Raw genomic sequence first — 57,671 nt, forward strand, 5'->3', positions numbered from 1 at the left:
TGCAGGGTATATTAGATTAGGAGTGTGGTGGTAGGAACTAAGATTGATTGAATTAAATTGGTTGGTTGAATTATTCATCAAATTCATTAATCAAATCAAATTTAATTCAATCATCAAATTAATTAATGAATGAAACAAATCAAACTTAATTTATTCATTGATTTATCTATCAATCAAATTTGTTAATTAATTAAATCATTAATGAATTGAATCAAATCAAATTTAATTTATTGAATTAAAAAAAAATTATTTAATGGGAGATTAGAGAATCAAAAGCCAAATGAAAAAATTTAAGATTCTAAAATCTTACCATTTCCCTATCTCTTAATGTATAAGTAGCACATTTATCATACCCTATTTCTTTAGCTAAAGTTTCTAAATACTCTCTTTCAAAGCCGATTTGCTCTTTGGCATGGGCATCACTTCCAAAGGTGATAGGAATCTCCATACCATAGCACATTTCCAAAATCTCTTTAGAGGGGTATTGCTCTTTAACCTCTTTGCGTAATCCAGCTGCGTTGATTTCTACTGCCATATTTGCTTTTTTAATAGCCCTCAAAGTTTCTTCTAGTTTTTTTCTTAAATCCTTGGTTGGTCGATGATTAAAAATCTTGAGCAAATCCAAATGTGCCACTATATCAAATTTGCCTGTTTTTGCCATTTGAGTAATGGCATCAAAATATTGCTCCCAACACACATTAATATCTCTTTTGGCGTATTCTCGGATAAACTCTGGATTATCAAATCCCCAATCCCCTAGAAAATGCACCGCTCCGATTCGATAATCTAGCGGCAATTCAAAGATTCTATCTTCCAAATAAGGCGGCAAGAAGTCAATTTCCAAAGCGGTTTTGATTGTGATTTGTGAGGCGTATTTTGCTTTTAACTTCTCAATCTCTTGAAAATAAAAAGGCAGTTCTGCAAAATCCATACGAAACTGCTTATCAAACTCCATTGGGTTATGGCAAGAAAATCCAAAAATATCGATTTTTTGCTCGATTGCTTTTTGTATGTATTCCTCCATACTTCCAGCTGCATGCTTGCAAAGATAGGTATGGTTATGCAAATCTACTCTCATTGTCTAATCCATTCTTTTTTCCATTTCTTTTGTGATATGCAGATTCAAAACATGCTTATCAAACACAGCCACATAAAACATTGCATCAAATATTTTAATATCCAACACGAAGCCTTCCACTTTCACTTCACGCTTTTTTGTATCTTCTTGCAAACTTTGTGCTTTAAAAAGCACTTCATTTCCTAATTCAATAGGTGCTAAAAACTTCATCTCTACGCCAATAATAATAGCATTAGGATTATTTACAGCTAATAAGGCACTATATGCTGCGCTAGAATAGAGATTCCCCGAATGCACCAAACCTGTTTTGTCCAAAATCATTTTGCTTGTTGTCTCTAGCAAAACATTGGCTTGTCCATCTTTTAGTTCTTTGATAATTCCATTACTTGGGTCAATATTTTGACAAACTTTTTGCACCACTGCATCATAATCTGCTTTGCTTAAAAAATCCCCTTCTTCACTCTCAAACTCTTCTTCCATTTTATACGCCTTATTTTGACTTAAAAACTAAAATTATATCACATTATTACAATGCCACCATAAAATAATATGCCATAAAATGCTATAATTAGCCTATTTAAATTCATAAAATTTTAATTACCAAAGGCATTTTTTGAAAATTTTATTTCTTTCCCACACTGATTCTAATCTCTATCGCTTTAGATTGCCTGTAATGATTGCTTTAGTCAAAGAAGGGCATCAAGTCGTCGCTTTAGTCCCCAAAGGCGAATGTTTTGAAAAATTCTCAAAACACAATATAAAAGCTATAAATTATCCTATACAACGCAGTAGCCTCAATCCCCTAAAAGCCCTAAAAACCATTCAAAATATCGCAGAGATTCTCAAACAAGAAAAGCCTGATATTATCCACACTTTTATGCTAAAACCAAATATCTATGGCTCTTTTGCAGCAAAAATCGCAGGGATTCCCTATGTAATAAACTCACTTACTGGGCTTGGAAGCTTTTATATTCAAAAATCCCTCAAAACAACGCTACTTAGAATCTTGATTGAAAAACTCAATTTCTTTGCCTTTAAAATCGCCAAAAAAGTGCTTTTTCAAAATCAAGATGATTTAAATCTCTATGTCCAAAAAGGCTTAGTTCCTAGAGAAAAAACGATTTTAATCAAAGGTTCTGGGATTGATACTGCTCTTTTTTCACCATTTTCACAAGATGAGATTCAACAAACTCGCAAAAATCTAAAAATCCCACAAGACAAAATCATCATCTTAATGGTCGCCCGTGCTATCTTGCACAAAGGCATCAAAGAATACTATCAAGCTGCAAAAATCATCACACAGCAAAATCCAAAAATCCTATTTTTATACATTGGGGGAATTGACAATGGAAATATTGCGCCCATCACACAAGATTTTTTAGAATCTAATCCGCAAGTGCATTATTTGGGAGAAAAAGACAATATTAAAGAATGGATTGGGATTTGTGATATTTTTGTGCTTCCAAGCTATCGAGAAGGGATTCCACGCACATTATTAGAAGCTGGAAGTATGGCAAAGCCGATTATTACCACTAATGCAGTAGGTTGCAAAGAAGTCGTAGAAGAAGGCAAAAATGGCTTTTTAGTGCCCATTGGAGAAAGTGAGATTTTAGCCCAAAAGATTCTTGAACTCTCTTGCAATCAAGCCTTAAGAGAACAATTTGGCAAAAACTCTCAAGAAAAAATCCGCAAAGAATTTAGTGTAGAAACCATCGTAGAATCCTATCTTAAACTTTATAAAGAGGTAAAAAATGTATAAAAACCTGATTAAACCTATATTGGATTTTATTTTGGCGTTTTTGTTGATTATTATTTTCTCACCTATCATTTTGATAGTTGCCTTACTCATCAAACTTAAGCTTGGCTCCCCTATTTTATTTACTCAAGAGCGACCGGGATTAAATGGCAAAATCTTTAGAATCTACAAATTCCGCACAATGAGTGATGAGAGGGATTCTAAGGGTGATTTGCTAAGTGATGAATTACGGCTTAAAGGCTTTGGTAAATTGATACGCAAAAGTAGCCTTGATGAACTTCCACAGCTTTTTAATGTCCTAAAGGGCGAAATGAGTTTTGTAGGACCTCGTCCTTTGTTGGTAGAATATTTGAAACTCTATAATCAAGAACAAGCCAAACGCCATAATGTCAAACCCGGAATCACAGGTTGGGCACAAGTCAATGGGCGAAATGCAATTTCTTGGGAAGAAAAATTCAAACTTGATGTGTATTATGTAGAACATATTAGTTTTATGCTAGATTGCAAAATTTTGTATATGACTTTTTTTAAGGTATTAAAACGCAAAGATATTAATTCTAATACAAATATTACAATGGAAAAATTCACAGGCAATAAAAGCGAATAATTGGCGACCCTTGGAAGATTCGAACTTCCGTTGCTGCCGTGAAAGGGCATTATCCTTGGCCACTAGATGAAAGGGTCGGCGAAATTTTAGCATAATTTGGTTATTATGAAAATAAATCCTTTCTTTAAAAGCCTCCATTTAGCAATAAAAAAGTATAATATTTCAAAATCTCCACATAATAAGTATTCTATGACAAGGGGGGCTTGAATGTTTCCATTGCAAAACAAATTAAGGCTCATTGGAAGTGTTTTAGGTGTCGCAACTAATCAAAATTCTATTATTTGTGCGGATAACTTTTATAATATTTCCACTTTTTCTCTCTCAACCAAAACAATAGACAAAGCCCTACAAGTCGCAAAAGAAGCAGAACCTTTGCACCCTTTTAGCAAATCTATCGCTATTGGCAATGTTAGCGGAAAAGTTGCTACTGGTTTTGCCACCACTCCAAAGGGTATTGTGCTAAAAACAGAACCCCAAATCGCCCCAATCTCTTTGCTAACTTGGCAAAAACTTGAAATTTCTAAAATTGCCTTTTCACAAGATGATAATTATCTAGCTACCGGCGGAGAAGATGGGAGAGTGTTAGTTTATACCGGAGATAATTACCATTTGCTTTTGAGTTTGCCTCCCTTTCCTGATTATATTTCTTCTATTGTTTTTAGTGATGGCGGGACGCTTATTTTTAGTGCTTGTTTTGGTAGAAGTGCGATGATTTTTGATATTCTAAAAAATACAAAAATTGTAGATTTCAAAACAGATTTGGTAGTCGAAGATGCTTTTTTTTATGATGAGGATACTAAGCTGTTTTGTGTTACAAAAAATGGAACTTTTACCTATGATATCCGCAAACAAGAATTTATCTCCAAAAATACTCTCCAAAACTCTTGGCTAACTGTTTGCAAAAAACTCCCCGGAGAAAAATTTGCAATTATCGGCGGAAAATATAATCCTTTACGCATTATCAAAATTAGTGATAATTCTGTGGTTGATATTATTCCCTCAGAACAAATAGGAGCCACCTCGCTATTTTTAGATAAAAATACCCTTTATGCTGGATATTGTAGCGGTTATATCGAAATTATTCAAATTGACAAAGACAAAGATGAAATGCTTGAATTTATAGCCCAAAATGACTTAAAATCTTGCCTTAAACTCATACAAGAAAAAAATTTATTTTTGCAAATCTTGCCTCAATACATACAAAAACTCGATTCTCTGTGGAAAGAAAATCTGCTTCAAGCCATTGATTTGCTTGCAAAAGACAAACTGCAAGAAGCTAGGAATTTGGTAGAATCCTTTATGCACGACCCCAAAAAGAAAGAAGAGTTTAATTATTATTGGCTCCAAAAAGAAAGTGTAGCACATTTTATGGATTTAATAGAAGCCAAAAACTACGCTGAAGCTTATAACCTCATCAAACAATATCCATATCTAAAAGATACGATTGCTTATGCTCAATTAGAAGAATTGTGGGAAAAATCTTTTGAACTTGCCAAAAGACTACTTGCCCAAGATGCACAACACAATCTCAATCAAGCTCAAGAGCTCCTAAAACCATTTAGCAATGTTAAAGGCAAAAAAGATTCTATTACAATGCTTTTAAGAAATGTGGATAAATTCCTCCAAGCCGACAAAGAATTTAAAGCAAAAAATTTTATAGAATATTTTAAACTTTGCGAAAAATTCCCCTTTTTGCAAGAAACAAGAATCTACAAAAATGCACTATTAATCGGGAATCAACTCTCACAAAATATCGCTTCTTTGGAAAACAAAGGGGATTACAATAAAGCACTTGAAATTTGCAAACTTTTATCTGCAATGTTTCCTTTCAAAAACATCGCCGCTGAAAAATCAAAAACCATTCAACTCAAACAAGAGTTTATCCAATATTGCACCACCCAAAAACTTTCAAAAGCTTTTGAAATGGCAGAATCTCACTTTGAATTACATTCTTTGCCCGAATACAAAAAGCTTTATGAGGATTTCAAGATTCAAGGTAGAAGTGCTTTTGCCTTTGCTTCTAAAGGGGATGGAAAAGGCACTTTAGATACACTCAAAAACTATCTTTACATTGATTGCTGGAAAGACAAAGTTGCTTCTATCCTCAAAATCGCCTATCTCACAGAATTTATACAAAATGCCAACCAAGATTCTAAAAATATTAATTGGAAAGAAACCTTTCAATACTATATTGAGCGTTACAGCAAAGATGAAGAAATCAAAAAAGTCGCTGCTGAAATGGGAATAAGCGATATTTTAAATAGTATCCCATTTGATGGGAATCCAAAAGGCTATCTTAATGCTATTATTGCAGATTCATTGCTTTGTATTGACAATCAACCACTACACGAATACCAAACCACAAAAGGCTAACAAATGCAAACACTCAAAAAACCCTACCCCACAAAACAAATCCAAGTTGGAGAAGTCAAAATCGGTGGTGGTGCGCCCATCTCTGTGCAAAGTATGACTTTCTCCAAAACCGCCAACTTACAAGCCACCAAAGAACAAATTGACAGATTACAACTTGCAGGGTGCGATATTGTGCGTGTGGCTGTAAGCGATGAAGAAGACGCAAATGCACTCAAACAGCTTAAAAATATGATTTCACTTCCGCTAGTAGCTGATATTCACTTCCGCTACAAACTCGCATTAATTGCCGCTCAATGGGTAGATTGTATCCGCATAAATCCGGGCAATATCGGCTCAAAAGAAAAAATCAAAGCCGTAGTAGAGGCATGCCAAGAACGAAATATACCCATTAGAATCGGAGTAAATGCGGGAAGTTTGGAGAAGCAGTTTGAAGAAAAATATGGTGCAACTCCAAAAGGAATGGTAGAATCTGCACTTTATAATATTAAACTTTTGGAGGATTTTGGATTTAGCAATCTCAAAGTTTCCCTCAAAGCTAGTGATGTAGAACGCACAATGGCAGCTTATAGAATGCTACGCCCTTTGGTAGAATATCCTTTTCACTTAGGAGTTACAGAAGCAGGGGACTTAGAATCTTCAATGATCAAAAGCTCTATGGCACTGGGTGGCTTACTCATGGAAGGAATAGGCGACACAATGCGTGTATCTATCACGGGAGAATTAGAAAAGGAAGTAGAAGTAGCACGCTCCATCTTGCGTTATAGCGGGAGACAAAAGGAAGGAATCACCTATATTTCTTGCCCTACTTGCGGGAGACTACAAGCTGATTTGGTGCCAATCCTAAAAGAACTCAAAGAAAGAATGCCAAAAATCAAAACTCCAATGCAACTCTCTGTAATGGGCTGTGCAGTCAATGCCCTAGGAGAAGCCAAACACGCTGATGTTGCTATTGCCTTTGGAAGTGGAGATGGACTTATCATCAAAAAAGGTGAAATAGTCGGAAAATACAAAGAATCTGAACTCATCGAAGTTTTTATAAAAGAGGTTTTAAACACAGAACAAGAAATGATAAAAAGCCAAGCAAAAGGAGAATAACCCCCCCCCCCCTCTTTTCTAACTTGCAAATTTGTATAATAACCAAATGCCTTATTTACTTGCTAGATTAATAATCATTTGATAATCCTTATCTATGCCATAATTTCTTTTATACAGAAAGACTTTATTGTATATTTAATAGATAACCATACCAAATTAACCCCAAAAGAAGCAGCAATTAAGATTATTATTCAAAAAGCCAAAAATCACCAAATACACAAATTCTAACACACAAGCCCCAAAATGAAGCTTGTTCTACTTTAGGGTAAATTCACTTTGAGTATTTTTCCCTCTGCCATTCTTGGAATCCACAAATTCTTACCATCACTTGCCATATCAGCAGGTCCTTTCATCGCAGGTAAATCCAGCACCTTAATATTTCCTTTTTTGTCCATTTGATACACAACACCCTTAAGATTCTCGCCCCAATCACTCACTAATAAATCTCCATTTTTCGCAAAAACCACTCCATCTAAAGCCCCCAAAGGCTCACTTAATGCCACTTGTTTTTTGCTTTTTAAATCAATGCTCACAATACTACCCTTTGCCTTGCCATTTGGGTCATAACCAACAGCGATAAGGCGATTATTATCTTTATCTAGTAATAATCCATTTGGACCACCAAATGCAGAATCTAATTTCACAAAAGTTTCATAACTTGCAGTTTTAACATCTATCTTATGAATAATCCCTGTGCCTGTATCACTCACAAGCAAATCCCCATTCAATACCACAATATCATTTAAGAAAATAGCATTTTTAATAGGCAGATTAAAAACTTCTTTTTTGCTTTTCAAATCAAAACCTTTTAGGACATCAATATCTACTACATATAAGATTCCATTAATCGTATTCATACCCTTTGGCGCATGAAGATTTTGCAAAAATTTCAACTCTACTAAATTTCCATTCTTATCTAATTTAGAAATAAACCCATCATTATCCTTGCTTAATGGCTCCAATTTCTCGCCTACATTGCCGACAAAAATATCATCACCCAATATAAATACACTCTCAGGGTGTGAAAATCCTCCAATCTCTTGTGCATTAGCACCAATACTTAAAATACTTGCTAAAGCAATACTTCCTAAAAACTTTTTTAACATTTTTTTCCTTTCAATGATAAAAATCAAACAAGAGATTATAGACGAAATTTCAAATTTTTAATGAGTGTTTTTTGATAAAAAATATAAGTTTTTTGATTTTTGATATTGTTTGGGTGTAAGTTGGTATTTCTTTTTAAAACGCTCAATAAACCACGAAGAGCTAAAACCACATTCTTGACAAATTTGATTAATATTTTTATTAGAATATTCCAAATAAAATTTAGCTTTATTAAATCTCTTTTCATCTAACCAACTTTTGGGGGAAATAAAAAAAGTTTGCTTAAATTTGCGACTAAAGGTTGCATTATCCATATGTGCAAACTCTGCCATTTGCGAAACGCTTTGAAAATCAGTATTACAATAATCAAAAATCATATTTAATTCAAAACTAAATTCTTGAATAATACCCTTTAAAAATCCCACAAATACCTCTTTGTATTCCGATAACAAAAACAAAAATAATTCTTCAAACTTATGTGAAACTAAAGATAATGGAACATTTGGGGATTGTTGCAAGTAATACTCAAAGCTACTTGCTATCAAAGAAAGTATTAAATTTTCTCGCAAACAAAAAAACTCCAAACCCTCACAAGAATACTCTAATGGTAATTTTTCGCGGTATTTATGGATAAAACGAATAATTTCTGCATTATCAAAAAAAATTAAAATCGCCTCATAAGATTCATCTTTTGGTGCAATGTTGCTAAAAAGATAATTTCCAGATTTCAAGAAAAAACCTTCTTTGGCTTTAATTTTGTGTTGTTTATTGTGTGTATGGATTATCTTTTCGCCCTTTAGCACAATCACTAAACAATGCATTTTTAAATAAACCATTGAATCTCTTGGTATAGGCGGCTTTTGGACAAATCGTGAAAACGCACAATGTGGTGCAGTAAATAAAATGCTATTAGGAGAATTTTTTAGAAAATCGGGAAAATATGTAAAATTACCCATCTAAAGTTTCTTAAAATACAAAGTAAGCCAAAGAAAGCTTACTTTATTCTAAAATTTCTTTTTATTCACATCTGCTAAGATATCATCTGCTATTTTATTGACAGATTGAGAAATATCATTTGTATTGTTTGCCACGCTAACATTATCTTGTGTTACGCTTTCTAATTGTGCAATAGCTTCATTGATTTGCGTTACTCCCGCGGTTTGCTCTTTGATAGATTCACTCATATCATTCACGCCTTGCACCAATACATTTACATTAGCTTCAATCTCATTGAGAGATTTACCTGTCCTTTCTGCTAATTTCCTAACCTCATCTGCAACAACAGCAAATCCTCTACCATGCTCCCCTGCTCTTGCTGCTTCAATAGCTGCATTAAGTGCAAGTAAATTTGTTTGGTCTGCAATATCTTTAATCACACTGACAATATTTTTAATATCTTCTGCTTGTCTTGTTACCTCATTTGTCTTATCGCTAACATTTTGCATAGAGCTTGTAATCTCTTCAATAGCCGCTGCAGATTCTTGAAGAGAACTTGCTTGAGAAGCACTGCCATCTAGCAATTTATTCATTGATTCTTGCAAGTCATCTGTCTTTTTTACCAAATCTTTGGCATATCCCTCTGATGAAAGCAACATTTTGCGAATTTCTTCACCCAAAATATTAGTAGTTACCTCAACATTTCCTGAAGCATTTGGAATTTGTTTTGTGAAATCCAACATTTTATAAGATTCAAAAACATCATGAATGATATTCATATTAGAACCCACTCTTCTTTGCAAGGCATCTAGCATTTTATTTAGCACTTCTCTTAACTCTACCAACTGCGGATTATGTGGATTTTCTAAAATTCTTGTTGTAAGATCCCCATTTTCAACTTTTTGCGCGGTTTGAGCTGCTTGCTTGATTGTGTTTTCATCTTTTTGTAAGCCCTCTTTAGTCTTCTCCACATTTTCATTAATCGCTTTTGCCATAACACCAAATTCATCATTTGAGGTGATATGAATCGGCTTTGGAGCTTCTTGTGTTTCATGGTTGATATAAGCAAAAAGCGCTTCTAAACCTTTTTGAATAGAGGTAATTGGATTGATAAACACTTTGATGATAAAAAATAGAACCAAAACTCCCACAATCAACAAAGCAATATTTATCAAACCATCTCGAATTGCTGCTGCATTAACTGCTGCTTTATAATCACTTACATTAGCTGAAACCACCATAATCCAACCAAATGGCATTACACGATAATGCGCAACACTCTCTGCACCTTTGACATTTTGATAGCTAGCAATTCCTATTGGTTGCTTACTTGCCATATCAGATACAGCAACTTCGGATGCTATTTTTTTATTATCTAAAACAAGCTCTGCTTGCTTATGAGAGATAATTTCTCCTTGTTTGTCCATGATAAATACAGAAAGACTTGGAAAAACTTCTGTAGAAAAGTTCTTAAATCTCTCTTGGAAGCTTCCAATCACTATATCCGCTCCTATCACTCCAGCCATTTTACCATTCTTATAAAAAGGCATAGAAACTGTCGCAACTTGCTTGCCTTTTAGCGAACCCACTTGAGAGATATAAGCATCACTTACCACAAATCCATTCGCCTTTTTTGCTGCTTGGTACCATGGTCTTGTCCTCATATCCATTTGCGGTGTATCCCAAACTGCACTAAAATTTACCTTTGGTTCTTTTTGATAAGATTCATCCAAATAACTACCATCTTCCTCATATACAATAAAAATATCTGGATATTTCACTGCCTCTACGATATGGGACATCACTTCCCTTTGAGCAACAATATCATTTTTGTCCAACCGAGAAACAGCATTTCCAATAAATTCTAAATGCTGTTTAGCTTCTATATTCATAGTGATATTAATTGTCGTATAAGAAGCCTCCAAAATACTTTCTTGTATGGTGCTAAAAAGCTTATTAGTATTTTCAGCTGTCCCTCTATAATTAAAGAAAATGCTAATACTCATCATCACAACAAATGCAACAATAATTAAACCCGAAATTTTTAATGCTAAAGATTTCACTTTCAAAACCACCCCTTTCTTACTGTTTTATCTAAAATTATAACTCTTGTTACTTTAATTTTTATTAAACTCCCATTGTTGTGCTTCTTGCAAAATCTCTCTTGCACCTTTATCAATCATTTCTAATGCCAACTTTCGCCCTATTTGCCTACACTCTTCTACTCCTTGCACTTGCACTTCCTTAGAATCCCTCAAACACTTTGTTCCATCAGGAATCCCCAAAACAGCTTTGATGCTTAGTAGATTGTTTTCTAAGTTTGCATTCACTCCAATAGGGACTTGACAACCTCCCTCTAATGTCTTTACAAACTCCCTTTCAGCACTTGTCTCAAAACAAGCTTTTTTATCATTAAGAAAATCAAGCATTTCTACGACTTTGCTATCCATTCTACATTCAATCCCCAAAGCAGCTTGCCCCATAGCCGGTATCATAAAATCAAGGGGGATAATATAGGGTATTTCATTTTCTATTCCTAGCCGATTCACTCCCGCTTGAGCCAAAATAATAGCATCAAAATCCCCTTCTTTTAATCGCTTAAGTCGAGTTTGGACATTCCCTCTTAGGCTTATACAATCCAAATCTTTACGCAAAGTATGAATCTGCATTACACGCCTTAATGAAGTTGTCCCTACTTTTGCTCCACTTGGAAGCTCTTCTAGGCTTTTATATTTAAAACTCAAAAAACTATCTCGCACATCTTCACGCTTAGTTATTGCTGCTAATCCTAGATTTTCCACAAATTCCACTGGCACATCTTTTAGGCTATGGACTGCAATATCAATTTCTCCTTTTAGCATCAATTCTTCAAGCTCTTTAGTAAAAAGTCCCTTTCCTCCAATTTTAGCCAAAGGGACATCTAGGATTTTATCTCCTTTGGTTTTTACGATTTTTAACTCCACTTCCAAATTAGAATATTGCTCTTCCAAAGCCTTCTTCACAAAGTTAGCCTGCCAAAGTGCCAAAACACTTCCTCTTGTCCCAATAATTATCTTCTTCATTTCAATCCTTAATTTCTTTTTCTACCACTTCTACATCAATTACTTCGTTATGAGTATTTTTTGTAAATTTTGACTTCACAAAAGGTTTTATAAGAACAAAACCAAAAGAGCTAAACTGCATTAAAATCCCTAAAATATCGGTAAAAGCACCGGGCAAAATTAGCAAAAATGCTCCCAAGATTCTAAAAATATTAGAACCCACAAAAGCTTCATAAGTAATTTCTCTTGAACGCAATCTCTCTAAAGCCTCTGCAAAAAACAATCTAAAATTAACTAAAATTCCAAATCCCAAAAAAGCAGTCAAAATAATCTCTAATACAAACCCCAAAACCCCGATTAAATCGATAACTTCATAACTTACAAAAACTTCTATAATAAGATAAACAATCAACAAAACCAATGGCATAACCAATCCTTTGTATTTTTTAGAATCTTAAAACAATTTCATCAAGTCTATCTTCATATTTTCAAAATCGCACAAAGAGATTCCAAAAATCCCTCAAAATCATTTACTTCAAAAATCGTCTTTTCCAAATTTGCCCTACAAACCAACTCAACTTTCCCCTCTTGAATCCCTTTACCCACTATCAAGGCATAAGGCATACCAATAAGCTCAAAATCCGCCATTTTTGCCCCATAACGCTCATTTCTATCATCTAGCAAACATTCTATTTTTTGTTCGCTAAGAGCATGATAGATTCTTGTAGCTAGCTCCACTTGCTCACAATCCTTGACATTAGAAATCACAATATCTAGCAAAAATGGTGCTGTAGCCTTTGTCCATTTCATGCCTTTCTCATCATAATGCTGCTCGATAATAGCTGCCAAAAGCCTTGAGATTCCAATCCCATAGCACCCCATAATAAAAGGTTTGGATTTTCCATTTTCATCTAAAAATGTCGCTCCCATAGCTTGTGAATATTTCTCTCCAAGCTGAAAAATATGCCCAACTTCAATTCCCTTAGTAAAATACAAATGCCCTTTTTGGCATTTTTTACAAATATCGCCCTCTTGCACCTCTAATAAATCTTTAAATTCTAAGCCCTCAAATAAGTTCAAATCCACCCCAACGAAATGATAATCCTTTTCATTAGCCCCACAAATAAGATTTGAAGCTCCCTCCAACTCTTTATCAAAATAAATATATGGACTTTGAGTAATATTACGCAACGCATAAGGACCAATAAAGCCGGGAAATAAGCCTATATTTTTGATTTCATCTTCATTGACATCTACAATCTCATTAGCTCCACTAATAGCATTTAAGGCTTTTGTTTCATTCAAAAAATCACAACCCCTCAAAAAGAAAAATGCAAATTCACTCTTGCCTCCCTCAAATATAGCCTTTTTCACAACTGCCTTAATCGTCCAAAATGAATCAATCTTAAAAAACTCTGCAAGAGATTCAATAGTTTTGACATCTGGAGTGTGAAATTTAGTGAAATTCGCTTGTGGTGGTGGCGTTTGTGTGCTTTTTTCAAGACGATTTGCTGCTTCCAAATTTGCCGCATAAGAGCAATTATCACAAACACAAATTGTATCCTCTCCACTCTCTGCTAGGACCATAAACTCTTTGCTTCCACTTCCCCCAATTGCACCACTATCTGCCTCAACTGCCCTAAAATCTAACCCCAACTTAGAAAAAATTACACTATAAGTTCGCTCCATTTCATCAAATTCTCTCTTTAAGTCCTCATAACTACTATGGAAGCTATAACCATCTTTCATTATAAATTCTCTTCCTCGCATAAGTCCAAAACGAGGGCGAATCTCATCACGAAATTTTGTTTGTATTTGATAAAGGTGCAAAGGCAATTGCTTGTAGCTTTTGACATAAGTTTTGACTAATTCTGTAATCGTCTCTTCATGGGTTGGACCAAAAACAAATTCATTTTCCTTCCTGTCTTTGAATCTCAAAAGTTCTTTGCCATATCTCTCATAACGACCACTAGCTTGCCACAAACTAGCAGGGGTTACACAGCCAAGCAAAACTTCATTTGCCCCTGCATTATCCATTTCTTGCTTGACAATTTTTGAGATTTTATCCAAAACTCTTTTTCCTAATGGCAAAAAGTTATAAATTCCGCTACCAATCTGCTGAATAAATCCTCCACGCAATAAATACTCATGACTTTTTAAAACAACATCTTTGGGAGTTTCTTTAAGAGTGGGGATAAAAAAATTAGAAAATCTCATCTTTATTCCTTTAGAGCTATGATTTTATCATCTGAATATTCACATTTATATTTTTCTACCATAAAAGGCTCTGTGTTTTGCTCAAACAAAAATCTCAAAGATTCGACAACACCATCACCTTTGGGAGTATTTGCAATCGATTTAAGATTGATTGTGAGATTATGCAAAAAACTATTAAAGGCATTATGCAATGTCTTCTCGATATTTTTTTCATATTCTTGTGGCAAATAACCTTTTGTAATCCCCTTTTGGATTTCCTTTAAGCTCGCCTCTTTGGCTTGTTGGCGAATCATTTTAATCAAAGGTTCTACATTAAGCGTCTGCAACCATGCAAAAAAATCTTGCGTATGACGACCAACGATTCCATAAGCTATTTTTGCTTGTTCCTCCCGCAATGCAAGATTTTTATTAACAATATCTTGCAAATCATCAACAGCAAAAACACAAATATTTTCATCACAAATCTTATCAATATCCCTAGGCACCGCCAAATCAAACCAATAACGCTTTTCTTTTTGGGATTCCACCATATCTTGTGTAATAATTGTATGTGGTGCTCCTGTTGCTGTAAATACAAGTGGAATTTGATTAATCAATGCTCCCAATTCCCCAAAACTCTCTACTTGTATCTGCACTCCAGAGTGATTTTTTGAAATTTCACTAGCAAGATTTTCTGCATTTTTAATATCTCTATTAATTAGCACGATTTTAGCCTGCTGATTGACCAAATGCTTTACACATAAAGAACTCATTTCCCCAGCACCAATTACCAATGCTTCTTTTTCTTTTAAAACTCCCAAAATTTCCTTTGCTTTAGCCACAGCAGTAGAAGCAACAGAAACAGAATTTTGCGAAATGCTTGTAGAATTTCTCACACTTGCAGCACACCTAAAAGCAAAATGAATCGCACGCGAAATTTCCAAAGAGCAACAACCTAAGTCATAAGAATATTTAAACGCATTTTTAAGTTGCCCTGAAATTTGTGTCTCTCCGACAACTAAGCTATCCAATGAACTTGCCACACTAAAGAGATGATGGATTGCTGCGATATTTTCATAAGAATCTGCGCGTTGTTTTAATGTATCTATGTCTATTTTACAAAAATCACTCAATTTAGCCAATAAAAATTCTTCTGCTTTTTGTGCATTATACACACTCAAAATAAACTCTATACGATTACAAGTTGAGAGTATCACAGCTTCTTCTATAAATTTATTCTCCACTAATTCTAATAAGAAAGTCTTAGTTTGCGGATTTTTGGTATCCAATGCCATTCTCTCACGCAATGCAATATCGGTATTTTTATGGGAGTAGCTTAAAATATAATATTCCATTTCCTGCCTTAAAAATCTCTATTAATCATTTCTTGCATTATTTTTATAAGTTTATCACAAGAATGGTTGGAAATAGCTTCAATTCCAACTTCTCCCAAATGTTTTGCCAAATCTATGCTCTTTTGGATAGCTCCACTTGCCTTAAGATTCTCCAAAATCCAATCTTGCTCTTTTTGCTCCAATTCCTTGCCAAAAGCATTTTCAAGGCGTTTTTTATCGATTGTGTTTAAACTATGGTACAAATAAATATAAGGCAAGGTAGTTTTGCCTTCCTTAAAATCGCTCAAAGCCGGTTTTCCAAGAGTTTGTGTGCTAGAGACAATATCCAAAACATCATCAATAATTTGAAATGCTATCCCCAAATTCCTCCCATAGATTCGAAAACTTTTTGCCTCTTCTTGATTTCTCCCCGACAAAAAAGCAGCCGCATAAGCAGTGGATTCTATCAATGATGCGGTTTTATGCTCCACCATTGTAAGATACTTCGCCTCATTAGCATTAAATTGTTTTGCTAATTCTACATCTTCCATTTCACCTATTGCCAAAGTTGTTACAGCATTAGCAACAATGCGAGGAATCATAGGGAAATTTTCTTGAAATTGTGTCAATTCACAAAATGCTTTAGAATACAAAATATCGCCCAGCATAATTGCATTTTTATCTCCGGCAATTGCATTAATAGAAGGCTTTGAGCGACGCATTGTCGCATTATCTATCACATCATCATGAAGCAAAGAGGCACTTTGTATCATCTCAATAATTGCACACAGCAAAATACATTCTTCACTCTCAGTAGCAATATTCAAAGCCAACTTACTACGCAGCATTTTACCTCTTTGAATCTTGCTAGATAATTCTAAAACAATCGGGGATTCTAGCTCTTCTAAAAAATCTTCTATTTTTTGATTAATTTGTTCCAAAGCCTCCATTTGGCACTTTCCTTTCATCAATGATATTAAAATCTCTTCCGCCTTCATAAAGATAGAAATTTAAAGTAGCGATTTTATCTACCCTTTTATAATCCTTAAAACATAACAAAAAATAAGGTTCTTGGCTATAATATCTCTCTTGTGCTTTCCACAAATTTATTTGATAACAATTCCTTTGATAATCCTCATACAAAACAAATTGATGAGGAAAAGAATCATAATTCAAATGCACTACTAAACCCTCATTTTTTAACAAAGTCCAACGAAAATACAAAGTCTTTTGTGCTTGATTAGCTTGCAATTTTATCACATAAAATTCATCTTTTTTAAGCTCAATTGTCTTATTAGCCTTCCATTGTATAGGTGCAAAAAGCCACGAAATACAACAAAACAACAAAAAAAAGATTCTATTCATTTTGCGTGAGAATATTCCCCATAGATTCTATTGCTAGATTTTGTGTATGGCGGTGAATCTCCTCAGCAACCTCCTCACTTTTTAAAAGATATTGCAATTCTTCTTCCCAAGTCTCTCCCAAACGCTTTTCCAATAAAATTTCCATCGCAGCAAGCCTTTCTAATATCCTTATCAATTCTGCACTTGTGAGGTTATTAGAAGCATTAAAAATAATTTCCAACCACTTATCTTTTGGTAACCCTTCAAAAATATGTTCCATAATTTATTCCTTATTTTTATCTTCCAATCTTGCCAAAACAGAATTCCTATGTGCGTCTAATCCTTCAGTATGAGCCAAGATTCCACATTCTCTTCCAAGTTCTATAATTCCCTGTTTAGAAAAGGAAATAATAGAGCTTTTTTTCATAAAATGTTCCACACCAAGAGGAGAAAAAAACTTTGCACTACCACCTGTTGGCAATGTGTGATTAGGACCTGCGATATAATCCCCAATAGGTTCTGGAGTATTTTCACCAATAAAAATTGCACCTGCGTGCTTGATTTTTGGCAAAACTTCAAGAGGATTCTCCACCAATAATTCCAAATGCTCTGGTGCAATCTCATTCATCAAAGAAATAGCTTCATTAATATCTTTGGTAATGATAATAGCCCCACGCTCGTTAATGGATTTGGCTGTTATTTCCTTCCTTGGGAGTGTTTGGAGACATTCTTCTATTTTCAATGCCACTTCTTTAGCTAATTTCTCACAAGGCGTAATCAAAATAGAGCTTGCCATTTCATCATGTTCAGCTTGAGAAAGCAAATCCCACGCAAGATATTCCACTCTAGCTTGTGAAGTCGCCAAAATTCCAATTTCGCTTGGTCCTGCTATCATATCAATATTCACTTCACCAAACACAAGTTTTTTTGCTGTTGCAACATAAATATTACCCGGACCAGTAATCACATCTACTTTTTTTACACTGCCACAACCATAAGCCATCATACCAACAGCACTTGCCCCACCTACTTTATACGCCTCTTTAATACCACAAAGATACATCGCTGCTAAGAGCAATTCATTGACTTCATTATTAGGAGTTGGAGTGCATACAACAATCTCTTTTACCCCTGCAACAATAGCAGGAATCGCATTCATCAAAAGCGAACTAGGATAAGCCGCCTTACCTCCGGGTATATAAAGCCCTGCCCTATCCACAGGATTCACTTTCTGTCCCAAAATACTTCCATTTTCTTCAAAGTCCAACCAAGTCTTTGGCTTTTGCTTAGAATGAAAAGCAAAGATTCTTTCATACGCTTTTTGCAAAGAATCTTTCAAAGGTTTTTGCAAAGATTCATAGGCTTTTTGCATAGAATCTTGAGTGATTTTTAATTCTTCCAAATTTTTGGGATTCCACAAATCAAACTTTGCAATGTGTGAAACAATAGCGTTTTCTCCATTTTCTTTAATTTCAGACAAAAGATTCTTCACTCTCTCTTCAACATTGCAAATATCCATTGCACCACGCTTTAAAAGCTCTCCAAAACGGCTTTTAAAATCCAAATCTTGTGTGCTAAATGTAGCAATCATTCTTAATCCTTTAAGCTTTGTGGCACTAACACTCTAGCATTTCTTCTTTGAGTGCAACAAGCACTAGAGAATAAAGAGAATGTTTGGTGTATTCTGCAAAACCATTTTTAGTATTAGGACACACCTCTGTGCATAAAAGATAATATTTTTGATCAATTTTGATAATTTTCTTAAAATCTTTGAGATTTTTAAAATCAATCTTATCTTCTAACTGATAACCCTCAAAAGTAAATTCCGGATTTGTAGTAGCTAAAATATTCTTTTGGCTATCAAATACCACTGTAAAAATTTCGCTTTTGTCAGAAATGATGGGAGAACCCTTTGGCATAATATCATTAATCAAAGAAGATACTCTTTTAATATCCAACACAAAAGCTAACCCTCCAATAACACGCACACCCTCTTTAATTCCAGCATACACAATCATTGTAGAATCACCATCATACAAAGGTGAAGCCTCATAATTAGAAATCATCACTCCATTATTATGTACAGAATTGCCAAGTCGTTCAATGATATTTAATTTTTCGTTATCATATTTTGCATCTTCAAGAGAATTGTGCAAGATATTTCCATCTTTATCAAAGAAAACAATATTATAGTAATTTTTCAAATTTTCACCCAAACATTCCAAAAGAGATTTTGTTTTTTCTTTGACATTTAATGAAGTCTTATCTTGTATCCCTTCAAGCAAATACCTTCTAAACTCTGGAGCGTTTTTAATCCAACTAATCTCACAAACGCATTCTCTCAAAAAATTATCCATTGCCACTACTGCATATTTAGAATAATATCCAATAGTATTAAAAAGTGCGCCATAAATACCCTTTTGTAATTCTTCCGCAGATTGAATACACAAAGTATTCATTTCTTCACTTAAAATTCGAATATTATTTAAGATTGGATTTAGTGTATAAGAATGGCTTTTTGAGGCGATAATCTCTCCATTAATGACTGCATCGCCTAATTCTTCATTGATATTTTCTCCCTCAGCAATCACCGCATCTAATTCATCTGTAATCAACAATGAATCTTTTAAAATATCTGGATTAATTTTTTCATTATTTTGTTTTTTAATATCAAAAGCAACATACAAAGGGAGGATTCTACATACTTTCCAATTTTCTACAATATTTTTAGTTTGCAATGAACCAATTTCATTTTGAGCAAAAATACAAGTTTTAGAGCGAAACTCTATGAAATGATACCCCTCAAGAGTGTTTGTTTTGAGCGAACTTCCCACAGGAAAATTTTTAGGATTATCCGAAAATAAAACAACATTTTTTTGATTTGTGATGACAAGATTTGATTGAACAAGACGATAAGGAAAACAATTATTAAGCCATTCAAAAATGCCTTGAAAATCCAATACAAACACAGCAACAAAGTTCGCTGGCTGCTCTGCTTCTTTACGCAAAGGCAATACGAAGAAAAACTCCATTCTTTCCTCTAGCAAAGCCCCTTGCTGATAAAAATCAACCTTGCTAAAAAAATCACCAAAAGATTCAATTTTATGAGCCTCCAAAATCGCTGCTAAAGCTGTTTTTGGCGCAACTTTTGGCAAAAGTGCCTCTAAGGTGTTTCCCTTATCATCAAACAATAGCACATCTTTATAGGCACCACTATTTTTAGCAAACTCTTTGAGATAATCAAAAATCGCTTGCTGTACTTCTTTGGTTTTTTCCTCTTGATTGTCCATGCAATTTTCTAAAACATCACTTCTTAAAAGAGCCAAAATTTCTTCATAACGACTTTGCAAATAAGCATTTAGAAGTTCTGAAAGCACCTTTGATGAAGTTTGCGCCTCTTCATAGACATTTAAAAAATTCTGCTCCATAATGGTTTTTATTAGTTTTTCTTGCAATTCTTCAAATTTTTCTTGAGTTTGTTCCATATAATCAAAAAGATTCTCTGCAATATCCAAAGAGCTAATTTTGCCCGTCAATGTCGTTTTGCTAAGAAGTGTATTAAGTGATGAAAATTGAGATTTATAGCGTTGTGCCATCGGCATATAACTACCTAATAAATTAAGAGTTGATTGCTCCATATTTGTCATTCCTTATGCGATTGTATTTTATCTATTATAACAATTTATTGTTTAAGAAAAAGTATAAAAAATTCTAATTACAGAAAATGTAGATTGAATATAAAAAGCATCTAATTATCTTAAAGTTTTTCCCACTGCAAGATTAATTCTTTTTGTTGTATAAAATCATCAAAATGATGCGAACCACCCTCTTGTATCACAAGCTTAGAATCTCTAAACTTCTGCTCTGCAATTCTATAATCCAAAACCCTATCTCCCTTTTGGAGCAACACACAATAAAGCTCTGGACTAATCAAATCAACAAAATATTGCTTAAGACTTTCTACCAAATCAAGTGTCCAAAGGAAACTTTCACCATTATAAGAAACATCAACCTTCCCAATTGCAGGAAGCAATGTCTTATAGGCATCAACCACGGGATTTACAAGCACTGCTTTTAGATGATACTTCTCTGCCAAAAAAGTTGCATAATATCCACCAAGCGAACTTCCAATCAGACAAATTTTATGATTTTTTTGATGCTTTTCTATCAAAGATTGTGCAAGATTCATCGCCAAAGATGGCACATAAGGAAGGTTTGGTGTGAGTGCATTAGGACTAAACTTAGCTATCAAACTACCTTTATAACAAAGCCCAATACTCCTAAATCCATGCAGATATAAAAGCACACAACCTCCTTATTTTGCTAGGGCTTTAGGACTAACCCACTCTTGCCTAGCAATTTTAATTTCTATCTAAAATCTATCAACACCTATTTAACTGCCGCTAAAGCCGCATCATAATTTGGCTCATTTGTTACTTCACTCACAATTTCCTTATGCACCACCTTACCTTCTGGATTTACTACAAACACAGCTCTTGTAAGCAATCCCTCCAATGGCGAACCTGCCAAAATCACACCATAAGATTCACCAAAAGCCTTGTTTTTGAAATCACTCAACGCCACAACATTTTGAATACCCTCTATGCTACAAAATCTACCTTGTGCAAAAGGCAAATCAAGAGAAACTACAAACACTTCAGCATTAGACAAGCTTGCAGCTTTTTCATTGAATTTTCTTGTTTGTGTAGCACACACACCTGTATCAAGTGAAGGCACAACATTAATAATTTGAAACTTCCCACTTGCTCCGCCTACGCTTTTTGTGCTTAAATCCCCAGCGATAAGCTCAACTTTGGGTGCGCTATCACCTACATTGATTTCTTTACCTTTCAAACTAACTGCATTTCCTTTAAAAGTAACCATAATTTTATCCTTATTAAAAATTTTTATAAAGATATATTTTATAGTAGCTATTCTAAACTAACAATAAAACCAAATTCTTAATACGGCATATTTTCCTTTCTCTTCTCTTAATCTCTTATTCAACCCACACGCTTTTTTTTGCAAACAAAGTAAGCAAAGGGTTTATAAGGGAATAAATTACAAGACAGAGAGACATTGTAGCTTTGATAATCCCCCCCCCCCCCGCAGAGAGTTTTTAAAAATTTTCTATCTTTTTGTATCTTTTAGTAACAAAAAAGTTAAGTTTTAAATTCCCAAAATACAAAACCTTTTTAATCCAACCGCCATTAATAAACAAAAGTGCTAAAATTAAATTACAAACTTAATAAATAGGAGGACACTATGAAAAAAATTTTATTGGGGGTGCTTTTCATGCTAGGAATTAGCATAGCTGCTTTTGCTAAACCAAACATTGTGATTCTAGCCACAGGTGGGACAATTGCTGGAGAGGCAAAGAGTGATCTTGCAACCACAGGATACAAAGCAGGGAGCGTAAGTGTTGATGTGCTTATCAAGGCTGTTCCAGAGCTTCAAAATATCGCAAACATTCAAGCAGAACAAATTGCCAACATTGATAGCTCTAATATGACTGATGAAATTTGGCTCAAACTCGCAAAACGCATCAACGCACTTTTAAAAGATTCCAAAGTTGATGGTATTGTTATCACCCATGGGACAGATACTATGGAAGAAACTGCGTATTTTTTGAATCTTGTCATCAAAAGTGATAAACCAGTAGTTTTAACCGGTGCAATGCGTCCTGCAACTGCGATTAGTGCAGATGGTCCAAAAAATCTCTACAATGCAGTCAGTCTTGCTGGAGATAAAAATGCTAAAGGCAAAGGTGTGATGATTGCTATGAATGACAAAATTCACGCCGCAAGAGAAGTTACCAAAACTCATACGCTCAATGTTGAAACTTTTAAATCTCCAAATAGCGGAGAAATCGGCTATATCATCGATGGAAAAGTCTTTTTTGATACCGCATCAATCAAGCCAAACACTCTAAAAGCACCTTTTAGCGTAGAAAATTTAGATTCTTTGCCTAAGGTAGATATTATTTATACTTATTCTAATGATGGCTCAAAAGTCGCTGTTGAAGCGTTTTTAAAAGCAGGTTCCAAAGGATTGGTTGTCGCTGGAAGCGGTGCTGGAAGTATCCATGAAAATCAAAAAAACTACCTGATTGAATTACTAAAAGATAAAAAATTAGCAGTAGTAAAAAGCTCTCGTGTAGGCTCTGGAATCGTCCCTCTAAGCGATGAAGAAGTTACACAAGGATTCATCTCTGCAAACAATCTCAATCCGCAAAAAGCAAGAGTGCTTTTGATGCTAGCTCTTACCAAAACTAGCGATCCTCAAAAAATCGCACAATATTTTGAAGAGTTTTAACCCATCCTCTTCATCAAATCCAAAAGGCTTTCTTTTGGATTCTTACCTCCCATTATCAAAGCCACTTCTTTGGCAATGGGGGTATAAATATCATTCTTTTGAGCCAAAGCATAAATCTCTTTGGAAGTCTCCACACCCTCTGCTACTTCACCCAAACTTTCAAGAATCTCATCTAAAGCCTTATTTTGAGCCAATCCAAGCCCCACTCTAAAATTCCTTGAAAGCGTAGAATTTGCAGTCAAAAACAAATCCCCAGCACCTGATAAGCCCAAAAAAGTCTCTTCTTCTGCCCCAAAAAACTTCCCAAAACGCGTCATCTCTACAAGCCCTCTAGCCACCAAAGAAGCCCTTGCATTATTCCCAAGTCCCATTCCCTCACAAATCCCACTAGCAATGGCAATGACATTTTTATACGCCCCGCCAATCTCTCCACCCATCACATCACAATTTGCATAAGGCTTGATAAAACTAGGGAATAACCCCAACCATTCTTGTGCATTTTCTAGCTTATTAGAATGCACATTTAACGCACAAGGCAGAGATTGTGCAACTTCTTTGGCAAAGCTTGGACCTGCTAAGAAACTCAAAGTAGCCTTAGGATAAAATTTTTCAAAAATCTCACTTACAAAAAGCCCCTTTGCCACTCCCTTAGAAGCTACCAACACCTTAGAATCTTGCGGGATAGGACAATCTTTTAGCCATTCTTCTAATGCAGAACTACAAATTGCCACGACAAAAAAATCGCTATCTTGTGCTTCTTGCAAGCTAATTTGATAAGCACAATCAAGATTCCGCCTTGAGATAATCCCTGCTTGATTTTTCTCACCAAATGCAAAGCACAATGCCCTTCCCCAAGCACCACCGCCAAATACACTTACTTTTGCCATTCTTATCCTTAGAGCTATTATTTTACAAAATTACAAAAAGAGGAATTTTAATAAAAATATATTAAAATCCCAAAATTTATTTTAAAAATTATCTGCAAAAAGAGTTTTTATGTCTTTAACCAATCTTAGAGAACGGCTTAATGGTTTGAATCTTTCCCCTGTTTTTGGATTAGTTACCAAAGTTGAGCAAGGATTCTTATCTGCAAATGGACTTTCACCAAGAATTGGAGATATTGTAAGAATCACAAACGAAAATGGCAATAGCATGGGAATGGTAACAACCCTTGAAGCAAATAGTTTCAAAATCACACCCTTTTCTTTTGTAGAAGGCACAAAGGTAGGTGATAAAGTCTATCTCAACACCAAAGGCTTACAAATCCCTGTTGGTTTAGAACTTCTAGGAAGAGTGATTAATCCATTAGGCGAACCCATTGATGGCAAAGGAGAGCTTAGAGCAGAAGGCTTAATGCCTATCATTAGGCAACCCATTGCGGCTATGAAAAGGGGCATGATTGATGAAGTCTTTAGCGTGGGAGTAAAAAGCATTGATGGACTTTTGACTTGTGGCAAAGGGCAAAAACTTGGAATCTTTGCAGGGAGCGGTGTTGGAAAATCCACTCTAATGGGAATGATTGTGCGAGGTGCTCAAGCAAAAATCAAAGTTATTGCACTCATTGGCGAGAGAGGTAGAGAGGTGCCGGAGTTTGTCGAGAAAAATCTAGGTGGAGATTTAACCAACACTGTTTTAGTCGTCGCTACAAGCGATGATTCACCTTTGATGCGAAAATATGGTGCATTTGCCGCAATGAGTGTGGCAGAATATTTCAAAGCCAAGGGTGAAGATGTGCTTTTTATGATGGATTCTGTTACACGCTTTGCTATGGCACAAAGAGAGATTGGATTAACCTTAGGAGAACCGCCTACAAGCAAGGGCTATCCACCCTCTGTTTTAACTCTGCTTCCACAATTAATGGAACGCGCTGGCAAAGAGGAAGGAAAAGGCTCAATTACTGCATATTTCACGGTTTTAGTAGAAGGCGATGATATGAGTGATCCTATTGCCGACCAAAGTCGGAGTATTTTAGATGGGCATATTGTTTTAGATAGGAGTTTGACAGACTTTGGAATCTACCCACCCATTAATATCCTAAACTCCGCTTCAAGGCTAATGGGAGATGTCGCACAAAAAGAACATATTTTAGCCGCAAGGAAATTCCGCCGTCTTTATTCTATGCTTAAAGAAAATGAAGTTTTAATCCGCATTGGTGCTTATCAAGCCGGGAGCGATAAAGAAATCGATGAAGCCATCGCAAAAAAATCCGATATGGAAGATTACCTAAGACAGAATTATGATGAATCTTGGGATTACACTAAGAGCGTCAATCGACTAATTGAACTAATGCAATAAAATTACACATAAAACATTTTTTTAAATTAATTGATAAAGTTTTAAATTTTTTAAGTTATTTATCGTATAATGCTATGGATAAAAATTATTATTTGAGGAGAAAAAATGGCTGGTTATATTGAATTAACTGAAGCAAATTTTGATGAAACAATTAAAGATGGTGTAGTAATGGTAGATTTTTGGGCGCCATGGTGTGGTCCTTGCAGAATGATTGCACCTGTAATTGACAAATTAGCAGGAGAATATGCAGGAAAAGCTAAGATTTGCAAAGTCAATACTGATGAGCAACAAGAATTAGCATCTAAATTTGGCATTCGCTCTATCCCTACAATCTTTTTTTACAAAAATGGTGAAAAGGTTGATGAGATGATTGGTGCAGCAACAGAAGCTGCTTTCAAAGATAAAATCGACAAATTACTTTAATAGTACAATGTTAGGAAAATCCCAAAATCAATGAAAAAATGTTGTCCGGGATTCCCTATTGCCTTTATGATAGTTTTTATCATAGGGGCTTTTTTGTATTATTTTTATTCGTTTAAATCAATTGCAGAAATTGATTTTGGCAAAGATGTCTTTTACCAAACAAAAGGCGGAGAAATTAGCCTTTTTGAACCAAAAGCAACAAAATATCAATTATGCTTTTATAGTTCTTATATTCCAAAATGGGAAGAAACATTGGCATTAAAACAAAATATACCTTTATTGGCATTAGATATCTATCAGCAAGGCGAAATCCAAAAGCACAGCGTTTTTAACCTAAAGGTTTCTAGTGAGATTTTATTGAAACTTATACACAATTTCAATTTAAGAGATTTGCCTAAATGCTTTATAATAGCACAAGATAAAGAAAATTCAATGGTTTATAGATATTTAAGAGATGATGGAATCTATAAAGTATTGAATTTTAATAAATTAGGAGAATAATTATGATAGATTTAGCAATTATTGGTGGTGGTCCTGCTGGACTAAGTGCTGGATTATATGCCACTAGAGGTGGATTAAAAAATGTTGTAATGTTTGAAAAAGGAATGCCCGGTGGGCAGATTACCTCAAGTAGTGAAATGGAAAACTATCCCGGAGTAGCCGAAGTAAAAAGCGGTTTTGATTTTATGATGCCATGGCAAGAACAATGTTTCCGCTTTGGTCTTAAACATGAGATGAAAGAGGTTTTAAGAGTAAAGAAAACCGGAGATTATTTTAATATTATCTTTACTGATGGGAGTCAAGAAGAAGCAAAAGCGGTTATTGTTGCCACAGGGGGCAGCCCAAAACGCTCTGGTGTTAAAGGCGAAGATACCTACTGGGGCAAAGGCGTAAGCTCTTGTGCAACTTGCGATGGTTTCTTTTATAAAAACAAAGAAGTTGCCGTACTTGGTGGTGGAGATACCGCAGTAGAAGAATCCATTTATCTAGCTAAAATTTGCTCCAAAGTTACACTAATCCACAGAAGAAATGAATTTAGAGCTTCTCCAATTACTCTTCAAAGAGCCAAAAATGAGCCAAAAATTGAATTTTTAACCCCCTATGGAATTGACGAAATTTGCGGAGATAATTCTGGAGTTACAGGGCTAAAACTTAAAAATCTTCAAGATAGCAGCACAAAAGAAATCAATATCGATGGAATCTTTGTGCTTATCGGTTATAATGTCAATAACTCTGTGCTTATACAAGAAGATGGCACAGCATTATGCGATATTAATGAAAGCGGACAAGCTATTGTGAATCTAAAAATGGAAACAAGCATTCCGGGCTTATTTGCAGCTGGAGACTTGCGTAAAGATGCACCCAAACAAGTCGTATGTGCCGCCGCTGATGGTGCAACAGCAGCCTTAGCAGCGATTGAATTCATCGAGCATCACAAATAACTATATTTAAAGGATAACAATGTTGAAAATTGGAGTTTTTGGAGCGGGCGGAAGAGTTGGAAAACTAATCGTTGATCTTGCTAAAAATAGTAATGAAATCAAATTAGAAAGCGTATATGCAAGAAGAGAGCTAGATTTTTCTATTGAACCGGGCACACTTATCACAAGCGATTTAAAAGTCTTTTTGGAAAGCTGCGAAGTGATTATTGACTTCACCACAGCACAAGGCACACAACAACTTTTAGAAGTAGCCCTACAATACCCAAAACCCATTGTTATAGGAACTACAGGCTTAGAATCTCACCATGAAAATCTCATCAAAGAAGCTGCAAAAAAAATGCCTATTTTGTATGCTAGCAATATGTCGTTAGGAATTGCTATTCTCAATAAAGCTATCAAGCTTGTTGCAAGCACATTGCGTGACTTTGATATTGAAATTGTAGAAACTCATCACCATTTCAAAAAAGATTCTCCAAGTGGAACTGCATTAAAACTTGCAAAATCTTGTGCAGAAGCTAGAAATCTTGATTTAGACAAAGTAAGAATTAGCGGAAGAAATGGAAATATCGGGGCTCGCTCTAAAGATGAAATTGGTGTAATGGCATTACGCGGAGGCGATGTTGCTGGAATCCATAATGTTGGATTTTATGGCGAGGGAGAATATTTGGAATTTATCCACACTGCCACTTCAAGAGTTACTTTTGCACAAGGTGCCATCAAAGCAGCTCTTTGGCTAAAAAATCAGCCTAGCGGTTTATATAGCATTGAAGATTCGCTAAATATAGGATAAACTAGTGGAAAATAGAAATTGGAATGAAGAATGTGCAGTAGTTGGCGTATATAATGCCCCAAATGCTGCAAGTATCGCTTATTACTCATTATTCTCTATGCAACACAGAGGGCAAGAAGCCACCGGTATTGCTTCAAGCAATGGAGAAAAAATCACCGCTATTAAAGATCACGGATTAGTAACAGATGTTTTTTGTGATGAAACACTAAAAAAACTCAAAGGCTTTAGTGCTGTTGGACACAATCGATATGCTACTGCTGGGGAAGATTCACTAAGTGATGCACAGCCAATATTTGCACGCTATGATTTAGGCGAAATTGCAATTGTGCATAATGGTAATCTTACAAATGCCGAAAAAATACGCAATGAGCTAATCAAAGAAGGCGCTATCTTCCAAAGTCACATGGATACAGAAAATCTTATTCATCTTATTGCCAAATCCAAACATGAGAATCTAGCAGAACGCATTAAAGAGGCTGTATTGAAGGTAGAGGGTGCGTTTTGTTTTATTATTTTAAGTCGCAAAAAAATGTTTGTAATTCGCGATAGAAATGGATTCCGCCCTTTAAGTCTTGGAAAAATCAAAAACAATGATGGAAGTATAGGCTATATTGTAGCAAGTGAAACCTGTGCTTTTGATTTGGTGGGAGCAGAATATATACGCGATGTTGAAGCAGGGGAGATGCTAATACTTTCAGAAAAAGGCATTGAAAGTCATCATATTATGCCCAAAAACCCTTATCCTTGTGTTTTTGAATATGTTTATTTTGCGCGCCCAGATAGCCATGTATTTGGAAGATTAGTTTATAATATTAGAAAAGCAATGGGAGTAGAGCTTGCAAAAGAAAATCCTATTGATGCTGATTTGGTAATCCCAGTCCCCGATAGCGGTGTAGCAGCTGCTCTAGGCTATTCCCAACAAAGCGGGATACCTTTTGAGCTAGGCATTATTCGCAACCACTATGTGGGAAGAACATTTATTGAACCCACACAACAAATACGGGAACTAAAGGTAAAATTAAAGCTCAATCCCATAAAAGAACTTATTGAAAATAAACGCATTATCGTCATTGATGATTCTGTAGTTAGGGGGACGACTAGCAAACAGATTATAAAAATCCTACGCGATTGCGGTGCCAAAGAAATCCATATGAAAATCTCTTCTCCACCAACTATTTCCCCCTGTTATTATGGAGTAGATACGCCAAGCAAAGAAGAGTTAATTAGTGCAAAAATGAGCAATGAGGAAGTTTGTGAGTTTATTCAAGCTGATTCTCTTTCGTTTTTATCCTTAGAAGGTTTAAAGCGAAGCATAGGGATAGAAAACTATCAATTTTGTCAAGCCTGTTTTGATGGCAATTACATTGTAAAATAAGGTCTCCCTTGAAACAAATGCTTACTTTTGGACGCTATTGCAAGCGTCGCTTTGGAGAAAGAGTTAGAAAAGTCCCCATTGCATTAGCAGGTTTTACTTGCCCAAATATCGATGGAACAGTAGCTAAGGGAGGTTGCATTTTTTGCAAAAATGAAAGTTTTTCCCCCACTTTAGAACATGAGCCAAAAGCCCCTCTAAAAGTAAATCCTAATATGCAAGAAAATCCATTATTGCCTATGCAGCTAAAGCAACTTCACAGCCAATACCAATGGCAAACTGATTTTCACAAAAATAAATTTGGGGTTGGAAAATATATGATTTATTTTCAATCATTTACCAACACCTATGCACCCTTCTCTACATTGCAAAAACTCTACACAGAAGCACTCAATCTCCCTAATGTAGTTGGAATGTCTATTGGCACTAGAACTGATAGTGTGAATTTGGAATTGCTAGACTATCTTGCAGAATTGCAAAAAATTAAAGGACAAGAGATTTGGATAGAATATGGAATCCAATCTGTTTATGATGAGACACTAAAGCTCATCAACCGAGGACATGGAACAGAAGAAATGGAATATTGGATTTCACAAACCAAACAAAGAGGTTTGAAAGTCTGCTCACATATCATCTATGGCTTACCTAATGAAACCAAAGAAATGATGCTACACAGCCTCAATAAAGTATTAGAATGGGGAAGCGATGGAATCAAAGTGCATCCTCTCTATATTATAGAAAAAACCATTTTAGCCCTTATGCACAAAAAAGGTGAATACAAGCCAATTCCACTGAATGATTATATTGAATTAATTGTAGAATCCCTCAAAATCATTCCACAAAATGTCGTAATTCATCGCGTGAGTGCTGGGGTTAGGAATGATACCCTCATTGCACCTAAATGGTGTTTTGACAAAAACATTCAAATGCGTGCAATCCGTGATGCACTAAGAAATGCAGGGATTGAATATTAAAGGGAGAATATGCCATCTTATATTCCAAAACAACAAGCTAGATTAAACCCAAAAGAATGCGTTTTTATCTGCATTGATATACAAGAAAAACTCTTTAATGTTATGCAAAATAAAGATAAAATGCTAAAAAACGCCAACAAACTCTTAGAAGGTGCAAAAATCTTTGGAGCAAACTCCATTGTATTAGAGCAATACCCTCAAGGCTTAGGCAGAGCATTGTTAAGAAATCAAGAAAATCCCAAAGAATCTTTAATAGAAAAAATTTCTTTTAGTGCTTTTGGGGAACAGAATTTTTGTAAAGCCCTAGAAAAATTACAAGCTACAACCCTCATTTTATTTGGCATTGAAACTCATATTTGCGTCAAAGAAAGTGCATTTGATGCCAAAGAAAAAGGCTTCAAAGTCCTAATTGCAGAAGATGCTTGCTCTTCTAGGGAATTACACAGCCATTCCCTAGCCATACAAGAAATGCGTGATTTAAAAATCCAAATTTCTAGCACAGAGAGCATTCTTTTTTCGTTTTTATTACACGCCAAAGAAACGAACTTTAAAGCCATTAGCACATTGATTAAAAACTAAATACCAAAGCAAAAAATCAAATAAAAAATGTTATACTAAAAATGTATCAAAAAAATCTTATCAAACAAGGATAATAAATTGCCAAAACAAGCACAGCTTGAAAATACAACTGAAACCTTAGAAAAAACCACAGAACCTATCCGATACAAAGTTATTTTATTAAATGATGATTATACAACCCAAGATTTTGTTATTGAAGTTTTACAAAAAGTCTTTCACAAGGATTTTGAGGCTTCTCTCAATCTTATGTTGCAAATCCACCACAATGGACGCGGAATGTGCGGAATCTATCCCTATGATATTGCCGAAACAAAAGCATTAGAGGTGCGAAAAATGGCAAAAGCAAAACAATTTCCACTAAGAGCAATTTTAGAAAAACTATAAAAGACAAACCCATGATAGAAATTAGCAAAGAATTAAATTATGTTTTACAAAATGCACAAAACCGCGCTAAACACTTAGGGCATGAATACCTCACATTAGAGCATATCTTTCAATCCCTACTTGAAAACCCAACCATCATCAAAGCCTTGCAAGAATGCGGAGGCAATATTCAAACTATTAAAAGTCAAATCGAGCGTTATTTATTGCATTTTTTACAGCCCTACTCTAATAGTAATGAAACGCCTATGGAAACTCTAGCTGTTACGCGAGTTATTGAAATTATGATAAGCCATGTCAAAGGCTCTCAACGCAAAGAAGCACAAGTGGGGGACTTATTAGCAGCAATCCTAGAAGAAGACAAAGCCTTTTGCACACAAGTTTTAAAAGCCCAAGGGATTACTCGCCTTAATATTTTAGAATACATTACAGAAAATATACAATCCCTACAAACCCCAAAAAACAAAAATGAAAATCAGCAAGAAAGTATTTTAGAAAAATACTGCATCAACCTCACAAAAGAAGCCAAAGAAGGCAGAATCGATCCTATTATCGGCAGAGATGCAGAGATTGAGCGATGCTTAGAAGTATTGCTTAGACGCAAAAAAAATAATCCTCTTTTAGTAGGTGAGCCCGGTGTTGGTAAAACCGCAATTGCAGAAGGTTTGGCACTTAAAATTATCCAAAAAGATAATCCGCTTTTGGGCAATGAGATTTTTGCACTCAATATAGGTGCATTAGTGGCAGGGACAAAATATAGAGGGGACTTTGAAAAACGCATCAAAGCCTTAAGTGATGAAATGTTGGAGCGAAAAAATGCAATTTTATTTATCGATGAGATTCACACACTCATCGGTGCTGGTGCTACAAGTGGCGGGAGTATGGACGCTAGCAACCTCTTAAAACCTATGCTTGCAAGTGGAAAATTCAAATGTATTGGTGCTAGCACTTATGCAGAATACAGAAACTTTTTAGATAAAGACAAGGCATTTTCAAGACGCTTTGCCAAAATTGATGTTGATGAACCAAGTCAAGAAGAGACGATTTTAATCCTACAAGGGCTAAAAAAATACTACGAAAAACACCACAATGTAATCTACCCATTAGAATCAATTAAACTAGCCGTAGAACTCTCTAGCCGCTATCTACACGATAGATTCTTGCCTGATAAGGCAATTGATGTGATTGATGAAGTTGGTGCAGCCTATAAACTTGCAGGCAAAAAAGGCAAAATATCTCTTGCAAGCATCAAACAAATGGTAGCCAAAATGGCAAAGATTCCAGAAATTGAAGCCACAAAAAACGACAAATCCCTTTTGAAAAATCTACAAAAACACTTACAAAGCAGAATCTTCGGACAAGATCTCGCAATTACAGAAATCGTAACTGCACTCAAACGCAACAAAGCTGGGCTTAATGCACCAAATAAGCCTATCGGTTCTTTTCTTTTTAGCGGACCAAGTGGAGTTGGGAAAACAGAATTAGCAAAAGAAATTGCCAAAGCATTAGGGATTAATTTTGAACGCATTGATATGAGTGAATATATGGAAAAATACTCCATTTCTGGACTTATCGGTGCTCCTGCAGGATATGTAGGGTATGATAAAGGGGGGATTTTAACAGAAATGATCAAAAAAAATCCACATACACTTTTGCTGTTAGATGAAATTGAAAAAGCCCACCCTGATGTTTTAAATCTTTTCTTGCAGGTAATGGACAATGCAAAATTAACTGACAACAATGGAGAAAGTGCGGATTTCTCTTCAGTGATTCTTATTATGACCTCTAATGTTGGCTCCAAAGAAGCCCCAACTCTTGGATTCACACAAGATTCTAATTCCAAATTCCAATCAGCCATCAAAGATAGTTTTTCACCAGAATTTAGAAATCGCCTTGATGCAATCATTGCCTTTAATCCTTTAAACAAGCAAGAAATACTCAAAATTGTGGATAAAAACATTCAAGATTTAAATCAACAAATCGCAAATAAAAATATAGAAGTGATTTTAGATAAAACCGCCAAAGAATACCTAGCCCAAATAGGCTTTAATCAAGAATTAGGAGCAAGACCTCTAGCATTGAAAATTCAAGAAAAAATCAAAAATACTTTGAGTGATTTAATGCTTTTTGGGGAATTGCAAAAGGGCGGAAAAATCACTTTCTCCCACTCTAATAAAAGCGATACACTTCAATATAAAATCTCTCCTAACAAAGAAATGAAGAAATGAAAAATTTTTCTTGGGACTGCATAAAATATCCTGCCGCAATTTATCGCAGTAGCGGATATTTGCATGAAATTAGCGAAATTGAAAAAAATAGCTTTGAATCCCTCCACAATCTCCAAAAAGAAATCAAACTTTTGTGTGCAAACACAGAGGCTTTTCTTTTTGAAAATTTGGGAGTAAATGTCCTGCTTTGGGGTGCTAGAGGTTGTGGAAAATCTTCACTCATCAAAGCGCTTTTGCCAAAATATGCCAAAGATGGCTTAAGAATCTTGCAAATTCTCAAACAAGATTTAGAAATTTTGCCCGAAATTTTTGACTTTCTCCGCACAAAACCTTATAAATTCATCATATTTTGCGATGATTTAAGCTTTGATGAGGGCGATAAAGAATACAAAGCCCTAAAAACTATCTTAGAAGGTAGCATCGAATCTTTCCCACAAAATATCCGCATTTACACCACCTCTAATCGTCGCCATTTAATGCCAGAATTTCATGATGAAAATGAACTTTTTGGATTTGAAGGCAACGAAGATAAAATCGCACTTTTTGATAGATTTCCTCTTTGTATCGGTTTTTATACTTATGGTAATCAAGAATATTTGGAGATTTTAGAAAACTACTTCAAAGAATCCCCACAAGAATGGGAAAAGCTCAAAACAAAAGCAATTTGGTTTGCAACCCAAAGAGGTTCAAAAAATCCAAGAGTGGCTGCACAATTTTTTAAACTTTACAAAAGCGGCTTAATTGATCTTATTTAAGGAGAAAGAATGATTAAAAAATGTTTATTCCCAGCAGCAGGATATGGAACGAGATTCTTACCAGCTACCAAAGCAATGCCAAAAGAAATGCTACCCATTGTCAATAAACCGCTCATTCAATATGGCGTAGAAGAAGCCATAGAGGCTGGAATCTTTAATATGGCGATTGTAACAGGGAGGGGCAAACGCTCTTTGGAGGATCATTTTGATATTAGTTATGAATTAGAGCACCAAATCCAAGGCACAAGCAAAGAAGACTATCTAAAAGAAATTCGCCATATTCTTAATACTTGCACCTTTTCTTATACGCGACAAATGGAAATGAAAGGCTTAGGGCACGCGATTTTAATGGGCGAAAACCTCATTGGCAATGAGCCTTTTGCAGTCGTTTTGAGTGATGATTTGTGCGATAATGAAGGTGGCGTTGGTGTGTTATCCCAAATGCGTAAAATCTATGAAAAATACCGATGCTCGATTGTAGCAGTAGAAGAAGTCTCCAAAGAAGAAGTTAGCAAATATGGAGTAATTTCCGGTAGAGAAGTGGATAATAATACCTTTATGGTAGATAATATGATTGAAAAACCAAAACCACAAGAAGCTCCAAGCAATCTAGCAATCATAGGGCGTTATATCCTAACACCTGATATTTTTGAGATTTTAAAACACACTAAGCCCGGCAAAAATGGCGAGATTCAAATTACAGATGCCCTGCTAGAGCAATGCAAAAAAGGCATGGTTTTAGCCTATAAATTCCAAGGCAAGCGTTATGATTGTGGAAGTGTTGATGGGTTTGTAAAAGCCACTAATATTTTTTATCAAAAATTCCAAGGCAAGTGATGTATAATCTTAATTTTTATCTTTTTATTTGGATTGCGCTTTTTGTGAGTATGCTACCCTTTATGCTGCTCTCTAGTGCTTTTTTGATTTTGGGCAAAATCCAAGCTTATCTTGAAGCACAAAAAAGCCGTGAAAAAATGCTAAAAAATATCCGTTATCTTATCTCGCTATTGCAAAATAACCCCGATAAAGAAACTTTGGATGAGGCTTTGGATTCTTTTAAAAAAAACTTTCTTGTTTTTGGCAATCTCAAAAAAGACAACAAAGACTACCAAGATAGAATGGATTTCATCTCTGCACTAGCGTGGTGTCCTTTGATTGATATTGATAGTGTAGCACGATACAGAGAAGAATTTATCAAAGCAAATCCGAATTTTAAAAAAGAGATTGAAACAATTATTAGTTCTGCTTTAAAAAACCGCGAAAAGAGCGAAAAAGATAAGAAATAGAGGAAATCAAAGGAATAAAATGCAAAAACATCTTAAGGAAAATGGCAATATTATTTATGGAGATTTAACCAAACAAGTTAATTTTAAATGCGATTTTAAGGGGAAAAATAACATTGTATTTTTTGCTGGGGGAAGCAGGAATGTGAATATAACGTGTCATGGAAATAATGCATTAATTTTTATTGGTAATAATGTTAGGGCAAATGGTGGCATTAGTATATGTAGTGATGGAGTGTGCTTTGTTGATGATTCTTCTAGTTTTAATGGAACTACAATGCGTGTTTATGAAGCAAAAAATATTATTTTTGGTAGGGATTGTATGTTTTCATGGGGGATTTGGCTTTCTACCTGTGACCACCATTTGATTATAGATTCTACAAGCAATCATAGAATTAATTTTTCAAAAAGCATTTACATCGGCGACCATGTTTGGTGCGGACAAGAATCAAGCATACTAAAAGGCTCTTTTATTGCCTCTGGAGCTATTGCGGGTGCAAAAACTTGTGTCGCCTCCAAACAATATTACTCAAATACAATCAATGCAGGAATGCCTGCTAAAGAAGTAAAACAAGGTGTTTTTTGGCTAAGAGATGACCCCACTGCTGGGAACTGGACTAAAGAACAAACCGCACAAAACATTCATAAAGAAATAGACGACTTCAAATACACTTATGATAAATCTCAATTCCTTTCTCCAAAAGCCATAGAATCAAAACTCGATTCTCTAAATACTGCCTATGAAAAACTTGAATTTCTCTATGATGCTCTCTATTGCAACAAAAATAAAAATCGCTTTGCTTATTTCAAAGATTGCCAATACGATATTCCCTTGCCAAAATACGAAAAAAGATTCAAAAATCTCAACTTTACAGAAATCAAACCAGAGCCTATTACACCTTCCAAACCAGAGCCTACACCACAAGAATTAGAAATCAAATCCCTCAAGGCTTCTCTTGATTCTACAAAGAAACAATTAGAATCTAAAAATAAAATCTTAGAATCTATGAATAAAACTTTAGAATCCCAAACAAAAGAAATGGATTTTACTCTCCACTATGGCACAGCAAAGAATAGAATCCACAACCACCTCTCTTATAAATTAGGTAAAGCAATGATAGAAAATTCTAAAAGTATTCTAGGATATATTAGAATGCCTTATGTGTTATCTTATATTAAAGAACAACACAATAAAGAACAAAAACAATACCAAGAACAAATCAAAAAGAATCCTAATCTAAAACTTCCAAAACTAGAATCTTATAAAGATTACAAAGAAGCCTTAAAAGAAAAAGAATGTTTCACTTATAAATTAGGGGAAGCATTTATTAGAGCAAATACTCTTAAGAGCAAAAATAACATAAACAACAATACTAATAATATTAGTGGGGGGGGGGGGCAGATATTATCAAAACCACACTATCTCTCTACCCTACAATCTATTCTCTACAAACCCATTGCTTACTTCAAATTTGCAAAAGAAGTGCGTGAGTTGAATAGGGAATTAGCATTAAAAAGGAAAGGATAAGACAATAATGGATTTTTTAAAAATTATCGGGGAATCAAAACTGCAAGGCTCTATTGGAATCTCTGGAGCAAAAAACTCCGCCTTGCCGCTCATTGCTCTAAGCACATTAGCAAAAAATGAGATTACATTAGAAAATTTGCCTGAAGTAGTTGATATCAAAACTTTTCTATCCCTGCTTAGTATGCTTGGATGTGGTATTCAAGAAATCGACAATCATACTAAAACCATCATAACTTCTACTTTAAACAATACCAAAGCAAACTATGACATTGTCCGAAAAATGCGTGCTTCAATCCTTGTTTTAGGACCACTTTTGGGAAGATTTGGGTATTGCGAAGTTAGTTTGCCCGGTGGTTGTGCAATTGGTGCTAGACCCGTAGATTTGCATATCAAAGCCCTAAAAAAAATGGGAGCAAAGATTCAAATACAAGGGGGCTATATCATTGCAGAAGCCAAAAATGGCTTAAAGGGAAATGTAATAAATTTTGACAAAATCACTGTTACAGGCACAGAAAATATCCTCATGGCAGCAGCAATGGCTAAGGGCAAAACCAAAATTATCAATGCCGCAAAAGAACCAGAAGTGGTGCAACTTTGTGAAGTCCTAAAAGAAAGTGGGATTGATATTCAAGGTATCGGAAGTGATGAAATTGAAATTTATGGGACAGATATGCAACCACTAATTTTCCCAAAACCCATTTGCGTCATTCCTGATAGAATTGAAGCGGGAACTTATCTTTGCGCTGGTGCAATCACAAACTCTCAAATTACGCTTAACAACATTAATCCAACGCATTTAGAAGCAATTATTTCTAAGCTTGAAGAGATTGGCTTCAAACTGCAATTTAGTCAAGATTCTATCACGATTTATCCCACACAAAACCCACAAGCATTTGAGCTTTCAACAACAGAATATCCCGGTTTTCCAACAGATATGCAAGCTCAATTTATGGCTTTAGCCACACAATGTGAAGGGAGCAGCATTATCCAAGAGCGTCTTTTTGAAAATCGCTTTATGCATGTAAGCGAACTCCAAAGAATGGGTGCAAACATCACGCTAAAGGGCAATACAGCAACCATTCAAGGCAAAAGCAAGCTTTATGGGACAGATGTAATGGCAACAGATTTGCGTGCTTCTAGTGCATTGGTTTTAGCTGCTCTTGTCGCTAAGGGAGAAAGCAATATCCATCGCATCTACCACCTTGATAGAGGCTATGAATCTTTAGAATCTAAACTCACCAAACTTGGTGCTAAAATCACAAGAGAAAAAGAATGAATCCTCCACATATTTCAGTTTTAAAACAAGAAGTTTTAGAGACTTTTGAGAATGAACTAATTACAAAAAATGGAGGAATTTTGATTGATTGCACACTTGGTTTTGGGGGGCATAGCCTAGCACTCTTAGAAAAATATCCAAAACTAAAAATCATTGGCATTGATCAAGACAATGACGCTATTGCTCTTGCAACAAGACGATTAGAAAACTTTAAAGACCGCTTTAGCATAAAATATGGCAAATTTAGCGAAACCCTAAAAACAATCCTCTCTCAAGAACAAAATATCGTAGGAATATTAGCCGATATTGGTGTTTCATCAATGCAATTTGACAACAAAGAAAGAGGATTTTCCTTTGAATCTGAAACTTTGGATATGCGAATGGATAAAACTAAAAATTTCAATGCCAAAGACATTATCAACACCTACTCTCTCCCAGAACTAGAGCGAATCTTTAAAAATTTTGGAGAGATTAGAGAATACAAAAAACTAGCCCATTGCATCATAGAATTACGCAAAAAAGAAAAAATCACTAGCGCAAAAATACTTAGCGAGTTTATTGCTAGGCATTTCAAACACCCCAAAATCCACCCAGCCACCCTAGCCTTTCAAGCCCTACGGATTGAAGTCAATGATGAATTAGGCGAACTTGAAAGATTATTGCAAATTTTTGAAACTCACAAAATACAAAATGGAGCTAGACTTTGCATTATTTCTTTCCATTCATTAGAAGATAGGATAATAAAAACTTATTTTAAAAAATGGGAAAATCCTTGCATTTGCCCACAAGAAGCTATGTTGTGCAAATGTGGAAAAAACCACCAAAAAGGCAAGAATCTCTACAAAAAGCCACTCACAGCCACAGCCCAAGAAATTCAAGAAAACCCTCGCTCTCGCAGTGCAAAATTGCGTGCATTTGAATTTTTTAGCTAAAGGAAGATAAGATGGAATCTTATGGTGATTTACGCCTCAAAGAAAGCGACAAAATCCAAAAAACCAACTTCCTAAACAAGATTTTTAAAAAAGAAAGTGAAATCACTCAAGAAAATTTAGAATTCCTAGAAGAACACGCCAGCCACGCAACAATGCACAATCAGCCCAACCAAACTTCACAACTAGAATCACTCCCCGAAGATTCTACTTCCTTAGATTCTATTTCTTCTAATTCTACTGCCAATCAAGAATCTCCAAATATCACCCTTGATACACAAGAAAAAGAGGAACTCAACGAGCTTTCTATTGATGAACCCACAAAGGAAATTCCTTTTAAAATGGTGTGCATTACATTTGGGGTAATGTTTTTTGTGCTTTTACTTTTTATTCCCAAAATTTATATTCGCAATAATATTTATTACACTAGCCGCAACATCGTGCAGCTGCAGACACAACTTGATTCACTCAACGAAGAAAACAAACAAATTAAAAAACAATTAGAAGATATTAAATTTAGAAATTTAACGCATGAACTAGATTTTTAGGAATTTGGTAGCGGGGGGCGGATTTGAACCACCGACCTTTGGGTTATGAGCCCAACGAGCTACCGGACTGCTCTACCCCGCGATAAGAATTATTAAAAAATTGAAAGATTTTGAAAGTGGCTGGGGTACAAGGATTCGAACCTCGGAATGGCTGGACCAAAACCAGCTGCCTTACCGCTTGGCGATACCCCAACAAATTTAAGAAGTGAAATTATAGCCAAATTATTTATTAATGTCAATATAAACTTTGATTTTATATCACTCATTAAATTATTTTGCCTGATTTTAATAATAGTTTAACAATATTTCATAATGTATTATTAATATATTGAGAATATATTATTTAATAGTATTTTACATATTGATTATATGTTTAAAATATGTTTATTACTATTAATTACATATTAATTACATTATTTATTATATATTGGTTATATATTGAATACATATTATTTAACTATATTCTAATAGAAACTCTTGTATAATCCCTCACATTTACAAATTAATTACATGGTATAACTTATGGAAACAATTATAAGAGTAGAAGAAGCAATCAAAGCTATCAAAAATGGCGAAATGATTATTATAATGGATGATGAAGATAGAGAAAATGAGGGCGATTTGGTTATGGCAGGGATCTTTAGCACCCCTGAAAAAATCAACTTTATGGCACAAGAAGCTAGAGGATTGATTTGCGTTTCTATCACAAAAGAAATTGCACAATCGCTAGATTTACCCCCCATGGTTAGCAATAATAGCTCCAACCATGAAACCGCCTTTACTGTATCCATTGACGCAAAAGAAGCCAAAACCGGAATCTCTGCCTATGAGCGAGATTTGACTATCAATCTAATGTGCAAAGCCAATGCCAATCCAAATGACTTTGTGCGTCCAGGGCACATTTTCCCTTTAATTGCCAAAGAAGGCGGAGTATTAGAACGCACAGGGCATACTGAAGCAAGTGTAGATATTTGCCGTCTTGCTGGATTAAAACCCATTAGCGTAATTTGTGAGATTATGAAAGAAGATGGAATGATGGCAAAAAGAGGAGATAGATTCTTAAGTGAGTTTTCCACAAAACACAATTTAAAGATTCTTTATGTTTCTGACTTGATTCAATACCGCCTAAAATTCGAAAAACTCACCACAATCATCTCTCAAGAGGAAGTAGAATTTTTTGATACAAAAGCAACAAAAATAAAAATCAAAGATCACCTCAATCAAATCCATAGTATTTTTAAATTTGGTAATCCCACACAAAAACCCTTAGTCAAATTCCACACTATCAAAGAGGATTTGGAGCTTTTGGAAAACACAATAAGCTTCAAAGGCTTAATGCGTTCTATTGAAATTTTGAAAAAAGAAGGTGGTTACTTAGTGTTTTTAAAAACCAAAACTAGCAAAGATATTAAAGAACTTGGAATTGGCGCACAAATCCTAAAGAGCTTTGAAATTGAAGATTTTAGACTGCTTACAACTTCCAACTTTGACGAAAATGAGTGCAGTATGCTTAGTGGATTTAACCTAAAAATACTAGAAAGGATTGAAGTATAAAAGCATTATCCATTTTAAGTTTGCAACAATCGCACAAACCAAATCAAAATACAACAAGGTAACAAATGCAAAAAAATACACCCAAAAAAGCTATTATCCTTTTAAATATGGGGGGAGCAAGCTCCCTTAATGAAGTAGAAATTTTTTTGAAAAATATGTTTAATGACCCCTATATCCTGCCTATCAAAAGTGATTTTTTTCGCAAGATTCTAGCAAATTTCATTACCCACAAACGCCTTGAAGAATCCCAAAATAATTATAAAAAAATCGGCGGAAAATCTCCCATAATAGAGCATACATTTAAACTATGCCAAACTCTAGAATCGCTAGATGAAAGCTATTTTTATACTTATGCGATGCGTTATACTCCGCCTTTTGCCAATATGGTAGCCAAGGAACTACAAAGCAAAAATATCCAAGAAATCGTGCTTTTTAGCATGTATCCACATTTTAGCTACACCACTACTCAAAGTTCTTATGAGGATTTTTTATATGCTTTAAAGACTTTGAATTATCACCCAAAAATACATTTTATTAAAAATTATTTTGATGATTTAGATTACAATAAAGCTATCATTCATCGCATTAAAGAATCCCTTAATAATGAAGATTCTAATGATTTTCACCTCATCTTTTCTGCCCACTCTCTCCCACAAAAAAATATCGATAGGGGCGACCCTTATCAAAAAGAGATTCTAGCTAATGTCAATATCCTAAAAAAGTTATTGCCACAAGAAGGACTAAACTTTGCTAGCATTCAAGTGGCTTATCAATCAAAACTTGGACCCATTAAGTGGCTAGAACCAAGCTTAGAGAATACTTTAAAAAAATATAAGAACAAAAAAGTTATAATTTACCCCATTGCTTTTAGTATGGACAATTCAGAAACAGACTTTGAACTTTCCATTCAGTATAAAGAAGTATCACAGAATTTAGGAATTTTAGACTATCGTGTAGCAAGATGCCTCAATGATAGCAAAGAATTTGCAAATTTCATTATCAAAAAAGGAAATGAATGCACAAAAGCATAAAAGTGCATATCTAAAATCACTAAACTAAAAGGTAAAAAATGAAAAAAATCATACAAATTTGGTGCATAGTTTTGGCATTTTTTCTAGTTGGTTGCGAAGAAAAAATAGATTCAAATATCGTCTCTAGTGGCACAAAAAATACACAAGAGCAGCTTGATGCAATGCAAAATGTAGATAAAAATTCTTACAAAGAAGTCGCTGATGTGTTTTTAGAAACACAAACCATCTCTACTAAAGACAACAAACCCTATTTTTTGGTTTTTGCGGCAAATGGTTGTATTTATTGCGATAAATTAAAGGAATTAATCCGCAGCAACAATGAAATAAAAAAGATTCTACAAGAACAATTTTCTCCCTATTATATCAATCTTAGCTATTCTAAAACACACGCTATTGATTTTTTGGAAAAACCTCAAGAAACAGCACAATTTGCACAAATCTACAATATCAAACCTACTCCCACCCTTGTTTTTCTCACACCAAAGGGAAAAATCCTCTTTATTTATCCGGGTTATATGCCAAAAGAAAGGTTTATGGCAACTTTAGAATTCCTGCAAAATCCCAGCCTAGAATCCAAAGAACAAAAAGAAATTTCCCAAGAATTGCAAGCCATCTTTGAATCTAAAAACATTTAATTGTTTATCAATGGTTATTTTTAGATATTGTAGAATCCAAAATTCATTCTTTGTGGAAAGGACTTTATGAATCAACTGCGTATTTTGATTAACAACACAATCAAGGGATTTTGTAATTTTTGGATTACAATTGTTTTGCTTTTGGCTTATGGTAGTGCTTGTGCTGTCGCAACTTTTGTAGAAAATGACTATGGAACTCCCTCCGCAAAAGCACTTGTATATAATACACAATGGTTTGATTTATTGCATATTCTTTTGGTTTTAAATCTTATAGGACTCCTCTTACTTTCTCGTGCTTGGCAAAGAAAAAAATATGCGAGCTTTCTTTTTCATTCCTCTTTGGTTGTAATTTTTATCGGTGCTGCTATGACTAGATATTATGGATTTGAAGGGGTAATGCACATACGCGAGGGGCAAAAGAGCAATACCCTACAATCTCAAGAAGAATTTTTAACTATCTTTGCAAAACTAGATGGCAAATATTATCGTGCATTTTTCCCCACAACACTTACCCCTTTAGTGCAAGATAAATTTAATTACACCTTGCCTTTTGATAATGATGAACTAAAAATAAAATTTCTTGATTATACCCCCGCAAAGGATAAAACTACACTTGATACCTTAAAAGTAGAAATCAGCTATCAAGGCTTCACACAAATTACAGAAATAGAAAAAAATGTAATGGGACAATCTCCAATCCCCTTTAACCTAGGAAATTCACAATTTGCACTAGAATGGGGGACAAGAACAATCACCCTACCCTTTAGCATTGAATTAAAAGACTTTCAACTAGACCGGTATGCTGGTTCTATGAGTCCTTCTTCTTATGCTTCTGAAATTATTGTAATTGACGAAACAAAAAACTTAGAAAAACCTTATCGCATCTTTATGAACAATGTCTTAGATTATGGAGGTTTTCGTTTCTTTCAATCCTCTTATGATCAAGATGAACAAGGCACAATTTTATCCGTCAATCGCGATCCGGGCAAAATACCCACTTATATCGGTTATGCTATGCTGACATTAGGGCTTTTATGGTCGTTTTTTGCCAAAAATGGTCGCTTCTATAAACTTAGTCGCTATCTCAAAGCACAAAATCTCGTTTTTGCTGCCTCTTTGGCTTTGAGTGCCTTTGCCCTCCAAACCCCTTTAAATGCGACACAAAATGATGCTACAATTCCAGAGATTCCGCCAATCACAAACGAAAGTGTTTTGGACTTAATCCAAAATCTCAAAGAAAAATCCGCTCCACATTCTGCACTTTTTGGGAAAATACTTGTTCAAGATTTTGGGGGCAGAATCAAACCTATGGACACCCTTGCCATGGAATATATCCACAAAATGACCAAAAAAGATAATTTTTTGGGGCTTAGCAATATGCAACTTTTTTTGGGTATGATGATGTATCCTAATGAATTTAAAAAAATTAAGATGATTGCAATTTCTACCCCAAAACTTAAAGAACTCATCGGAGTAGAAAAAAATCAAAAATATATTGCTTTTGAAGATGTTTTTGTCGATAATCAATATAAACTTCTCAATTATCTTGAAGAGGCAAATCGCAAAAAACCAGCAATGAGAGATAAATTTGATAAAGATATTATTGAAGTTGATGAAAGAATCAATGTAGCCTATCTTATCTATACCGCTCAATCACTTAGAATCATACCAGATTTTAGCAGACAAACTACCACTTGGTATGCCCCAACAGAAGCCATGGCAGGCTTTCAAGAAAAAGATAGAGAGCAGATTCACAAACTTTTTAACGCATATTTTATGAGTTTTCATCAAGGTTTAGTAGAAAATAATTGGGAAAATGCAAATTTAGCCATAGAAGCACTCAAAAATATCCAAAGCAAATTTGGCACTGACCTTCTCCCACCACAAAGCAAAATCGACTTAGAAATTCTTTTAAATCACTATAATATCTTTGATAATCTAACTCCTTTATACATTTTAGCAGGTGTTATATTATTTATTATTGTTTTGGTGCAGATTTTTAGAAACAAAAGCGTTAATATCTTTGCTAACAAAGCCATTCATATTTTCATTGCTTTATTGGTTTTAATCCACACAATCGGACTTGGAGTGCGTTGGTATGTCGGAGGGCATGCCCCTTGGAGCAATGCTTATGAATCAATGATTTATATTGCATGGGCAGCAGGGATTGCGGGAGTAATTTTCTTCAAAAAAAGCTACCTTGCCCTTGCCACTGCTAGTTTTCTAGCAGGAATCTCGCTTTTTGTGGCACATTTGGGCTTTATGAATCCACAAATTGGTAATCTTGTCCCTGTTTTAAAATCCTATTGGCTTAATATCCATGTTTCCATTATTACAGCTAGCTATGGTTTCTTGGGACTTTGCTTTATGCTTGGGGCTATCACTTTGGGATTATTTATTTTTAGAAGTTCAAAATACCCTCAAATAGACAATACTATTTTAACCTTACACACCATCAATGAAATGGCTATGATTCTAGGGCTTGCCATGCTTACAATTGGAAACTTCTTAGGTGGAGTATGGGCAAATGAATCTTGGGGAAGATATTGGGGTTGGGACCCAAAAGAAACTTGGGCGTTAATTTCCATTGTTGTTTATATTATCGTCCTTCACATAAGATTCTTGCCAAAAGGTGATAATCCTTATGTTTTTGCAACATTATCTGTAATTGGATTTTATTCAATCTTAATGACTTACTTTGGAGTAAATTTTTACCTCTCTGGGTTACATTCCTATGCCGCAGGAGATCCTATTCCAGTCCCAGCATTCCTATATTATTTTGTTGCTGCAACCATTCTTTTAATCCTATTAGCTGCACGAAAAAGCGATTTGCAATCCCCCAAACTTAATTAATCTCAAAAAGACTTTTTCTTTTAGAGATTAATTAAGCCATATTTTTTATTTTTTTTGCTATAATCTTTCCCAATTTTCATTTCAAAAGGCAATATTTTAATGTCCCAAATCATTGGTTTTAAGATAAATAGCGAGATTTATGATACACAAACTGCTTCTGAACTTGGATTAGAAGGCGCACCTATCTATTTTGATAATTCTCAAGAATCCCTATCAATTATGCGACATACTTGCGCTCATTTGATGGCAGAAGCGATTAAAAGCCTCTATCCTGAAGCACAATTTTTTGTTGGTCCTGTGGTGGAAGAAGGCTTTTATTATGATTTTAGAGTAAATCAAAAAATTAGCGAAGAAGATTTAAAAAACATCGAATCCAAAATGAAAGAAATCGCCAAAAAAGGCGAAAAAATCACAAAATATTATTTACCTCGCGACAAAGCCATTGAAAAATTCAAAAATGACGATTTAAAACAAGCAGTTATTAGTAGGATTCCTGAAGGCGATGGGAGATTAAGTATTTATTCACAAGGCGATTTTGAAGATCTTTGTCGCGGTCCCCATCTACCAACACTAAAACTTCTCAATGCTTTTAAACTCACCAAGATTGCTGGAGCTTATTTGGGGGGTGATGAAAAAGCAGAAATGTTAGTAAGAATCTATGGAATTGCTTTTGCTGACAAAGAAAGCTTAAATCAATATCTACACCAAATGGAAGAAGCTAAAAAACGCGACCATAGAAAAGTTGGTACTGAAATGGAGCTTTTTACTTTTGATGAAGAAATCGGAGCTGGATTGCCCATTTGGCTACCAAAAGGCTCTAGGTTACGCAGAAATATTGAAAATCTCTTAACCAAAGCCCTAATTCAAAGAGGTTATGAGCCTGTAAGAGGTCCTGAGATTCTTAAAAGTGCTGTTTGGAAAACAAGCGGACATTATGCTAACTATGGTGAAAATATGTATTTTACAACCATTGATGGCGTAGAATATGGAATTAAACCTATGAATTGTGTAGGACATATCAAAGTTTATCAAAGCGCTTTACGAAGCTATAGAGAATTGCCTTTACGCTTCTATGAATATGGAGTAGTCCATAGGCATGAGAAAAGTGGGGTATTGCATGGGCTTTTACGCGTTAGAGAATTTACACAAGATGATGCACATATTTTTTGTCGTCCAAGCCAAATTGGAATAGAAGTAGAAAATATCATTGATTTTACCAAAAAAATTATGGATTCTTTTGGCTTTAGCTATGAAATGGAAATCTCCACACGCCCACAAAAATCCATTGGTAGCGATGAAGTATGGGAAGAAGCCACAGAAGCATTAAAAAATGCCTTGAATCGCTGCAATATCCCTTATAAAATCGATGAAGGTGGTGGAGCTTTTTATGGTCCCAAAATAGACATCAAAATCACAGATGCTATTGGCAGAAAATGGCAATGTGGGACTGTGCAAATTGATATGAATCTCCCCGATAGATTCAAGTTAGAATACACTGATGAAAATAACTCTTCCAAACAGCCAGTTATGATTCATAGGGCTATTTTAGGTAGTTTTGAGAGATTTATTGCGATTTTAACCGAACACTTTGGTGGAGAATTCCCATTTTTCATTGCTCCAACACAAGCTATCATTATTCCAATCGGGGAATCCCAAGAATCCTATGCAAAAGAATTGCGTAATACTCTTTTGAATGTCGGTGTTTATACAGAAATTGACAACAAAAACGAAACGCTTAATAAACGCATTAGAAATGCAGAAAAACAAAGAGTTCCTATGATACTCATCTTGGGTGCTAAAGAACAAGAAGAGAGAATCATTGCAATCCGCGATAGAAGAGAGAAACAACAATCCACTATGGGGTTTGATGAATTTATTAAATTTTCAAAGGAGAAAATGCGTGAGGTCAGCTTTTGAGTAAAAATGTAGATGTAATCCTCAATGAGGAGATTGATTTTCCAGAGATTCGTTGTGTAGGTGATGATGGTGAGCAATATGGACTAATCAGCTCACAAGAAGCATTAAAAATTGCAGAAGATAAGGGCTTGGATTTGGTGCTAATTGCTCCAGATGCAAAGCCTCCTGTATGCAAGATAATGGATTATGGAAAATTCCGTTATCAACAAGAAAAAAAGCAAAAAGAGGCAAAGAAAAAACAAAAGCAAATTGAAATTAAAGAAATTAAACTTTCAGTAAAAATTGCTATAAATGACATTAATTACAAAGTCAAACATGCAAAAGAGTTTTTAAAAGAAAACAAACATGTTCGATTCCGAGTATTTTTGCGTGGAAGAGAAGTAAGCGAACCTCAAGTAGGTTTTGAAGTGCTAAACAAAGTTGCCTCAATGCTCGAAGATGTTGCAAATATCGATAGAGATTATAAAGTTGAGGGGCGTTATGTCAATATGCTAGTAACGCCAAAAAAATAATTTATCTTATGAAAGGAGAAAGCAATGCCAAAGATGAAAACAAATCGTGGTGCAGCAAAGAGATTTAAACTCAAAAAAAATCTCATTAAACGCGGTTCTGCTTTTAAAAGTCATATTTTGACAAAAAAGCGTCCAAGAAAAATTGCAAATCTTAATGCACCAAAATATGTTCATGATGCCAACATTGAATCAGTTAAAAAAATGCTTTGTATGGCATAAAGTTTAAAGTTTCATACAATTTAGAGTATGTCATTCCCCTAGTTTATAGGGCAAGTTTGGTAGAAATACCACACCACAATATGGTAAAGGATTTTATATGGCAAGAGTAAAAACAGGTGTCGTCCGCAGAAGAAGACACAAAAAGATTCTAAAATTAGCACGCGGATTTTATAGTGCAAGGCACAAACACTTTAGAAAAGCAAAAGAACAGCTAGAAAGAAGTCTATGCTATGCCTTCCGCGATAGAAAACAAAAGAAAAGAGACTTTAGAAAGCTTTGGATTGTAAGGATTAATGCAGCTTGCAGAATCAATGCAATTAGCTATTCAAGATTTATGTTTGGCTTAAAAAAAGCTGGAATTGCATTAGATAGAAAGATTCTAGCAGATATTGCAATGAATGAACCACAAAGTTTTGCAAAAATTGTAGAAAGTGCAAAAAAAGCTTTATAAAACCAACGATTCCCTACTTGGGAATCCTTTTATATTAAGGTATAATTTTTCATCTTAATATCAAAGGATTTCCAAATGACTAAAAAATTCTTATTTATCGCCGCTTTTAGCTCTGTTAGCCTTTTTGCCAATGAAATGCTCATCAAACAAAATGTAAGCATTGATGCAAAAATATCCCCAACAACCTATTTTTCAAATATCCAAGTAATAGGCAATGATAAACTACGCAAAGAAAAAAATCTCTCTTTAAAAGACAAAAATTCTCTCATAAAAACCTTCAATTCGCTTAATGATTTCATTAAAAATAGCGAAATTTGCAAAGGTGGCAACTTTAGTATCACACCTTTTTATGAATACAAAGACAACAAAAAGGAACAAGCAGGCTTTGAGAGTAATTATCACCTAGATTGCGAATTCAAAGAAGAAGCTACCGAAGATTTTAATGCTATTTTGGACTTTATCCAAAAAGAAACACAAGAGAATCCTTATTTGATTTTCCCTATTCCAAAAATTACTAAAAACATCAAAGAAGAGGATTTAAAGGCATTAGATGATACTCTCAATCAAAAATTGATACAAAAAGCCAATGCAATGGCATTAGAGTATTCCAAGATTCTTAACAAAAAATGTTTAATCAAAGAAATCACTCTAGGTGAAGATTCGCAAATAGAAAACCCCATACTTTATAGAACACAAGCCTTAGCAAAGTCCAATGACAATGCTTTGGAGAAAATCGAAATGCCAACTGCCAAAGAAATAACAAAAAGTGCTGATGGAAAAGTAGTTTTTATTTGCAAATAAAGAGGTTTTATTCCTCTTGTGCATATTTGCTTTTATCCCAACCACCACCAAACGCTTTATAGAGGTTAATTACAGCAGATAGATTCTCTAAGTTTGCACTCTGTTGAGTTAATTCTGCAGCAAAAAGATTGCTTTGTGTTGTTAAAACTTCCAAATAATTAGTATAGCCCTCTTTATATCGCATTTCTGCCAATACCAAAGTGCGTCTTAGTGCCTCTACTTGCTCATCAAGGCTTTTCAATCTCTCATCACTCATACCATAATTATAAAGATAATTTCTCACCTCTCCAAATGCCTGCCTCACAGTATTGCCATAATTTAATAACATCTCTCTATATTGAGATTTACTAAGCTCTACATTTGCACTTGTGCGTCCAAAATCAATTACATTTCCTACAAAAGTCCCACCATAATTCCAAGTAGAAGAAGAGCTTTGGAATAATTCATTTAATTCTGGACTTACATAGCCCACAAGACCTGTTAGGGATATTGTGGGGAAGTAAGCTGCCCTAGCTACTCCGATAGAAAAATTTGCAGCTTTTAGATTCTGAGTAGCCATTTCAATATCTGGACGCTGTTCCAAAAGTGTTGATGGCAATCCTGTTGGGACTTTTGGTGCTTTAGGCAACATTTGTGCCTCTGTAGGAAGCTCCACATTGAAGATTCCTTGAGGATCCCTACCAAGCAATATCAATAAAGAAGTCTGTGCAGAATTTCTCTCCATCAACAAACTTTGCAATTGTGCTCTTACAGAAGCCATTTCGGACTTTGCTTGTTGCATATCAATTTCAGAAATTTTCCCAGCTTCAAACTCTTTTTTGCGGTATTCATAGCTCTCTTCACGGCTTTTTAAGGTATTTTGAGAAATTTGCACTTGATTATTCAGTGTTAAAATACCAAAATAACTCTCCACAACATTAGCTATCAAGCTCAAACGAACAGTATCGCGATTAGCTTTATTAGCCAACAAAGTTGCATAAGCACTCCTATCAGTATCTCTAGCTCTCCCCCACAAATCAAGCTCAAAACTCAAAACACCACTCAAAGAAAAATTATTATAATTATCATACATTCCCTGACTAGGATTTTCTTTGTTTCTCGTAGCTTCACCTTGAGCAGAAATAGTAGGATACCTATCACTTCTAGCATAACTCCAAGAACTTCTTGCTTGTGAAACTCTCTCCATAGCCACCGCTAAATCATAATTATTTTTCAAAGCTTCTTCAACAATATTATTCAAATATTCATCATTAAAGTCTTTCCACCAAGTTTGACTAATACTTTCTTTTGAAGCTTCTACACCAAAATCTTGTGGTAAATTAGTTTTTGGTTGTTCATATTTTGGCGAAAGCGAACAACCTCCTACTAATATCCCTAAGCAGACTAAAGCTAATATACTTTTATTCATGTCTATTCCTTAAATTGGAAATAAATTCACTCAACCTTGCAAAATAGGTATAAAACAATGGAATAAAGAAAGTTGCAATAAAGGTTGCTGCCAACATTCCCCCAATGACCCCTGTACCAATAGCATGGCGACTAGCTGCACCTGCTCCACTACTAATTGCTAGCGGTAAAACACCGATAGTAAATGCTAAAGAAGTCATTACAATAGGGCGGAATCTCAATCTAGCTGCCTCAACTGCTGCATCATAAATATTTTTACCTTGCTTTTCTCTAGCTTCCATTGCAAATTCAATAATCAAAATTGCATTTTTTGCAGCAAGCGCGATAAGCATCACAAGCCCGATTTGGAAATAAATGTCATTATTCAAACCTCGTAGCCAAGTCGCCAAAATCGCTCCAAATACAGCAAATGGAACTGCTGTTAAAACCGCCAAAGGCATAAGCCAACGCTCATATTGAGCCGCTAATATCAAAAATACAAACACTAGCCCAAAAATAAAGGCAATCGTTCCAGTCCCACCTGCATTTTTTTCTTGATAAGAGCTACCAGAAAATGCAACCGTATAGCCATCAGGCAAAACTTGATTTGCCACTTCTTCAATCGCTTTTAACGCATCTCCAGAAGAATATCCACTAGCTGCATCTCCCATAAGTTTAGCCGCTGGGAATAGATTGAATCTTTCTAAAATATCCGAACCAATTACTCTCTCAAAAGTTACCAAAGAGCTAATAGGTATCAAATCCCCATTGCTTGAACGCACAAAAACATTACGCAAATCATTAGGAGTTTCTCTAAATTCACTTTCAGACTGCATGCTTACCTTAAATGTTCTTCCATAGAGATTAAAATCATTCACATAATAAGAACCAAAAGTCGATTGAAGTGTCGTGAAAACATCATCTACATTTACTCCAAGCGATTTTGCTTTTTGCCTATCAAGCTGCACATTGTATTGTGGCACATTTACACTTAAAGTCGTTCGGACACCTGTAAGCTCCGGACGCTTTTGTGCTTCTTGCAAAACAAGTTGAGTGTATTTTTGTAAATCCTGTATAGAACCTCCGGTGCGATTTTGGATATACATCTCAAATCCATCTGTCAAACTAAGGCCCATAATTGGCGGAGGATTCAAAGCAAAAATCACTGCATTAGGATTTTGCATTAACTGCGCTGTAAAAGTTTGTGCTAAAGCTTGAGATTTTTGGTTATCTTCCTTACGCAAATCCCAATCTTTAAGCTTCACAAAAGCAGTCCCTCCAAATGTCCTAACAGCACTTGAGAGCATATCATACCCTGCCAACGCCATAACAGCTTCTACATTAGGATTATTTCTAATAGTGCTTTCCATAAAAGAAGCCATCTCTGTGGTCTTGCTAAGTGCAGTAGCAGGTGGAAGCTGCATTGAAACAAGCAACATTCCTTTATCTTCTGCTGGGACAAGCCCCGTTGGCACTCTAGTAAATAATCCATAAGTTACAGCAATCAACCCAACAAACAAAATTACATAAAATACTCCTCGTCTAATAGCATGGGCAACTTTATCTGTAAATTGATGTGTAAGCCATTCAAAAAAGTCATTAAATTTCTTTACAATCCAAAAAGGTTTAGGTTCATGTGTCTTCAAAATAGATACACAAAGTGCTGGAGTAAGTGTCAAAGCAACAAACCCTGAAATTACCACAGAAATAACAATGGTAATTGCAAATTGCTTATAAATCTCTCCACTAAAACCACCAATAAATGCTACTGGGATAAATACCGCAGAAAGCACCAATACAATAGCAATAACAGGACTTGCAATCTCATCCATTGCCTTCATCGTTGCGTCTTTAACACTCAGCTTCTCTTCATGAATGAGCCTTTCAACATTTTCAATAACAATAATCGCATCATCCACAACAATACCAATAGCCAAAATCAGCCCAAAGAGTGTTAATAGATTAATGGAGAATCCCAACATATACATTCCCGCAAAAGTCCCTATAATCGAAACTGGAACAGCCAATACCGGAATAATTGTTGCTCTAAAATTTTGCAAAAAGAAATAAATTACAATTACAACCAAAATAATTGCTTCAATAAAAGTTTTAATTACTTCTTTGATAGAAACATCTACAAACGAAGTTGTATCATAAGGGATTGCATATTGCAAACCTTCTGGGAAAGTTTGAGATAATTCTTCTAATTTTTTAGCAACACCTTCTGCAACATTCAACGCATTTGCCCCCGGTTGCAAAAACAATCCAAAAGCAACAGCTGGACGCCCATTATAAAACGCATTTACACTATAATCCTCTGCACCAAGCTCTACTCTTGCTAAGTCTTTTAAACGCAAAGAAGAACCATCAGAATTAGTGCGAATCAAGATATTTTCAAATTCTTGAGGAGTTGTGAATCTCCCTTGAGTAGTTACAGTATAAGTAAAGTCCAAATCTTTTCTCACTGGCTCTTGCCCAAAGAATCCTGCTGCAAATTGCGAATTTTGCTCTTGCACCAAAGCAATCACCTCAGCAGGAGTGAGATTGTATTTGGTGAGTTTATCAGGAGAAAGCCAGATTCTCATTGAATATTCTTGACGGCTAAAAAGTGCTGCATCACCAACTCCGGGGACCCTTTTTAATTCCTCCAAAATATTAATAGCTGCATAATTAGCAATAAATATTCTATCATGTGCTGGTGAATCTGAAAAAAGCGAATAAACCGCCAAAATCGTAGAAGATCTTTTATCGACTGTTACCCCTTGCCTTTGAACTTCTTGAGGAAGAGAGCTTAACACAGCTTGAACGCGATTATTGACATTGATTGTTGCTTGATCAGGATCTGTTTCATTCGTGAAATAAATATTAATATTTAAACTACCGCTCGAAGTTGAAGAGGATTGCATATAAATCATTCCTTCAACACCATTAATGCTATTTTCCAATACACTTGCTACACTCGAAGAAATAACCTCTGCACTCGCTCCGGGATAAGTTGCTTGAACAACAACTTGTGGAGGGGTAACTTGTGGGTATTCCTCTACCGCAAGAGAAAAAATTGATAATCCTCCAGCAATGACAATAATAATAGACATTACCATTGCTAAAACAGGACGATTAATAAAAAACTTTGAAAACATGCCTCACCTTTGAATTTATTGAGCTTGATTTGCTTGATTATTAATTGGATTGACAGGGGCTCCCGGACGAAGCTTTACAAGCTGATTAGTGATAATAACATCGCCTTCTTGCAAACCAGATTGAATCAAAAAGGTATTCCCAACACTATGCCCTAAGACTACTTTTGCTTGAGTGGCTTTACCATCAACAATTTTATAGACATAACTTCCTTGTGCATCTTGCAGTAATGCGGCTTGTGGAATTGTAATAGTATCTTTTGCGATAAAACCTTCTAATTTGATTCTTGAAAATTCACCCGGCACCAAAAGAAAATCTTTATTTTCTACAACTGCTCTAGCCTTGATTGTCGCTGTGCTTGAATCTACAACACTATCAATAAAATCTATCTTTCCTTCTTTATCATAAAGATTACCACTTGGCAAAATATAAGAAACTTTCAAATTATCACGATTTAATGTTCTCAAAAAATAATAATCATTGCTCGGGATTGAAAATTCTGCTTGAATAGGATCAAGCTGAGTAATTGTTACAAGTGCATTATTGCTAGAAGCAGACCCTACAAGATTCCCCAAATCATAATTTGTAAGTCCAATTTTTCCACTTGCAGTTGCAATTACATCTGTATATCCCAAATCTATCATTGCATTATCCAAATTTGCTTTTGCATTTGCTACATTCGCACTTGCATTTTCATAAGTAGATAAGGATTGATCTCTTTCTTTGGGGCTTAATGCTTTTTGTTCAAACAATTTCTTAGAACGCTCCCAATCTCTTGAAGCTTCTTTGAGAGTGGCTTGTGCTGAAAGTAATTGAGCTTTTGCAATATTTACATTAGCTTGATACTTTGCAGGATCAATTTTAAAAAGCTTCTGCCCTTCTTTGACTACACCACCTTCTATGAAATTTTGCTCCAAAAGTGTCCCTTCCACTCTTGCATAAATATCCACTCTTTGAGGGCTTGTAAGCTGTGTAGGATATTCAAAAGATACAGGCGTATCTTGCTTTTTGACAACATAAGTGCTAACAGGAATAACCATAGTTTGCTGTTGGGCTTGCTTATCTTTTTCTCCACATCCTGCAAACATTACCAAACTGCAAAATGTTCCCAATAAAAATTTCTGATAACTTTTCATTATCTAACTTCCTTTTTCAAAATAAAATTAACATTTTGATAATTATACTACCTTAGAGTAACTATCTGTCAATATATAAGATAATGTAATTTTTATTACATTAAATTTTAGAAGCGTAATAGTAGCATTTTTTTTTTAAAATAATCTGAAAAAAATTCATTTGAAATGCCACCAATATCAACTATTTCGGTGCTTGTAATCCTCATAAGAATAACTCTTAAAAATCTGAAATTTTCCTTCTTTGTCAATCATACCGATACTTGGCAAAGGGATTCCATTAAAGGTATTATTCTTGACAATTGTATAATGCACCATATCTTCAAAAATGATTCTATCACCTATTTTGAGAGGCTCTCTAAAACTATAATCCCCTATAATATCTCCTGCCAAACAAGTAGGACCGCCAAAACGATAAGAATATTTTTTTTCACCCTTTAGCTTCAAATGTCCATTTTTTTGCACTGCTTTTACTCCATAGCTATTCCTTACCATCGGACGATAAGGCATCTCAAGACAATCTGGCATATGTGCTGCAGCACTCACATCCAAAATTGCAATATCCACTCCATTATGGACAATATCTATTACACTCCCTATCAAAAACCCGCACTGCCACCCTACTGCTTCACCCGGCTCCAAATAAACTTCTGTGTGGAATTTATCCTTAAAATTTTTAATAATCTTAACCAAAAGTTCTCTATCATAATCTTTCCGTGTAATATGATGTCCTCCACCAAAATTAATCCATTGCATTTGCGGGATATAATCTCCAAAATGCTTGATAAAATGCTTCAAAGTTCGCTTGAGTGCATCGCTATTTTGCTCACAATGTGTATGAAAATGCAATCCACTAATCCCCTCCAAACCATATTTCTTTACACCTTTTTTAAACTCTTTTGGCGGAATCCCAAGCCTTGATCCTTCAATGCAAGGATTATAAATTTCTGGCGTAACCTCACTATAAAGAGGATTCACCCTCAATCCAACTTCAATTTTGCTTTCACGCATTTTATTAGCTTCATCAATCATAGGTTTAAAAGTCTGCCACTGCACAAAAGAATTAAAAATAATATGATTAGAAATCTTCACCAATTCTTGCATTTCTTCTTTTTTATAAGAAGGGCTAAAGGTTGTAATTTCTCCACCAAAAGTTTCATACCCAAGCCTAGCTTCATACAATCCACTTGCAGTAACACCACTTAGATATTTCTTAGCAATCTCAAAACTTCTCCAAAGTGCATAACCCTTAAGTGCTAGCAAAATCTTTGCTCCACTTTGCTTTTGAATAGAATCTAAAATTTCTAGATTCTTAATAAACTTTTCTTCTTCTAACACATAACAAGGGCTTGGAATCTCTTTAAAATTCTTAGGATAATGTTTAGTTAGCATTAATTTCTCCAAATCATTTTATGATACAAATTTTATCAAATCCTCACTTGTATAAATATTTTTGTTTAAATTTTTTAATCCCGTTTTAAAAACCTCTAATGCTACTTTTGCATCTTCTAAAGCACGATGCAAAGGACTATGATTGATACTAAGAAATCCATTTAGAAATTCCAAAGAATAACGAGGGGCTTGAAATGTTTTTTGTGCAAGCTTAATCGTGCAAAGAGAGGGATTATAAAGATACCCAAAACCATAATGATGAAGTGAATTGCTCAAAAAACCATAATCAAATCCTACATTATGTGCCACAAAAACACAATCCCCCAAAAAAATCCTAAAAGATTCCAAAACCTGATGAATAGGTGGGGCATTCCTCAACATCTCTGTGGTAATATTTGTAATTTTTGTAATATATTCTGGAATCTCTTCACAAAAGACAAAACTTTGGAATTCTTTTTGCACTATACCATTTTGGTACAAAATGGCTCCAATCTCTATTGGCTGGTGCAAAAAAGGATTATGTCCATTTGTTTCAATATCTACAATACAAAATTTTTGCTCTTTTATGGGAGTAAGAGTAGTTTGCAAATAAACCTTATTGTGTGCAAATATCAAAGGGATTCCAGAAGACTTAATAATCTCTAATTCACTCTCTCTATCGCCAAAT

Annotated in this window: 53 protein-coding genes and 3 tRNA genes (1 of these 56 running past the window's edge); 31 read left to right on the plus strand and 25 right to left on the minus strand. The window is 34.9% G+C overall.

Annotation, left to right across the window (positions count from 1 at the left end; genetic code table 11):
* Nucleotides 1–298: 298 nt before the first annotated feature.
* Nucleotides 299–1,078 carry a histidinol-phosphatase gene (locus JJQ98_RS06435; RefSeq protein WP_060661205.1) on the minus strand — a complete coding sequence of 260 codons (780 nt, stop codon included), beginning with the start codon at nucleotides 1,076–1,078 and terminating at the stop codon, nucleotides 299–301.
* A 3-nt stretch (nucleotides 1,079–1,081) separates the two neighbouring features.
* Nucleotides 1,082–1,558 (minus strand): hypothetical protein, encoded by a 477-nt coding sequence (locus JJQ98_RS06440; RefSeq protein ID WP_005021210.1) that lies wholly within the window; start codon nucleotides 1,556–1,558, stop codon nucleotides 1,082–1,084.
* A gap of 133 nt (nucleotides 1,559–1,691) precedes the next feature.
* Between JJQ98_RS06440 and pglA the strand changes: the two genes are divergently transcribed.
* Nucleotides 1,692–2,837, plus strand: a complete 1,146-nt coding sequence (gene pglA / locus JJQ98_RS06445) for a N,N'-diacetylbacillosaminyl-diphospho-undecaprenol alpha-1,3-N-acetylgalactosaminyltransferase (RefSeq protein ID WP_054195042.1) — start codon at nucleotides 1,692–1,694, stop codon at nucleotides 2,835–2,837.
* On the plus strand, nucleotides 2,830–3,441 hold the full coding sequence (gene pglC, locus JJQ98_RS06450) for an undecaprenyl phosphate N,N'-diacetylbacillosamine 1-phosphate transferase (protein WP_005021213.1): 612 nt from the start codon (nucleotides 2,830–2,832) through the stop codon (nucleotides 3,439–3,441). The genes pglA and pglC overlap by 8 nt, the downstream gene beginning before the upstream one ends.
* 1 nt (nucleotide 3,442) lies before the next feature.
* Here the strand turns inward: pglC and JJQ98_RS06455 are convergent.
* Nucleotides 3,443–3,518 (minus strand) — tRNA-Glu (locus JJQ98_RS06455).
* 130 nt (nucleotides 3,519–3,648) lie between these two features.
* On the opposite strand from JJQ98_RS06455, the gene JJQ98_RS06460 reads away from it, so the two are divergent.
* Nucleotides 3,649–5,814, plus strand: a complete 2,166-nt coding sequence (locus tag JJQ98_RS06460; protein ID WP_151105265.1) for a WD40 repeat domain-containing protein — start codon at nucleotides 3,649–3,651, stop codon at nucleotides 5,812–5,814.
* Between the two features lie 3 nt (nucleotides 5,815–5,817).
* The gene (ispG, locus tag JJQ98_RS06465; protein ID WP_005021216.1) at nucleotides 5,818–6,909 is read left to right on the plus strand and encodes a flavodoxin-dependent (E)-4-hydroxy-3-methylbut-2-enyl-diphosphate synthase; all 1,092 of its coding nucleotides are present in this window, start codon (nucleotides 5,818–5,820) and stop codon (nucleotides 6,907–6,909) included.
* A gap of 260 nt (nucleotides 6,910–7,169) precedes the next feature.
* On the opposite strand, the gene JJQ98_RS06470 is transcribed toward ispG, so the two are convergent.
* From JJQ98_RS06470 to tpx, 14 genes are all read right to left on the minus strand, one after another.
* Nucleotides 7,170–8,015, minus strand: a complete 846-nt coding sequence (locus JJQ98_RS06470; RefSeq protein WP_065827727.1) for an NHL repeat-containing protein — start codon at nucleotides 8,013–8,015, stop codon at nucleotides 7,170–7,172.
* 57 nt (nucleotides 8,016–8,072) lie between these two features.
* Nucleotides 8,073–8,969: a helix-turn-helix transcriptional regulator gene (locus JJQ98_RS06475; protein ID WP_143421669.1), complete on the minus strand. Its 897-nt coding sequence runs from the start codon at nucleotides 8,967–8,969 to the stop codon at nucleotides 8,073–8,075.
* Between the two features lie 48 nt (nucleotides 8,970–9,017).
* Nucleotides 9,018–10,958 (minus strand): methyl-accepting chemotaxis protein, encoded by a 1,941-nt coding sequence (locus JJQ98_RS06480; protein ID WP_151105283.1) that lies wholly within the window; start codon nucleotides 10,956–10,958, stop codon nucleotides 9,018–9,020.
* 108 nt (nucleotides 10,959–11,066) lie between these two features.
* Complete coding sequence (gene hemC / locus JJQ98_RS06485; protein WP_060662755.1) at nucleotides 11,067–12,011, minus strand: hydroxymethylbilane synthase; 945 nt, start codon at nucleotides 12,009–12,011, stop codon at nucleotides 11,067–11,069.
* A 1-nt stretch (nucleotide 12,012) separates the two neighbouring features.
* Nucleotides 12,013–12,417 (minus strand): FxsA family protein, encoded by a 405-nt coding sequence (locus tag JJQ98_RS06490; protein ID WP_005021222.1) that lies wholly within the window; start codon nucleotides 12,415–12,417, stop codon nucleotides 12,013–12,015.
* A 53-nt stretch (nucleotides 12,418–12,470) separates the two neighbouring features.
* Nucleotides 12,471–14,207: a proline--tRNA ligase gene (locus JJQ98_RS06495; RefSeq protein ID WP_104719455.1), complete on the minus strand. Its 1,737-nt coding sequence runs from the start codon at nucleotides 14,205–14,207 to the stop codon at nucleotides 12,471–12,473.
* 2 nt (nucleotides 14,208–14,209) lie between these two features.
* Complete coding sequence (gene hemA, locus JJQ98_RS06500) at nucleotides 14,210–15,541, minus strand: glutamyl-tRNA reductase (protein ID WP_151105266.1); 1,332 nt, start codon at nucleotides 15,539–15,541, stop codon at nucleotides 14,210–14,212.
* Between the two features lie 8 nt (nucleotides 15,542–15,549).
* The gene (locus tag JJQ98_RS06505) at nucleotides 15,550–16,470 is read right to left on the minus strand and encodes a polyprenyl synthetase family protein (protein ID WP_005021225.1); all 921 of its coding nucleotides are present in this window, start codon (nucleotides 16,468–16,470) and stop codon (nucleotides 15,550–15,552) included.
* Complete coding sequence (locus JJQ98_RS06510) at nucleotides 16,448–16,885, minus strand: hypothetical protein (RefSeq protein WP_054195051.1); 438 nt, start codon at nucleotides 16,883–16,885, stop codon at nucleotides 16,448–16,450. The genes JJQ98_RS06505 and JJQ98_RS06510 overlap by 23 nt, the downstream gene beginning before the upstream one ends.
* A complete protein-coding gene (locus JJQ98_RS06515) occupies nucleotides 16,878–17,144 on the minus strand; it encodes a DUF2018 family protein (protein ID WP_005021229.1) in 267 nt (88 codons plus the stop codon). Before JJQ98_RS06515 ends, JJQ98_RS06510 begins: the two co-directional genes overlap by 8 nt.
* A 3-nt stretch (nucleotides 17,145–17,147) precedes the next feature.
* Nucleotides 17,148–18,455, minus strand: a complete 1,308-nt coding sequence (hisD, locus tag JJQ98_RS06520) for a histidinol dehydrogenase (RefSeq protein ID WP_065826983.1) — start codon at nucleotides 18,453–18,455, stop codon at nucleotides 17,148–17,150.
* Between the two features lie 25 nt (nucleotides 18,456–18,480).
* Nucleotides 18,481–20,502, minus strand: a complete 2,022-nt coding sequence (locus JJQ98_RS06525) for a hypothetical protein (RefSeq protein WP_151105267.1) — start codon at nucleotides 20,500–20,502, stop codon at nucleotides 18,481–18,483.
* 119 nt (nucleotides 20,503–20,621) lie between these two features.
* Nucleotides 20,622–21,170: a YqiA/YcfP family alpha/beta fold hydrolase gene (locus JJQ98_RS06530; RefSeq protein WP_005021238.1), complete on the minus strand. Its 549-nt coding sequence runs from the start codon at nucleotides 21,168–21,170 to the stop codon at nucleotides 20,622–20,624.
* Between the two features lie 83 nt (nucleotides 21,171–21,253).
* Nucleotides 21,254–21,748 (minus strand): thiol peroxidase, encoded by a 495-nt coding sequence (gene tpx, locus JJQ98_RS06535; RefSeq protein ID WP_065826985.1) that lies wholly within the window; start codon nucleotides 21,746–21,748, stop codon nucleotides 21,254–21,256.
* A 381-nt stretch (nucleotides 21,749–22,129) separates the two neighbouring features.
* Between tpx and JJQ98_RS06540 the strand changes: the two genes are divergently transcribed.
* Nucleotides 22,130–23,179, plus strand: coding sequence for a type II asparaginase (locus tag JJQ98_RS06540; RefSeq protein ID WP_151105268.1), 1,050 nt, complete (start codon nucleotides 22,130–22,132; stop codon nucleotides 23,177–23,179).
* Here JJQ98_RS06540 and JJQ98_RS06545 read toward each other — a convergent pair.
* A complete protein-coding gene (locus tag JJQ98_RS06545; RefSeq protein WP_054195059.1) occupies nucleotides 23,176–24,066 on the minus strand; it encodes an NAD(P)H-dependent glycerol-3-phosphate dehydrogenase in 891 nt (296 codons plus the stop codon). The two genes, JJQ98_RS06540 and JJQ98_RS06545, sit on opposite strands and share 4 nt — an antisense overlap.
* A 109-nt stretch (nucleotides 24,067–24,175) precedes the next feature.
* Here JJQ98_RS06545 and fliI point away from each other — a divergent pair, with 109 nt between their 5' ends.
* From fliI to JJQ98_RS06630, 17 genes are all read left to right on the plus strand, one after another.
* On the plus strand, nucleotides 24,176–25,474 hold the full coding sequence (gene fliI / locus JJQ98_RS06550; protein ID WP_151105269.1) for a flagellar protein export ATPase FliI: 1,299 nt from the start codon (nucleotides 24,176–24,178) through the stop codon (nucleotides 25,472–25,474).
* Nucleotides 25,475–25,579: 105 nt separating this feature from the next.
* Nucleotides 25,580–25,897 (plus strand): thioredoxin, encoded by a 318-nt coding sequence (gene trxA / locus JJQ98_RS06555; RefSeq protein WP_005021254.1) that lies wholly within the window; start codon nucleotides 25,580–25,582, stop codon nucleotides 25,895–25,897.
* Nucleotides 25,898–25,927: 30 nt separating this feature from the next.
* Nucleotides 25,928–26,398, plus strand: a complete 471-nt coding sequence (locus JJQ98_RS06560; RefSeq protein WP_054195061.1) for a hypothetical protein — start codon at nucleotides 25,928–25,930, stop codon at nucleotides 26,396–26,398.
* 2 nt (nucleotides 26,399–26,400) lie between these two features.
* A complete protein-coding gene (gene trxB, locus JJQ98_RS06565; protein ID WP_065837318.1) occupies nucleotides 26,401–27,339 on the plus strand; it encodes a thioredoxin-disulfide reductase in 939 nt (312 codons plus the stop codon).
* 19 nt (nucleotides 27,340–27,358) lie between these two features.
* The gene (gene dapB / locus JJQ98_RS06570) at nucleotides 27,359–28,129 is read left to right on the plus strand and encodes a 4-hydroxy-tetrahydrodipicolinate reductase (protein WP_054195063.1); all 771 of its coding nucleotides are present in this window, start codon (nucleotides 27,359–27,361) and stop codon (nucleotides 28,127–28,129) included.
* Nucleotides 28,130–28,133: 4 nt separating this feature from the next.
* Nucleotides 28,134–29,504, plus strand: a complete 1,371-nt coding sequence (purF, locus tag JJQ98_RS06575) for an amidophosphoribosyltransferase (protein ID WP_065837319.1) — start codon at nucleotides 28,134–28,136, stop codon at nucleotides 29,502–29,504.
* A gap of 17 nt (nucleotides 29,505–29,521) precedes the next feature.
* Complete coding sequence (mnmL, locus tag JJQ98_RS06580; RefSeq protein ID WP_179853513.1) at nucleotides 29,522–30,475, plus strand: tRNA modification radical SAM protein MnmL/YtqA; 954 nt, start codon at nucleotides 29,522–29,524, stop codon at nucleotides 30,473–30,475.
* A gap of 9 nt (nucleotides 30,476–30,484) precedes the next feature.
* Nucleotides 30,485–31,054, plus strand: coding sequence for an isochorismatase family protein (locus tag JJQ98_RS06585; RefSeq protein ID WP_065831200.1), 570 nt, complete (start codon nucleotides 30,485–30,487; stop codon nucleotides 31,052–31,054).
* A 78-nt stretch (nucleotides 31,055–31,132) separates the two neighbouring features.
* Nucleotides 31,133–31,438, plus strand: coding sequence for an ATP-dependent Clp protease adaptor ClpS (locus JJQ98_RS06590; protein ID WP_005021261.1), 306 nt, complete (start codon nucleotides 31,133–31,135; stop codon nucleotides 31,436–31,438).
* An 11-nt stretch (nucleotides 31,439–31,449) separates the two neighbouring features.
* Nucleotides 31,450–33,663 (plus strand): AAA family ATPase, encoded by a 2,214-nt coding sequence (locus JJQ98_RS06595; protein WP_060662764.1) that lies wholly within the window; start codon nucleotides 31,450–31,452, stop codon nucleotides 33,661–33,663.
* Nucleotides 33,660–34,418: a DUF815 domain-containing protein gene (locus JJQ98_RS06600; protein WP_151105270.1), complete on the plus strand. Its 759-nt coding sequence runs from the start codon at nucleotides 33,660–33,662 to the stop codon at nucleotides 34,416–34,418. Before JJQ98_RS06595 ends, JJQ98_RS06600 begins: the two co-directional genes overlap by 4 nt.
* 9 nt (nucleotides 34,419–34,427) lie before the next feature.
* Nucleotides 34,428–35,255: a UTP--glucose-1-phosphate uridylyltransferase GalU gene (gene galU, locus JJQ98_RS06605; RefSeq protein ID WP_151105271.1), complete on the plus strand. Its 828-nt coding sequence runs from the start codon at nucleotides 34,428–34,430 to the stop codon at nucleotides 35,253–35,255.
* The gene (locus JJQ98_RS06610; RefSeq protein ID WP_054197815.1) at nucleotides 35,255–35,704 is read left to right on the plus strand and encodes a hypothetical protein; all 450 of its coding nucleotides are present in this window, start codon (nucleotides 35,255–35,257) and stop codon (nucleotides 35,702–35,704) included. The genes galU and JJQ98_RS06610 overlap by 1 nt, the downstream gene beginning before the upstream one ends.
* Nucleotides 35,705–35,723: 19 nt before the next feature.
* A complete protein-coding gene (locus JJQ98_RS08845) occupies nucleotides 35,724–37,229 on the plus strand; it encodes an acyltransferase (protein ID WP_247596714.1) in 1,506 nt (501 codons plus the stop codon).
* A gap of 7 nt (nucleotides 37,230–37,236) precedes the next feature.
* Complete coding sequence (murA, locus tag JJQ98_RS06620) at nucleotides 37,237–38,505, plus strand: UDP-N-acetylglucosamine 1-carboxyvinyltransferase (protein ID WP_151105272.1); 1,269 nt, start codon at nucleotides 37,237–37,239, stop codon at nucleotides 38,503–38,505.
* The gene (rsmH, locus tag JJQ98_RS06625; protein WP_151105273.1) at nucleotides 38,502–39,437 is read left to right on the plus strand and encodes a 16S rRNA (cytosine(1402)-N(4))-methyltransferase RsmH; all 936 of its coding nucleotides are present in this window, start codon (nucleotides 38,502–38,504) and stop codon (nucleotides 39,435–39,437) included. The genes murA and rsmH overlap by 4 nt, the downstream gene beginning before the upstream one ends.
* Nucleotides 39,438–39,448: 11 nt before the next feature.
* Nucleotides 39,449–39,982 carry a hypothetical protein gene (locus JJQ98_RS06630; protein ID WP_151105274.1) on the plus strand — a complete coding sequence of 178 codons (534 nt, stop codon included), beginning with the start codon at nucleotides 39,449–39,451 and terminating at the stop codon, nucleotides 39,980–39,982.
* Between the two features lie 5 nt (nucleotides 39,983–39,987).
* Here the strand turns inward: JJQ98_RS06630 and JJQ98_RS06635 are convergent.
* Together JJQ98_RS06635 and JJQ98_RS06640 are read right to left on the minus strand one after the other, a co-directional pair.
* A tRNA-Met gene (locus JJQ98_RS06635) sits at nucleotides 39,988–40,064 on the minus strand.
* 35 nt (nucleotides 40,065–40,099) lie between these two features.
* Nucleotides 40,100–40,174 (minus strand) — tRNA-Gln (locus tag JJQ98_RS06640).
* A gap of 330 nt (nucleotides 40,175–40,504) precedes the next feature.
* Here JJQ98_RS06640 and JJQ98_RS06645 point away from each other — a divergent pair.
* The 9 genes from JJQ98_RS06645 to JJQ98_RS06685 all read left to right on the plus strand — a co-directional run bounded on the left by JJQ98_RS06645 (nucleotide 40,505) and on the right by JJQ98_RS06685 (nucleotide 49,955).
* On the plus strand, nucleotides 40,505–41,536 hold the full coding sequence (locus JJQ98_RS06645) for a bifunctional 3,4-dihydroxy-2-butanone 4-phosphate synthase/GTP cyclohydrolase II (RefSeq protein WP_065826970.1): 1,032 nt from the start codon (nucleotides 40,505–40,507) through the stop codon (nucleotides 41,534–41,536).
* Nucleotides 41,537–41,601: 65 nt separating this feature from the next.
* Nucleotides 41,602–42,567, plus strand: a complete 966-nt coding sequence (gene hemH, locus JJQ98_RS06650) for a ferrochelatase (protein WP_151105275.1) — start codon at nucleotides 41,602–41,604, stop codon at nucleotides 42,565–42,567.
* Nucleotides 42,568–42,605: 38 nt separating this feature from the next.
* A complete protein-coding gene (locus JJQ98_RS06655) occupies nucleotides 42,606–43,202 on the plus strand; it encodes a SoxW family protein (RefSeq protein WP_054195075.1) in 597 nt (198 codons plus the stop codon).
* 66 nt (nucleotides 43,203–43,268) lie between these two features.
* Nucleotides 43,269–46,055, plus strand: a complete 2,787-nt coding sequence (locus tag JJQ98_RS06660) for a cytochrome c biogenesis protein CcsA (protein ID WP_151105276.1) — start codon at nucleotides 43,269–43,271, stop codon at nucleotides 46,053–46,055.
* Between the two features lie 99 nt (nucleotides 46,056–46,154).
* Complete coding sequence (gene thrS, locus JJQ98_RS06665; protein WP_151105277.1) at nucleotides 46,155–47,972, plus strand: threonine--tRNA ligase; 1,818 nt, start codon at nucleotides 46,155–46,157, stop codon at nucleotides 47,970–47,972.
* Nucleotides 47,969–48,484, plus strand: coding sequence for a translation initiation factor IF-3 (gene infC / locus JJQ98_RS06670; protein ID WP_005021282.1), 516 nt, complete (start codon nucleotides 47,969–47,971; stop codon nucleotides 48,482–48,484). The genes thrS and infC overlap by 4 nt, the downstream gene beginning before the upstream one ends.
* Nucleotides 48,485–48,508: 24 nt before the next feature.
* Nucleotides 48,509–48,703, plus strand: coding sequence for a 50S ribosomal protein L35 (gene rpmI / locus JJQ98_RS06675; protein ID WP_005021283.1), 195 nt, complete (start codon nucleotides 48,509–48,511; stop codon nucleotides 48,701–48,703).
* A gap of 97 nt (nucleotides 48,704–48,800) precedes the next feature.
* Entirely contained in the window at nucleotides 48,801–49,154 is a 354-nt protein-coding gene (gene rplT, locus JJQ98_RS06680; protein ID WP_005021287.1) for a 50S ribosomal protein L20, read from the plus strand.
* 75 nt (nucleotides 49,155–49,229) lie between these two features.
* A complete protein-coding gene (locus JJQ98_RS06685; RefSeq protein WP_151105278.1) occupies nucleotides 49,230–49,955 on the plus strand; it encodes a hypothetical protein in 726 nt (241 codons plus the stop codon).
* A gap of 7 nt (nucleotides 49,956–49,962) precedes the next feature.
* Here JJQ98_RS06685 and JJQ98_RS06690 read toward each other — a convergent pair whose 3' ends face one another.
* The 5 genes from JJQ98_RS06690 to JJQ98_RS06710 all read right to left on the minus strand — a co-directional run.
* Nucleotides 49,963–51,363, minus strand: coding sequence for an efflux transporter outer membrane subunit (locus tag JJQ98_RS06690; RefSeq protein WP_054197841.1), 1,401 nt, complete (start codon nucleotides 51,361–51,363; stop codon nucleotides 49,963–49,965).
* Nucleotides 51,356–54,481 carry an efflux RND transporter permease subunit gene (locus tag JJQ98_RS06695; RefSeq protein WP_151105279.1) on the minus strand — a complete coding sequence of 1,042 codons (3,126 nt, stop codon included), beginning with the start codon at nucleotides 54,479–54,481 and terminating at the stop codon, nucleotides 51,356–51,358. Before JJQ98_RS06695 ends, JJQ98_RS06690 begins: the two co-directional genes overlap by 8 nt.
* A 15-nt stretch (nucleotides 54,482–54,496) precedes the next feature.
* Entirely contained in the window at nucleotides 54,497–55,615 is a 1,119-nt protein-coding gene (locus JJQ98_RS06700; protein WP_054197843.1) for an efflux RND transporter periplasmic adaptor subunit, read from the minus strand.
* Between the two features lie 177 nt (nucleotides 55,616–55,792).
* Nucleotides 55,793–57,004 (minus strand): carboxynorspermidine decarboxylase, encoded by a 1,212-nt coding sequence (gene nspC, locus JJQ98_RS06705; protein ID WP_060661243.1) that lies wholly within the window; start codon nucleotides 57,002–57,004, stop codon nucleotides 55,793–55,795.
* A gap of 18 nt (nucleotides 57,005–57,022) precedes the next feature.
* Nucleotides 57,023–57,671, minus strand: the 3' portion of a protein-coding gene (locus JJQ98_RS06710) for a 3'-5' exonuclease (RefSeq protein WP_151105280.1). The gene runs 95 nt beyond the window's last position; only the last 649 of its 744 coding nucleotides appear in the window; its start codon lies off the right edge, out of view; its stop codon occupies nucleotides 57,023–57,025.

This window comes from Helicobacter pullorum NCTC 12824 (assembly GCF_017979475.1).
Taxonomy (GTDB): Bacteria; Campylobacterota; Campylobacteria; order Campylobacterales; family Helicobacteraceae; genus Helicobacter_D; species Helicobacter_D pullorum.

Bases quoted from the DNA above. Each gene is read 5' to 3' on its own strand.
- JJQ98_RS06435 (WP_060661205.1), bottom strand. From the start codon at position 1,078: ATGAGAGTAGATTTGCATAACCATACCTATCTTTGCAAGCATGCAGCT.
- JJQ98_RS06440 (WP_005021210.1), bottom strand. From the start codon at position 1,558: ATGGAAGAAGAGTTTGAGAGTGAAGAAGGGGATTTTTTAAGCAAAGCA.
- pglC (WP_005021213.1), top strand. From the start codon at position 2,830: ATGTATAAAAACCTGATTAAACCTATATTGGATTTTATTTTGGCGTTT.
- JJQ98_RS06460 (WP_151105265.1), top strand. From the start codon at position 3,649: ATGTTTCCATTGCAAAACAAATTAAGGCTCATTGGAAGTGTTTTAGGT.
- ispG (WP_005021216.1), top strand. From the start codon at position 5,818: ATGCAAACACTCAAAAAACCCTACCCCACAAAACAAATCCAAGTTGGA.
- JJQ98_RS06470 (WP_065827727.1), bottom strand. From the start codon at position 8,015: ATGTTAAAAAAGTTTTTAGGAAGTATTGCTTTAGCAAGTATTTTAAGT.
- JJQ98_RS06475 (WP_143421669.1), bottom strand. From the start codon at position 8,969: ATGGGTAATTTTACATATTTTCCCGATTTTCTAAAAAATTCTCCTAAT.
- JJQ98_RS06480 (WP_151105283.1), bottom strand. From the start codon at position 10,958: ATGATGAGTATTAGCATTTTCTTTAATTATAGAGGGACAGCTGAAAAT.
- hemC (WP_060662755.1), bottom strand. From the start codon at position 12,011: ATGAAGAAGATAATTATTGGGACAAGAGGAAGTGTTTTGGCACTTTGG.
- JJQ98_RS06490 (WP_005021222.1), bottom strand. From the start codon at position 12,417: ATGCCATTGGTTTTGTTGATTGTTTATCTTATTATAGAAGTTTTTGTA.
- JJQ98_RS06495 (WP_104719455.1), bottom strand. From the start codon at position 14,207: ATGAGATTTTCTAATTTTTTTATCCCCACTCTTAAAGAAACTCCCAAA.
- hemA (WP_151105266.1), bottom strand. From the start codon at position 15,541: ATGGAATATTATATTTTAAGCTACTCCCATAAAAATACCGATATTGCA.
- JJQ98_RS06505 (WP_005021225.1), bottom strand. From the start codon at position 16,470: ATGGAGGCTTTGGAACAAATTAATCAAAAAATAGAAGATTTTTTAGAA.
- JJQ98_RS06510 (WP_054195051.1), bottom strand. From the start codon at position 16,885: ATGAATAGAATCTTTTTTTTGTTGTTTTGTTGTATTTCGTGGCTTTTT.
- JJQ98_RS06515 (WP_005021229.1), bottom strand. From the start codon at position 17,144: ATGGAACATATTTTTGAAGGGTTACCAAAAGATAAGTGGTTGGAAATT.
- hisD (WP_065826983.1), bottom strand. From the start codon at position 18,455: ATGATTGCTACATTTAGCACACAAGATTTGGATTTTAAAAGCCGTTTT.
- JJQ98_RS06525 (WP_151105267.1), bottom strand. From the start codon at position 20,502: ATGGAGCAATCAACTCTTAATTTATTAGGTAGTTATATGCCGATGGCA.
- tpx (WP_065826985.1), bottom strand. From the start codon at position 21,748: ATGGTTACTTTTAAAGGAAATGCAGTTAGTTTGAAAGGTAAAGAAATC.
- JJQ98_RS06540 (WP_151105268.1), top strand. From the start codon at position 22,130: ATGAAAAAAATTTTATTGGGGGTGCTTTTCATGCTAGGAATTAGCATA.
- JJQ98_RS06545 (WP_054195059.1), bottom strand. From the start codon at position 24,066: ATGGCAAAAGTAAGTGTATTTGGCGGTGGTGCTTGGGGAAGGGCATTG.
- fliI (WP_151105269.1), top strand. From the start codon at position 24,176: ATGTCTTTAACCAATCTTAGAGAACGGCTTAATGGTTTGAATCTTTCC.
- trxA (WP_005021254.1), top strand. From the start codon at position 25,580: ATGGCTGGTTATATTGAATTAACTGAAGCAAATTTTGATGAAACAATT.
- JJQ98_RS06560 (WP_054195061.1), top strand. From the start codon at position 25,928: ATGAAAAAATGTTGTCCGGGATTCCCTATTGCCTTTATGATAGTTTTT.
- trxB (WP_065837318.1), top strand. From the start codon at position 26,401: ATGATAGATTTAGCAATTATTGGTGGTGGTCCTGCTGGACTAAGTGCT.
- dapB (WP_054195063.1), top strand. From the start codon at position 27,359: ATGTTGAAAATTGGAGTTTTTGGAGCGGGCGGAAGAGTTGGAAAACTA.
- mnmL (WP_179853513.1), top strand. From the start codon at position 29,522: ATGCTTACTTTTGGACGCTATTGCAAGCGTCGCTTTGGAGAAAGAGTT.
- JJQ98_RS06585 (WP_065831200.1), top strand. From the start codon at position 30,485: ATGCCATCTTATATTCCAAAACAACAAGCTAGATTAAACCCAAAAGAA.
- JJQ98_RS06595 (WP_060662764.1), top strand. From the start codon at position 31,450: ATGATAGAAATTAGCAAAGAATTAAATTATGTTTTACAAAATGCACAA.
- JJQ98_RS06600 (WP_151105270.1), top strand. From the start codon at position 33,660: ATGAAAAATTTTTCTTGGGACTGCATAAAATATCCTGCCGCAATTTAT.
- galU (WP_151105271.1), top strand. From the start codon at position 34,428: ATGATTAAAAAATGTTTATTCCCAGCAGCAGGATATGGAACGAGATTC.
- JJQ98_RS06610 (WP_054197815.1), top strand. From the start codon at position 35,255: ATGTATAATCTTAATTTTTATCTTTTTATTTGGATTGCGCTTTTTGTG.
- JJQ98_RS08845 (WP_247596714.1), top strand. From the start codon at position 35,724: ATGCAAAAACATCTTAAGGAAAATGGCAATATTATTTATGGAGATTTA.
- murA (WP_151105272.1), top strand. From the start codon at position 37,237: ATGGATTTTTTAAAAATTATCGGGGAATCAAAACTGCAAGGCTCTATT.
- rsmH (WP_151105273.1), top strand. From the start codon at position 38,502: ATGAATCCTCCACATATTTCAGTTTTAAAACAAGAAGTTTTAGAGACT.
- JJQ98_RS06630 (WP_151105274.1), top strand. From the start codon at position 39,449: ATGGAATCTTATGGTGATTTACGCCTCAAAGAAAGCGACAAAATCCAA.
- JJQ98_RS06645 (WP_065826970.1), top strand. From the start codon at position 40,505: ATGGAAACAATTATAAGAGTAGAAGAAGCAATCAAAGCTATCAAAAAT.
- hemH (WP_151105275.1), top strand. From the start codon at position 41,602: ATGCAAAAAAATACACCCAAAAAAGCTATTATCCTTTTAAATATGGGG.
- JJQ98_RS06655 (WP_054195075.1), top strand. From the start codon at position 42,606: ATGAAAAAAATCATACAAATTTGGTGCATAGTTTTGGCATTTTTTCTA.
- JJQ98_RS06660 (WP_151105276.1), top strand. From the start codon at position 43,269: ATGAATCAACTGCGTATTTTGATTAACAACACAATCAAGGGATTTTGT.
- thrS (WP_151105277.1), top strand. From the start codon at position 46,155: ATGTCCCAAATCATTGGTTTTAAGATAAATAGCGAGATTTATGATACA.
- rpmI (WP_005021283.1), top strand. From the start codon at position 48,509: ATGCCAAAGATGAAAACAAATCGTGGTGCAGCAAAGAGATTTAAACTC.
- rplT (WP_005021287.1), top strand. From the start codon at position 48,801: ATGGCAAGAGTAAAAACAGGTGTCGTCCGCAGAAGAAGACACAAAAAG.
- JJQ98_RS06685 (WP_151105278.1), top strand. From the start codon at position 49,230: ATGACTAAAAAATTCTTATTTATCGCCGCTTTTAGCTCTGTTAGCCTT.
- JJQ98_RS06690 (WP_054197841.1), bottom strand. From the start codon at position 51,363: ATGAATAAAAGTATATTAGCTTTAGTCTGCTTAGGGATATTAGTAGGA.
- JJQ98_RS06695 (WP_151105279.1), bottom strand. From the start codon at position 54,481: ATGTTTTCAAAGTTTTTTATTAATCGTCCTGTTTTAGCAATGGTAATG.
- JJQ98_RS06700 (WP_054197843.1), bottom strand. From the start codon at position 55,615: ATGAAAAGTTATCAGAAATTTTTATTGGGAACATTTTGCAGTTTGGTA.
- nspC (WP_060661243.1), bottom strand. From the start codon at position 57,004: ATGCTAACTAAACATTATCCTAAGAATTTTAAAGAGATTCCAAGCCCT.